The sequence below is a fragment of the Streptomyces zaomyceticus genome (assembly GCF_014656215.1).
GTDB lineage: Bacteria > Actinomycetota > Actinomycetes > Streptomycetales > Streptomycetaceae > Streptomyces > Streptomyces zaomyceticus.
In genome coordinates this window covers 1-56,646 of record NZ_BNBZ01000018.1, presented here as the reverse complement: position 1 = coordinate 56,646, position 56,646 = coordinate 1, and the positions used below count along the sequence as shown (strand labels likewise).

The window sequence follows — 56,646 nt, the reverse complement described above, 5'->3', positions numbered from 1 at the left end:
AGGGCCTTCTCCAGTGGCACCGCGGCCGCCGCGGCCACCGTCGCACCGGCGATCATCGCGCCGGTGTAGACGGAGGTCATCGTCGCGGCCCGGTCCGGGAAGTCACGCTTGATCAGGCCCGGCATCAGTACGTTGAGCAGGGCGATCGAGGTGCCGACGAGGATGCCGCCGCCGTACAGCGCGTACACGGAGGGCAGCACGCGCGCGAGGATGCCGACGCCCAGCAGGAGCAGCGCCGCGAACAGGACCCGCTCGGTGCCGAACCGGCGCCCCAGCCACGGCGCGACCGAAGCTCCCACGCCGAGGAACAGCACGGGGACCGAGGTCACGAGGGAGCTCGCCGTCGCGGAGAGTCCGAAGGCCTCGGACAGCTCGCCGACCAGGGGCGCCACACTCGCCAGCGCGACCCGCATGTTCAGCGAGGCCAGCACGATCCCGACGAGCAGCAGCGCCGGGTGTGCGAGCAGGGCCCGCCGGGCCGCCGCCCCCGCCGCCGACGGCCGGACCCCGGCCTCGGCGTCGACCGGCAACGGCGGCTCGGTGTGCGCCCGGTCCGTCGTCCGTGTCCCGGCGCTCATCAGGAGCGCTCCGTCAGCGTCGCGACCGTCTCCATCGGCACCCGCAGCAGCTCGCGGGCCTGCCGCTCCGCCGCCTCCGGGTCGCCCGTCTCGATCGCCGCCACCAGTGCCTCGTGGGCGTCTATGTCGACCGGCGGCATCTCCCGGTCGCCGAGGGCCTCCACCAGGACCTCGTGGACCTGTGCGGAGAAGAACCGGTACACCTCGACGAAGGCCGCGTTGTGCGTCGCCCCGACGACGGCCAGGTGGAAGGCGAGGTCCGCGTCCGCGTCCCGGTCGCCCTCCTCGCGCAGGGTGGTCAGGGCGGCCCGCAGCCGCAGCAGGTCGTGGGTGTCGCGTCGCGCCGCCGCGAGCCGGGCGGCCTCGGCCTCCAGGGCGACCCGGAGTTCGAGGACGTCGGCCGCGCCCGCGTGCCGCACTCCGCGCAGGACGGCCGCCGGATCCGCGGTCGACCTGACGAAGGTGCCGTTGCCCTGCCGGGATTCCAGCAGGCCCGCGTGGACCAGGACCCGGACCGCCTCGCGGACGGTGTTGCGGCCGACGCCGAGCTGCTGCGCGAGCTCGTGCTCGGTCGGGATGCGGTCGCCGACCGCCCACTCGCCGTCCGCGAGCTGGGTGCGCAACTGCTCCACGACGGAGTCCACCAGCGAGGTCCGCCCCGCCGCCCTGAGTGCCATGCCGTTCCGACCTCTCCATTTGCCCGGTTGCCCAGTCATCCTACAACTGACCGTGCGAGGGACACCGGACTACTGTGGGCCCGTACGTGGACCGAACACCCTCACCCACCCTCGGGAGTCAGTCATGTCAGACCGCTTCGACGTCGTCGTACTCGGAGCTGGCCCCGGCGGCTACGTCGCCGCCATCCGCGCCGCCCAGCTGGGCAAGCGGGTAGCGGTCGTCGAGGAGAAGTACTGGGGCGGTGTCTGCCTGAACGTCGGCTGCATCCCCACCAAGGCGCTGCTGCGCAACGCCGAACTCGCCCACATCTTCAACCACGAGGCCAAGACCTTCGGCATCAAGGTCGACGGCACCGTCTCCTTCGACTACGGCGAGGCGTTCCGGCGCAGCCGCTCGGTCGCGGACGGCCGTGTCAAGGGCGTCCACTTCCTCATGAAGAAGAACGGGATCACCGAGTTCGACGGCCGGGGAACCTTCCTCGACGCGAACACCCTCCAGGTCGCCAAGTCCGACGGCACCTCGGAGACGATCCAGTTCGACAACTGCATCATCGCCACCGGCGCCACCCCGCGACTCCTCCCGGGCACCGCCCTCAGCGACCGCGTCGTGTCGTACGAGCAGCAGATCCTCGCCGAGGACGCGCCGAAGTCGATCGTCATCGCCGGCGCCGGCGCCATCGGCATCGAGTTCGCGTACGTCCTCAACAACTACGGCACCAAGGTCACGATCGTCGAGTTCCTCGACCGGATCGCCCCGCTGGAGGACGAAGAGGTCTCCAAGGAGCTGGCGAAGCAGTACCGCAAGCTCGGCATCGACGTCCTGACCTCCACCCGGGTCGAGACCATCGACGAGTCCGGCCCGCAGGTCCGCGTCACCGTCACCGGCAAGGACGGCGCCCAGAAGGTCCTGGAGGCCGACAAGGTCCTCCAGGCCATCGGCTTCGCCCCGAACGTCACCGGCTACGGCCTCGAGGCCACCGGCGTGGCGCTGACCGAACGCGGCGCGATCGACGTCGACGGCCGCTGCCGCACCTCCGTGCCGCACATCTACGCCATCGGTGACGTCACCGCGAAGCTGATGCTGGCGCACACCGCCGAGGCCATGGGCGTCATCGCCGCCGAGACCATCGGCGACGCCGAGACCATGGAACTCGACTACCCGATGATCCCGCGCGCGACCTACTGCCAGCCGCAGATCGCCAGCTTCGGCTGGACCGAGGCGCAGGCCCGCGAGAAGGGCTTCGACGTCAAGGTCGCCAAGTTCCCCTTCGTGGCGAACGGCAAGGCGCACGGACTCGGCGACGCCACCGGCTTCGTCAAGATCATCGCCGACGGGACGCACGGCGAGATCATCGGTGCCCACCTGATCGGCCCCGACGTCACCGAGCTGCTGCCCGAGCTGACCCTGGCCCAGCAGTGGGACCTCACCGTCCACGAGGTCGCGCGGAACGTCCACGCGCACCCGACGCTGGGCGAGGCCGTGAAGGAAGCGATCCACGGTATTGCCGGACACATGATCAATTTCTGAGGTCTCTCCCGGCTTCGGGTGATAGGCACTGAAAGGTGCCGAGCAAAACCTCCCCGGGTGGCGAACCGTCCCGGCCGATCAGGTCGTGGGTGCGTTCGTCACCCGGTACGCATGTGTGGCTGGCGGTCATCGCGATCACCAGCCTCGTCATCGCGCTCTCCCCGGACGGTCTGGAGACCTATCTCCTCCACCGCAACAGCAGCAATCTCCACCAGCTCTCGCACCATCCGGTGCGGGCCCTGCTCGCCAGCGCGTTCTGGATCGAGGACCCCGCCGACCTCCTGCTGTACGCGCTGCTCTTCGAGGTCCTGCACGCCCCCGTGGAACGCTGGCTGGGCACCGCGAAATGGCTCTTCACCGTCGCGACGGCCCATATCGCGGCGACCTTGATCAGCCAGCAGGTCGTCCTGGTGGCCATCCGGCTCCACGACGTGCCGCGCAGCATGGCGCACGTCGTCGACATCGGCGTCAGCTACGGCCTCGCCGCCTCGGCCGGGATCCTGACCTACCGGCTGCCGCGCCCCTGGCGCTGGTTCTATCTCGCCGGTGTGATCGCGTTCTTCGTCGTACCGCTCGCCATGGACCGGACGTACACCGACCTCGGTCACGCGATCTCCCTGGCGATCGGCCTGGCCTGCTACCCGCTGACCCGGGGAGAAAAATCGTTCGCACCCGAACAGGGGCCCGGCGCACACTAGTTGTACGGGGGAAACGGGGGATCCCCCGTAGGGAGCGGCCGCTTCGAGCGCGTGGACCAGGTCCGCGCGGGCCGCTCCCTCCCGGAGGGTTGGCCGAGTGGTAAGGCAGCGGCTTGCTAAGCCGTAGTCGGGGGAGACCCCGCGCGCGTTCGATCCGCGCACCCTCCGCAGAGTGCGGCGCCGAGAAGCGGCGGAGCCGCGTACGACGAAGGCCACCCCGAGGGGTGGCCTTCGCTTCTGTCGTCTGCCGTATGGCGTCTGTCGCCTGTCGAGGCGTCAGACCGACAGCAGTCGTTCCAGGACGACCGCGATGCCGTCCTCCTCGTTGGAGGCCGTCACCTCGTCCGCCACCGCCCGCAGTTCCTCGTGGGCGTTGCCCATCGCCACGCCGTGGGCGGCCCAGGCGAACATCGGGATGTCGTTCGGCATGTCGCCGAAGGCGATCGTCTCCGCGGCCTTCACACCCAGCCGGCGCGCGGCCAGGGAGAGCCCCGTGGCCTTGCTCAGGCCGAGCGGGAGGATCTCCACGATCCCCGGACCGGCCATGACGACGTCCACGAGTCCGCCGACCGTCTCACGGGCGATCCGGGTCAGCTCGTCGTCGCCCAGCGCCGGGTGCTGGATGTAGAGCTTGGTCAGCGGCGCGGCCCACAGCTCCGACGGGTCCTCGTACGGGACGTACGGCAGGGGCCCCTCCTGGACCCGGTAGCCGGGGCCCATCAGGACCTCGCCCTCCAGGCCGTCGCGGCTCGCGGCCAGCGCCAGCGGGCCGACCTCCGCCTCCAGCTTCGAGAGCGCGAGCCCCGCGAGCTGCCGGTCCAGGGTCAGCGAGGTCAGCAGCCGGTGCTCCCCCGCGTGGTAGACCTGCGCGCCCTGCCCGCACACCGCGATGCCCTCGTAGCCGAGGTCGTCCAGGATGTGCCGGGTCCAGGGCACCGCCCGGCCGGTGACGACGATGTGCGCGGCGCCCGCCTCCGTCACGGCGGCGAGCGCGTCCCGCGTACGGGCCGAGACGGACTCGTCGGCGCGCAGCAGCGTGCCGTCGAGATCCGTCGCGACCAGGCGGTAGGGGAAGGAGCTCACTTGGCGATCGGCTCCAGGACCTCACGGCCACCGAGGTAGGGCCGCAGCATCTCCGGCACCCGCACCGAGCCGTCGGCCAGCTGGTGGTTCTCCAGGATCGCCACGATGGTCCGCGGTACGGCGCACAGGGTGCCGTTCAGGGTGGCCAGCGGCTGCACGGTCTTCTTGCCGCCCTGCTCGTCGCGCATGCGGACGGAGAGACGGCGGGCCTGGAAGCTGTTGCAGTTCGAGGCCGAGGTCAGCTCGCGGTACTTGCCCTGCGTCGGGATCCACGCCTCGCAGTCGAACTTGCGGGAGGCGGAGGCGCCGAGGTCACCGGTGGCGACGTCGATGACCTGGAACGGCAGCTCGAGGCCGGTCAGCCACTGCTTCTCCCAGTCCAGGAGCCGCTTGTGCTCGTTCTCCGCGTCCTCGGGCGCGACGTACGAGAACATCTCGACCTTGTCGAACTGGTGGACGCGGAAGATGCCCCGGGTGTCCTTGCCGTACGTGCCGGCCTCGCGGCGGAAGCAGGGCGAGAAGCCCGCGTACCGCAGCGGCAGCTTGTCCGCGTCGATGATCTCGTCCATGTGGTACGCCGCGAGGGGCACCTCGGACGTGCCGACGAGGTAGTAGTCGTCCTTCTCCAGGTGGTACACGTTCTCCGCGGCCTGGCCGAGGAAGCCGGTGCCCTCCATGGCGCGCGGACGGACCAGCGCAGGGGTCAGCATGGGGATGAAGCCGGCCTCGGTGGCCTGGGCGATCGCCGCGTTGACCAGGGCGAGCTCAAGGAGAGCGCCGACGCCGGTCAGGTAGTAGAAGCGCGAGCCGGAGACCTTGGCGCCCCGCTCGACGTCGATGGCGCCGAGCGCCTCGCCGAGCTCCAGGTGGTCCTTGGGCTCGAAGCCCTCGGCGGCGAAGTCGCGGATCGTGCCGTGCGTCTCCAGGACGACGAAGTCCTCCTCACCGCCGACCGGGACGTCCGTGTGGACGATGTTCCCGAGCTGGAGGAGCAGCTGCTTGGCCGTCTCGTCGGCCTCGTTCTGCTCGGCCTCGGCGGCCTTGACGTCGATCTTGAGCTGCTCGGCCTTCTGGAGGAGCTCGGTGCGCTCCTCCGGGGTGGCCCTGGGGATCAGCTTGCCGAGCGCCTTCTGCTCGGATCGGAGCTCGTCGAAGCGGACGCCGGACGACCTGCGCCGCTCATCGGCGGAGAGCAGGGCGTCGACGAGCGCGACGTCCTCTCCACGGGCGCGCTGGGAGGCGCGAACACGGTCGGGGTCCTCACGGAGCAGGCGAAGGTCAATCACCCCACCAGGCTACCGGTGCCCGTTCGCCCGCCCCCACCGGATAACGTCACGCGTGTTGTCCCGCGTGACGTTTCGCCCGAATTGATACCCGTGAAAATCCCCCGGGCCGGGCCTGCGCATTCAGTTATCCACAGGCTGTGCGGAAGATCTGTGGACTACGAGGGAGGTCACGTGGATTTCCCTCCCCGCGCCTGGGAATTCCGTGATCAAACGCCATTGAGGCACTCATTTGGGTGGGAATTGCTCGCTCCAAAGAGTTGGTCGAGCGAGGGGCGCTGACGAGGGCGTTCTTCCGGTGCTGTGGACAGCCGGGCGCGGTCGGGGAGTGGCTAGGGCGATTTGTCGACCTTGTCGGGGCGAGCTGTCGACTTGTCCCCAGGTCGGAGGTCGGCCCTGTGGATAACCCTTGTGGGTAACTGAAAAATATGCAGGTAGGACTAGTGATTCGCACCTGTGGACGAACGCTCCCGGCGTCGGGAGCGTTCGGTCACCATCGGATCAGGCCCGACCGTCCTGGGCCCTCGCCAGCCAGTCGGAGGCCGCCATGAACTCCCCGTCCGAAGTACCGCGCCGCAGCGCCGCCACGTCCTCGACCGCCACACCCGCCCTCGGGTACGAGCCGAGGAAGCGCACCTTGGGGCAGATCCGCTTGAGCCCCATCAGTGCCTCGCCGACCCGCCGGTCCGAGATATGGCCCTCGGCGTCCACGGCGAAGCAGTAGTTCCCGATCCCCGCCCCCGTGGGCCGGGACTGGATCAGCATCAGGTTCACCCCGCGCACCGCGAATTCCTGGAGCAGTTCGAGGAGGGCACCCGGATGATCGTCACCCAGCCACAGCACCACCGAGGTCTTGTCCGCACCCGTCGGCGCCGCCGGCCGGGCCGGCCTGCCCACCAGCACGAAGCGGGTCTCGGCGTTCTCCGCGTCGTGGATCTCGGTGACCAGGGCCTCGAGACCGTACGTCGTCGCCGCGAACTCCCCGGCGAAGGCGGCGTCGAAGCGGCCCTCCTGCACCAGCCGGGCCCCGTCCGCGTTGGAGGCGGCGGACTCCCACACCGCCTCGGGCAGATGCGCCCGCAGCCAGTTCCGGACCTGCGGCTGGGCCACCGGGTGGCCCGTCACGGTCTTGATCTCCGACAGCCTGGTCCCCGGCCGCACGAGCAGCGCGAAGGCGATCGGCAGCAGCACCTCGCGGTAGATCATCAGCGGTTCGCCGGAGGCCAGCTCGTCCAGGGTCGCGGTCACCCCGCCCTCGACCGAGTTCTCGATCGGCACGAGCGCGGCGGCGGCCTCCCCGTTCCGTACGGCGTCGAGCGCGGCCGGGACCGAGACCATGGGGACGAGTTCCCTCGTCGCGGCCTCGGGCAGCGTACGCAGCGCGGCCTCCGTGAAGGTGCCCTCGGGGCCGAGATACGTGTACCGGGTGGCGGACATACCGTCACCCTAATGGGCTCCGCGGGCGCGGACCGCCCGCACGGCGGGACACACCCGCCCGCGGGCCGCCCGCCCGGGGAGTCACGACTCCAGCAGCCGCTGCCCCACGTACTCGCCCTCGGCGGGGCCGCCGGGGACCGCGAAGAGTCCGCTCGCCTCGTGGCGGATGAACGCGGACAGGGCGTCCCCCCGGTCCAGCTTGCGCTGCACGGGCACGAAGCCCCTGAGCGGATCCGCCTGCCAGCAGACGAAGAGGAGACCGGCGTCCGGAGTCCCGTCGGGGCCGATGCCGTCGTGGAAGGAGAACGGCCTGCGCAGCATCGCCGCCCCGCCGTTCTGTTCGGGGGCGGAGATCCGGGAGTGCGCGTTGTCCGGGATCATCGTCTTCCCGTCGGGGCCGAGCTTGTTCAGGTCGAGCTCGGTGGTCTCCGTGCCGCCGCTGAGCGGGGCCCCGTCGGACTTCCGCCGCCCGATCACCTTCTCCTGCCTGTCGACCGGCAGCTTCTCCCAGTCGTCGAGCAGCATCCGGATCCGGCGCACCACCGCGTACGAGCCGCCGGCCATCCACTCCTGCGCGCCGGTGGCACCGGCCGGGACGAAGATCCGCCGGTCGAAGTCGGGGTCGCCGACCTTCGGGTTGCCCGTGCCGTCGATCTGGCCCATGAGGTTGCGCGCGGTCATCGGCCTCGCGGTGGCGCCTGCCGAGCGGTTGAAGCCGTTCATCTGCCAGCGCACCCGGGCCGCGTCGCCCGCGTCCTTCTGCACGGCGCGCAGCGCGTGGAAGGCGACGAGCGCGTCGTCGGCGCCGATCTGTACCCACAGGTCACCCTCCGAGCGCCGGGGGTCCAGGGCGTCGGCGGAGAAGGCGGGCAGCGGGTCGAGCCCGGTGGGCCGGCGCCCGGTGAGTCCGGTGCGGTCGAAGAACGTACGGCCGAAGCCGAAGGTGACCGTGAGGGAGGAGGGGCCCGCGTCGAGCGCGACACCGGTGTCGCCGGTCGGGGCCCTGCCCGCCATCACGGCCTTCGCCGTCACCGACCAGCGGCGCAGCAGGGCGACGGCCTCCTTGTGGCCGGCGCCGGGGGCGAGGTCGAAGGCGACCAGATGGCCCCGGGACTGCAGGGGCGTGGTGATACCGGCCTGATGTTTCCCGTGAAACATCACCTCGGTCGAGCCGACGGAGGTCAGCGCCGGGGCGCCGCCGGCTCCGGCCCCGGCGGGGGTCTCCCCGCCCGACACGGCCGAGGAGACCCCGACCCCGCCGGCCGCGCCGATCACGAGCCCGGCCGCGCCGGCCGCGCCGACGGTGCCGAGCAGACGCCGCCGGGAGATCTCAAGGTTGTCGTTCTCGGTCACGGGTCAGCCGATCTTCACGTTCTTGTCGATGGTGGTCTGGTCGATCTCGGAGGTACGGACGGTCACCTGGATCCGCCACTCGCCGGGCATCGGGATCTGCACGCCGCTCGCGCTCCAGTGTCCGGTCTGGATCCGGTCCGGGGCGACGGGCAGCGGACCGACGTCCTTCGCCTCCAGGGTGAGGGCGACCTTGATCTCGGGGACGTCCAGCGGCTTGCCGTTGGGGCGTTCGACGAAGATGTGGAGCGCGTTGGCGCCGGTGCGGCCGGGGTCGAGGCTGAGCCGGACGACGCCCTTGCCGTCGACACCGCCGGTGTCGAAGGGCAGCCGGATGTCGACGGGCCGGTCCGGGACGGCGGCCGGGCCGGCCGCGGTGGTGCCCTGGCCCGCCTCCTCCTCGGTGCGGCCGGGTTCCGTCGAGGTGAGGACGGTGGTCACGGCGAGGAGCACGACGGCGACGGCGGCCTCGGTCAGCACGGAGCGGCGCAGACCGGCCCGCTCGGGGTCGGCGTCCCGCTCCCGCTTGCGCCGGGCGGTGGCGACGGCGGCCTGCTGGCGGGCGAGCTGGGCGGCCCGCTCGGGGGCCACGGCCGGTGCGTCGGCGGTCTCCTCGACCGCTTCTTCCGGGGCCGCTTCGCCCTCGGCCTCGTCGGCCTCTTCGGTCTCCCCGTCCTTGCCCGGCTTCCGGGGCTCCCCGGCTTCCTCGGCCTCCCCGGACCCTCCGGCTTCCCGTTCCGCCTCGGCGGTCGTCGCCTCGGCGGTCGTCGGGTCGGCCAGGCGTCGGGTCCACCGGCGCGAGATCCACGCGATGCCGACGAGGACGCACATGAGGCCGATCTTGACGAGCAGCAGCTGCCCGTAGCGGGTCCCGGTCAGCGCCGACCAGGAGCCGACCTGACGCCAGGACTGGTAGATCCCGGTGGCCACGAGGACGGCCACGGAGCCGAAGGCCACCTTGGAGAAGCGTTCGACCGCCGTGCGCGGGACGCTCGGCGCCCGGTAGAGGGAGACGAGCAGCACCGTGAGGCCGCCGAGCCAGGCGGCGACGGCCAGCAGGTGCAGGATGTCGACGGGCATGGCGACACCGGGCTGGATACCGGTCGAGGCGTGCTCGGCCAGGGCCCAGGTGCCGGCGATGCCGGCGGCGACGACCGTGCCGCCGATGCCGAGCCCGAAGGCGAGGTCCTTCTTCTCCTTCGGGTCCGTGCGCCGGGCGTAGGCACCGAAGAGGACGGCCACGAAGAGCGCGGCAGCGCCGAGCAGCAGCAGCCGGGAGGTGAGCGCGGCCCCGGTCTTCGTCTCCAGGACGGCCTTCAGACCCGCCAGGTCGAAGGCGTCGGAGAGTTCGCCCGAGCCGGTGTACGGATTGCGCAGCAGCAGCATGACGAGGGTGGCGCCGGTGAGGGTGAGCCAGCCCCGGACCACGGTCTGCTGGATGGGACGGACGCTCGCGCCGCGCGGCCAGCAGGCCAGGACGAAGGCGCCGCCGCCGACGAGGATCGCGAAACCGGCGTACGAGACGTAGCGCGCGATGCCGTAGAGGGTGCCGACGAGTCCGCCGCCGGCGCTGCGGTCGGGCAGGGCCACGGAGGTCGTGGAGGGGGCGCCGATGGAGAAGGTGAAGGCGCCCGAGATGGGGTGGCTGTCGGCCGAGACGGTCTGCCAGGCCACGGTGTAGGTGCCGTCGGGCAGTCCGGCGCGCAGCCCCACCCCGTAGCGGACGACGGAGCCGCTGCACAGGTCGCGTATCTCGCCGGTGTCGGCCCGCCGGCCCGCCGGGTCGAGGACCCGGATCGAGTCGGCGCTCATGGCGACCTGTTCCGAGAAGGTGAGGTTGACCTCCTTGGGAGCGGAGGCGACCACCGCCCCGTCCTTCGGATCGCTTCCGGTCAGCGCCGCGTGCGCGGAGGCGGGGGCGGCACCGGCCAGCAGCGCCCCGAGCAGCGCGGCAGCGAGGATCAGCAGCCGGGCCAGGGCGGTACCGAGGCGGGGGGCGGTGGTTGTCATCTTCCGGTTCACTCCGTCAGTTCTGTGAGAACTCCGTCAACGCGCTCAGTGCTGCTGCGGGTTGTGGTTGGCGGCTTCGACGGGAAGGTCGACCTTGATGGGGTCGGACTTCTCGAAGTGGAGCTCGATGCTGACCTTCTCTCCCTGCTTGGGCTTCTTCTTCAGCTCCATGAACATGATGTGGTTGCCACCGCGTTCGAGGGAGAGGGTGCCGTTCGCGGGGATGTCGAACGCCTCGACCTTCAGCATCTTCTGGTTCTTCGTCTCGTGGATCGTGACGTCGTCCGAGAGGGGGCTGGTGACCGAGGTGAGCTTGTCCGCGGTGCCGCCGGCGTTCTTGATGGTCAGGAAGCCGCCGGCCATGTCCATCACGGGCTGGGGCATGTAGGCGCCGCTGACCTCCAGCTTCGGCTTGCCGTCGGCGGAGCCGTCGGAGCTGTCGGACGAGGACGAACACCCGGTCAGTGCGAGCGCGGCGGCGAGCGCCACGGAGGCGGACAGGGCGGTGGTGCGGCGGTTCACGGGTTCTCCCCCTTGATGAGCTTCGGCAGATCCTTGGCGTAGTCGTCGACGGACGCGTCCTCGCCGTACAGGACGTAGCCCTGGTCGGTCGTCGGCGAGAAGGCGATCACCTGTGCGCCGTGCATGGAGACGACCGTGCCGTTCTCCTTCTTCGGCGGGTCGATGCCGATGCCGATCTGCCGCGCCCCCGCCTGGATGGTGGAGAACTCGCCGGTGAGACCGGTGAAGGAGGAGTCGCCGGCGGCGGGCAGCCACTTGGCGAGTTCGGCCGAGGTGTCCCGCTCGGGGTCGGTGGTGACGAAGACGACCTGGAGCTTGTCCTGGTCGGCCTTGGGGAGCTGCTTCTTGGCGATGGCGATGTTGCTCATCGTCATGGGGCAGACGTCGGGGCAGTGCGTGTAGCCGAAGTAGATGAGCGTCGGCTTGCCCTTGGTCCGTTCCCGCAGGTCGTACTTCTGGCCCTTGGTGTCGGTGAGGACGAGCGCGGGCTTGGTGAACGGCCGGTCGAGGACGGTGGCGGCCTTGGTGCCGGTGTCGCCACCGGAGACCACGGCGACCGAGCCGGAGCCCTTGTCGTCGTTGCCGCCGAGGCCGACGGCCGCGGTGATGCCGAGCGCGGCGGCGATCGCCACCGCGGCGACGATCAGCGGGGTGCGGCGGCCGGGACGGGCCGGTCCGTCATCCGGCTTCGGAGAGGATGTCTTCTCTGCGGACATTCTGGTTCTTTCCGCTTCTTTCCGGGGTCTCTGGAGGAGGGGCGGCCGTCAGGCCGAGCGACGGCGGCCGGCGAGGACACCGAAGGCGACGCCGGCGATGCCGACGAGGATGCCGATGACGCCGAGGATCCGGGCGGTGGTGTCGGAGGAGTCGGCGGAGGCCGTCTCCTCGTGGGAGGCCGTCTTGTCCTCGTGGCCGGCCTTCTCGTCCTTCGCGGCGGAAGCGGAGGCGGACGGGGCGGCGGCACCGCCGTGGTGGTCGGCGGAGGCGGCGGAGAGCTTCAGGACGGGGGCGGGGTTCTGGGGCTCCTCCCCGCCCTCCTTCTGCTCCTCGATCCAGCGCACGACCTCCTTGTTGTCGTACGTCTGGATCGCCTTGAGGACCAGCTGGTCGGCGTCCTCAGGGAGCTGGCCGAGGGAGAGCGGGAACTGCTGGAACTGGCCGGGCCCGATCTTCGAACCGTCGGCGGTCCAGGTCACCTTGGAGACGGCCTCGTTGATCGTCTTGCCGTGCAGCTTCAGCGGCGTGCTGAGCTTGCTCTTGGTCACCTCGGCCTTCCAGCCGGGGATGGGCTGCGGCATGACGGAGGCCAGCGGGTGGTCGAGCGGGAAGTTGACCTCGACCTTCACGGTGGAGGCGTTGTCGCGCTCGTTCGGGACCTTGATGTTGACGGTCGCGTAGCCGCCCTTGGCGGCCTCGCCCTGCGGCTGCACGCTCACGTGCGCGAACGCGGTGCCGGACAGCAGCACGACGGAGGAGAGGGCGATGCCACCGGCGAGGGCGACACGGGAGGCGGAGACACGGGAAACGGTCATGGCGGAAGACACTCCAGCTCGGAGGAGGACGGTGGGGTCCGGCACACCGGAGAGGAGAAGGCCCCGGGGTGTGCGGACGAACGCGGCCCCACTCCCGTTGAGCGGACCGCGGTCGGGCTGCGTCAGGCTGCGAGGACGCAGTCGGCGGCCGGCGGGCCGCGCCTGATCACCGTGTGCTGGAGTGCCTCGGCCACCGGCGGCGGAGAGGAGTCGAAGGCGGTGCGCGCGGTCCGCCGCGGCCCCGCGCCCGGGGTCGCCGGGAGACCGGCGAGCAGCGCCCGTACGAGGCGCAGCGCGGCCCGCAGGGAGCGGACGAGGGCGCACTCGGCGAGCTCCGTCGCACCCTGCTCGGAGAGTTCGACGAGGCGGACGAGGGCGCGGTCGCCGCGGCGCAGCAGCCAACCCGCGGCGAGGGCGGCGAGCAGGTGCCCGAGGAGCATGGGCAGTCCGGGCAGCAGCTCACCGGTGGGCGCGGTCGCCGTGGCGGCCGCGTGTCCGAGGTGGGCGTGGGCGCCGGTCCCCACGGTGGCCGGGTCGAGCCCGGCGTCGCGGATGATCCTGGTGGCGTCGGCGGAGCTGAGGGACGAGGTCCCCGCTCCGCAGACGAGCCTGGCCGCCATCCGCACGAGGGCGTCGTCGGCCTGCGGGCTCAGGCCGAGATGGCGCTGCCCGATGCCGAAGAGGACGTGCAGGCCGAGCTGCCCGCCGGCGAGGGTGCCGACGACGAAGCCGAGGGAGCGTTCGCGGCCGGTGAAGAGGACGGTGATCCCGAAGACGCCGAGGAATCCGGCGAGGAGCGTCCACCACGCGACGCCCGCGCAGCTGGCGAGCGCGTGCCCGAGCGCGGACAGCACGACGCAGACCGCGGTGAACACCGCGGCCCTCAGCAGCCGTGGAGCGAGCGCGGGGGCAGTCATGGCGGGCCCATCATCGCACCAAGGGCCCCACCGGTATGAGGCAGGTCCAGAAGGTCGTGCTTGGGGGTCTTCGGGGTGACATACACCGGCGCAGGAGCCGGGTGCATCCGCCGAACGAGCGCTCTTGACGCCTCCGGGTGCTTACGAAGGGTTCTGTCCGGCAATAGGTAACGGTATGTCGAGCCGCTGCCGGGAGGCTGGAGCATGAGCATCTGGTGGTCACTCCATCTGCGGCGCGAAGCCGCGAGCGTGCCGCTCGCCCGAAGGCTTCTGATGGGCACGATGGAGACGGCGGGAGTCGATCCCGACGTGTCGTACGAACTGTCGGTCGCGCTGACCGAGGCCTGTGCGAACGCGGTCGAGCACGGTGGAGCGGTCGGGCACGCCGGTACGGGCACCGCGCCGGGGCAGGGCGCGACGGCCGGGGCGTACCGGGTGACGGCCTATCTGGACGGCGAGACCTGTCGTATCGAGGTGGCCGACTCGGGTCCCGGTTTCCCCGGCCCCGACACGGACGGTCCGGGCCGCGCCCGCACCGAGGCGCCGGTGGCGTCGTCGGACGCCGAGCACGGCCGTGGGCTGCGGCTGATCGAGGAGCTCGCCGACCACGTGCAGTTCGGCAACAGATCGGGCCGGGGCGGCGCGGTGGTCAGCTTCGACAAGATCCTCAAGTGGAAGGACAGCCCTTCCCTGCTCATGGCGTGAGTCCCCGGGCGCACCGGCCCCCGGCGCACCGCCCCCCCGGCGCACCGGCCCCCCCGGCGCACAGGCGCACGGGCCCCTGGGCGCGCGGGCGCACGAGCCCAGGGGCGTACGGGGGTGCGGACGTGCGGACGTGAGGGCACGGGGAAGGGCCCCCGCCGGTCGGTCGGCGAGGGCCCTTCGGTTCCAACGTACGCGGACGTCAGCCCTTCAGCGCGGCCATCCACGCCTCGACCTCGTCGGCGTGGCGCGGCAGCCCGTCCGAGAGGTTCCGGTTGCCGTCCTCGGTGACGAGGATGTCGTCCTCGATCCGGACGCCGATGCCGCGGTACTCCTCCGGCACGGTCAGGTCGTCGGCCTGGAAGTACAGACCCGGCTCGACGGTCAGGCACATGCCCGGCGCGAGGGTCGTGTCGACGTAGGCCTCGGTGCGCGCGGCGGCGCAGTCGTGGACGTCCATGCCGAGCATGTGACCGGTGCCGTGCAGGGTCCAGCGACGCTGGAGGCCGAGCTCGAGGACGCGCTCGACCGGGCCCTCGACGAGGCCCCACTCGACGAGCTTCTCGGCGAGGACGCGCTGGGCGGCGTCGTGGAAGTCGCGGTAGGCGGCGCCGGGCTTCACCGCGGCGATGCCGGCCTCCTGCGCCTCGTACACGGCGTCGTAGATCTTGCGCTGGAGCTCGGTGTACCGGCCGTTGATCGGCAGGGTGCGGGTGATGTCCGCGGTGTAGAGCTCGGTGGTCTCCACGCCGGCGTCGAGCAGCAGCAGGTCGCCGGAGCGGACGTCGCCGTCGTTGCGCACCCAGTGCAGGGTGGTGGCGTGGGGGCCGGCGGCGCAGATGGAGCCGTAGCCGATGTCGTTGCCCTCGACGCGGGCGCGGAGGAAGAACGTGCCCTCGATGTAGCGCTCGCTGGTGGCCTCGGCCTTGTCGAGGACCTTGACGACGTCCTCGAAGCCGCGGGCGGTGGAGGCGCAGGCCTTCTCCAGCTCGGCGATCTCGAAGGAGTCCTTGATGAGGCGGGCCTCGGAGAGGTAGACGCGGAGTTCCTCGTCGCGCTCGGCGGTGACCTTGTCGGTCAGCGCGGCCTCGATGCCGGCGTCGTGGCCGCGGACGTTGCGGACCGGGCCGGTGGCCTCGCGCAGCGCCTCGGCCAGCTCGCGGACGTCCTTCGCGGGGACGCCGAGGAGCTGCTCGGCCTCGGTGAGGGAGTGGCGGCGGCCGACCCACAGCTCGCCCTGGCCGTCGAGCCAGAACTCGCCGTTCTCGCGGTCGGAGCGCGGCAGCAGGTAGATCGTCGCCTCGTGGCCGCTCTTCTTCGGCTCCAGGACGAGGACGCCGTCCTGGGTCTGGTCGCCGGTGAGGTACGCGTACTCGGTGGAGGCGCGGAAGGCGTACTCGGTGTCGTTCGACCGGGTCTTCAGCTTGCCGGCCGGGATCACCAGGCGCTCGCCCGGGAAGCGGGCGGAGAGTGCCGCGCGGCGCTCGGCGGTCTTGTCGGCCTGGGCGATCGGCTCCAGTCCGCGCAGCTCGGTGTCGGCCCAGCCGGACTTCATGTTCTCGGCCAGCTCGTCGGAGACGCCCGGGTACAGGCCGTTCTTCCGCTGCTTGATCGCCTGCTCTTCGGTCTCTTCCGGGGTCTCCGGCGTGAGCTCCTCGGCCACGGGTCTGCCTCCTCTTGGTACAACACTGAACCCCCACCATCGTACGGTCGTACGGAAGGGGGCCCAGGGCCGGAAGACCCATTACCGGAATCTCACGCTCCGGTTATTGGTGCCTACAGAAGCGTGCCGTGCCGCGCGCCGGAAGGCGCGGCTCACTCGAAGCGCGCCGCGAGCAGGACCACGTCCTCCCCGTGCGCCGTGGTGTCGAGGCCCTCGGGCAGCAGGGTCCGCAGGACGTGGTCGGCGATGGCGCCCGGGTCGCGCAGGTCGGCCTTCGGCACGCTCGACGCCGCCGCGTGGAGCCGGGCGAAGGCGCGGTCCGTGGCGTCGCCGGTACGGCGCAGCAGCCCGTCCGTGTAGAGAAGCACCGTTTCTCCGGGGGCCGGGGACAGCTCCACGCTCGGAGCCTCCCAGCAGGAGAGCATCCCGAGCGGGGCCGAGAGCGAGGTCTCGACGAACTCGGTCCGCCGCTCGCCGATGACCAGCGGCGGGGCGTGGCCGGCCCCGGCGAGGACGATCCGGCGCTGCGCGGGTTCGGCGTACGCGAAGAGCGCGGTGGCCGAGCGGGCAGGCTCGGTGAGCCGGAGCAGGAGCTCCAGGTCGGAGAGGACGGCGACCGGGTCCTCGCCCTCCATCACCGCGTACGCCCGCAGGGAGGCGCGCAGCCGCCCCATGGCGGCGAGCGCGCTCGGGCCCGTGCCCGAGACGGAGCCGACGGCGAGCCCGAGGGCACCCTCGGGCAGCGGCAGCGCGTCGTACCAGTCGCCGCCGCCCTGCGGGCCGGTGCGGTGACGGGCGGCGAGCTGGACGCCGGGGACACGGGGGAGACGGCTGGGGAGCAGCTCCTCGGCGATCGTGGCGACCTGGACGCGGGCGCGCTCGACCTGGAGCAGGCGGGCGAGGTGCTCGGTGGCGAAGCGCCCGTAGAGCCCGATGAGGTGGCGCTGGCGGTCGGTGGGTTCGGCGGGCTCGTCGTAGAGCCAGACGGCCGCGCCCAGCCGGCCGGCCTCCTCGGTGGCGAGGGGGAGGGCGTAGCTGGCGGCGTAGCCGAGGCGGGCGGCGACCTCGCGGTGGCGCGGGTCGAGGCCCTCCTCGGTGCGTACGTCGCGGATGGCGATGGGATCGGGGACCCGCTCGGGGTGGCCGGGATCGGGGAGGCCGTCGAGGAGTCGGCCGTAGCTGCTGGTGCCGCGCGGGACGGTCTCGATGGTGCCGAGGTCGGAGTGGGCGAGGCCGAGTCCGATGGTGGAGGCGGGGCCCAGCCCGTCGGCCGGTTCGAGGACGGCCATGCCGCGGCGGGCCCCGACGAGGGCGGCGCCGGCGCCGAGCACCTCACGGAGGGCCTCGTCGAGGGAGGAGGTCCTGATGAGGCGCTCGGTGAGTTCGTGGAGGGTGGTGAGGTCGGAGACCCAGGAGGCGAGCCGGTCCTGGATCAGTGCCCCGGGCTGAGAGACCGGGTCCGAGGGCGCCGCCGCCGCGGGTACCCCGGGCAGGGGCGACGTAGTGTGCGGGGGACCGGGAACCGTGGAATCGATTCCAGCCACTTTCGGCATGTGCGGGACGCTCATGTCAGTCGGCTTTCCGACCGGTGCGTTTGACGCCATAGCATCGCAAACCCCCATGTCATTCTGAGCCGCTCGATGCATCCACATGTACACGCACCAGAGGAACGATGTCCAGCATTGTCCCTGCGGGACTTGTGGTGTCCGAGAGGTCGTGCGCGAGGGTTGAAGTCCGCGGGAAGTTGGCCGAAAATTGTCCCCGGTGTGCACCTTTTGCGGTCGACTGGCGTCGTTTGAAAGCGCGTCATTCCGAGCGTGCTGGGTACGTAATCGGTGACAGGCAGGGGCAGTTGGAGCTGCCCCGGAACGTGACGCGGAACCCCGGCGTCTTTCACGCCGCAGGCCGCAACCCGTCACCGAGTGGCGGGGAACGTGTTCTGACCCGCCCTGGTTCTGACCTGGCTCCACCTCGTTCTGACCCGGCTCCACCTGGTACCGACCCCGCTCCATCCGGTCCTACGTGGTTCCACCTGGTTCCGGCCCGGCCGGCCCCGCTCCGACAGGGGCCGCCACCCCGCCGACCCGGTACGCGCTGATACGCACGGTGAAGTGTCCTGCACATGGTGTGATGTGGATTCGGCGTTCAACGGAAAGGAACGAGCGCTCATGCGCGAGATCCTCGGAAGGCGACGCAGGCTCCGGTTCCGGCGCAAGGCGAGGACCGCCCGACTCGACGCGGCGGTCACCTTCGCCGTCGAGTGGGACTGGCCCGTCCTGCCGGGAGCGGGCCTGAGAGCGACGACCCGGACGGCCGCGGTACCCGTCTGCTCCTGCCCCGACCCCGACTGCGTGGTGCCCGGCGCCCACCCGTACGACCCCGGGCTGCTCGCGGCCACCACGGACGAGCGGATGATCCGCTGGTGGTGGACCCGGCGCCCCGACGCCCCGGTGGTCCTCGCCACGGGCGGTGCCGCGCCCTGCGCGGTCAGCCTGCCCGCGGTGGCGGGCGCACGGGCGCTCGCCGCGCTCGACGCGACGGGCATGCGGCTCGGACCGGTGGTGGCGACCCCGACCCGATGGTCGATCCTCGTCGCCCCGTACGGCCTCGAACGGCTCGGTGAGCTGTTGTACGCGAAGGACAGCGTCCCCAGCTCGGTGCGCTTCCACGGAGAGGGCGGCTATCTGTTGCTGCCGCCCTCGGTCGCCGGTACCGGGCAGGTGCGTTGGGAACGGGCGCCGCTCGCGGGCTCGGCCCGGCCGTGGCTGCCCGATGTGGAGGCCGTGGTCGACGCCCTGGTGGAGGCCGGCACGAGCACACCGGGCGGCGGGAGCCGGCTCGCGTACTGACGGCGGTCGCGGGGCGGCCCGGCCGTCCGGCTGTCCGGCTGTACCCGGACGTCCGGCTGTCCGGCTGTCCGGCTGTACCCGGGCCTTCGGGCCGGGGCCCCGGCCCGAAGGCCCGGGGCCCCGGCCTCGGCCGTTCACCCGAATGGGTGTGTCCTGGTCCGACTTCTCGGGGAAACGGGCGCGCGGCCGGCCGGGGGCCCGTCGGCCGCCGATATGTTCGCCCCACCGTTCAAGATCTCCAGCCGAGCAGGAGCAGGTGGGCGCATGAGTCCGGTGAACCTCCGCGTGGTCGGACTCGGGGCCGCCGTCACGGTGGCGGTGTTGCTGCCGCTCGTCGCGACGGCGGGGCCGGCGGGTGACTCCGTACGACCGGCGGGTGCGAGCGATTCGGCCGACGCGAAGCCCGGAGACCTGCTGGACGGGCTCGGTACCGGCCCCCGCGCGGAGCGCGCTTCGGTCCCGGAAGCCGGGGTGGCTCCGTCCGCCCCGGTGGTTCCGTCGGCCGGGGCGGCTCCGGAGGCTTCGGCGGGGGCTTCGGGGGCTCCCGCCGCCGCACCTGCCGCCGAACCCGCTGTGGACCCCGCCGCGGGTCCCGCCCCCGCGTCCCCGGGCTCTCCGGGCTCTCCGGAGCGGGCCACGAGGTGTGGGCCGGAACTCGCCTCCCCCGAGGGGGTCGAGGCGCAGACCTGCGTCCTGGCCGAAGGACCCGACACATGGGCGCGTACGTACTACCGGAATGCAACCGGCCAGGATCTCGACGCGTTTCTTACCCTCTTGGCCCCCGGCGGGCGCACCGTGCAAGTCCGCTGCCCGGTCACGGCGCAGGACGAACCGGGTACCTGTGAAACGCCCAGGGAGCGCGGTCGGGGCACGGCCGCGGCGTATACGGCGGTGGCGGAATTCGCCGGCACGGGCGAGGGGGACAACACTCCGCTGCTGCTGCGGGCCGGTAGCAACACGGCGGACAGTGAAGGAAGTTGAGCGTCGACGCTCCGGACCTGCCGGAAGCGGACATGGAAAGGCCCGATCGCTGGCGACGGGGGATGCACCAGCGACCGGGCTTCCAGAACGGTAACAAGAGATCTGCGGTTCGCAAATTCGATCTCGGTTATTCGGACAGGGATTTACCCGTCCGAAGACCAGGTTGTGGTGGAAGTCACCGACTGGTCGGTCTGTCAGTCACCGATACCGTCCGGGGTATCAGCTGAGAGTCACCTGACGGTTCGTGAGGCCGCCGCGCGCACGCCGCTCCTCCGCCGTGAGCGGGGCGTCCGAGGCGAGCGCCTCGGCCAGCCGCTCGGCGAACTCGGCCGCCGGCTTCTCGCAGTCCTCGGCGGTCATCGCCGTCGGCAGGTCCCAGACCGGCACCATCAGGCCATGGGCGCGGAACGAACCGACGAGCCGGGTGTCCGGTCCGAGGGAGGTCGCACCGGCCGCCTGGAGGCGGGCGAGCGCGTCGAGGAGCTTCTCCTCCGGGTACGGCATGACCCAGCGCAGGTGGTTCTTGTCCGGGGTCTCGCACCAGTACGAGGAGTCGACGCTCGTCAGCTTCACGGTGGGGATCGCGGCCGCGTTGGCCCGCTCCAGGGAGGCGGCGACCTCCGGGTCGGCGCCGTCCGAGGACTGCGGAATCCAGAACTCGAAGCCCGAGTGGACCTCCGGGGCGAACGCGGCGTCCGCGTCGAGCAGGTCCTGGAGACGCGGGCCCTCGGCCGGTACGCGGCGCGGGGGGACCGGCGTGCCCGGCTCGGTCTCCAGGGCGCGCTGGAGGGTGTCGGCGAGGTCGCGGGCGAGGTCGCCGGAGGTGGAGTCGTTCTGCAGGGCGAGCAGGACGGAGCCGTCGTCGCGGCGGAGCGCCGGCCACGCCATGGGCAGCACGGTCGCGAGGGTCACGGAAGGAACGCCCTCCGGAAGCCCGCCCTTGAGGGTGAGCGGCACGGTGGCGGCGGGCACCAGCTCGCGCAGCGCGACCCAGTCGCACTCGCCGGGCAGGCCCTCGAAGGGGCGCTGGACGAGCTCGGTCACGGCGTGTGCGGCGGTCCGGCCGTGACACGCCTTGTAGCGGCGGCCCGAACCGCACGGGCACGGCTCGCGGGCGCCGACGACCGGGATCTCCCCGCTCGTGACCTGTGCCTGACCGGTCTTGCCGGCCTTCGTCTGGGGGCGCTTCTTGGCCATGGTGTGGCTTTCTCCCGATCGCGGCGGTGCGGTGCTTGTTCCGGGCGCGAGCCTAGCCGCACCGGGCACCGACGCCCCTCAGGCGGGCCGCCGGACCGCGGGCCGCCTGTCCGCGGGGTCCGCTCCAGGAGCGTCCGCGAGGCCGGTGAGCGACGTCCGGTCCGCGAGGGTCCGGTCCGCGTACCCGCACCAGGACTCGCACCCGCACCCGCACCCGCGCTCGTACGAGGTCAGTCCAGATCGTCGTACGCGTCCAGGATGTCGAAGCGCGAGCCGCCGCCGACACGGGCCGCGAAGTCCTCGCGGCGGTGTCCTTCCGTGACCACCACCCAGACGGTGACCTCGCCGGTCGCGCTGTCGCGTACGCCCCAGTCCTGGGCCAGCGCACTGATGATGTTCAGCCCGCGGCCGCCCCGTGCGGTCACCGAGGGCGTCGCCGGAACGGGCCGGGTCGGGCCACCGCCGTCCGTCACCTCGACTCTGAGGCCGCCCGCCGGGTCCACCCGCCAGGCCGCCCGTACATCCCCGTCGCCCCGATCCGCCTGCCCCAGCGGCCTGCCGTAGCGACAGGCATTGCTGAGCAGCTCGGAAAGGATCAGCACCGCGTCGTCGACGACCGAATCGGACATTCCGCTGCGGTACAGCTCGTCCCGCATCCGGTGTCGCGCCTTACCCACGCCCGCAGGGCCATGGGGTACGGCCATGCTCGACGACGTGGGCACTTCTTGTGCCACCACCAACGCCACCCCCGAGACCTCCTTTGCCCCACGCCACCGTGTGGATGCCCCAATGGACTGGACCGGAAACCGGCCAATCCGCGTTCGATGAGGCACTCGTGACGATCGCGTACGCATCGAACGCGCCGGTGCACTCCCTGAAAGCCCTGGGAACCCTTGTGACGTAAGGGAAGAGAGAGGCTGAGGGGGCGAAAACCAGCCGTTCGACGGGGCCAAAACCGGGTGCCCTGGGCAGGGACTCGGAGACGGCCGGGTCGCGGCCCGGCCCGGAGACGGCTCGGTCGCGGCCGGGCCCGGAGACGGCTCGGTCGCGGCCCACCGGGAGGCGACTCAGTCGCGGCCCAGCTGGGCGAGCACCTGCTTGGGCCGGTTGGTGATGATCGCGTCCACTCCGAGGCGCTCGCAGAGCTCGACGTCCTCGGCGTCGTCGACCGTCCAGACGTGGACCTGGTGCCCGGCCTTCTGGAGCCGCAGGATCACGGCGGGGTGGTGGCGGACGATCCGGATCGAGGGCCCGGCGATGCGCGCGCCCGCGGGGAGGCGCCCGTCGCGCAGCCGCGGCGAGACGAACTGGGCGAGGGAGACGGTGGGGAGCGTCGGCGAGGCCAGGGCGATCCGCTGCAGGGAGCGCGCGGAGAAGCTCATGACGCGGACGGGGGAGTCGGCGGAGGACGCGGGCGCGTCCAGGCCGAACCGCTTGAGCAGCTGGAGCAGCCGCTCCTCGACCTGACCGGCCCAGCGCGTGGGGTGCTTGGTCTCGATGGCCAGCTCGACCCGGCGCCCGGCGTCGCTGACCAGCTCCAGCAGGCGCTCGAGGGTGAGGACGGACGTGGCCCCGGGGTCGCCCCGGTCCGGGCTTTCGCCGGACTCGTCGCGGCCCTTCCAGGTGCCGAAGTCGAGGGCGGCGAGATCGGCGAGTTCGAGGGCGGAGACGGCGCCGCGGCCGTTCGAGGTGCGGTCGACGCGGCGGTCGTGGACGCAGACGAGATGGCCGTCGGCGGTGAGCCGGACGTCGCACTCCAGCGCGTCGGCGCCGTCCTCGATGGCCTTCACATAGGCGGCCAGGGTGTGTTCCGGTGCGTCCTCGGAGGCTCCACGGTGGGCGACGACCTGGAGGGGGACGCGGTTCGGGTGCTGCCGTGCGTGAGTCACGGCGTCATGGTGCCATTGGCGGGGTCGGACGGGCACACCGGAAGGCGTCCTTTCTGTCCGTATATAAAGGTAGGAGTGTGAATGCACAGCTCCGCCTTACAGCGGCCTGACGTCCTGTGGGAAAAGCTGGTGCAGCACCCTGGACCCGGTAGGTGACCAGTAGGTACCACCACCCCGCGCAGTCAACGAGGAGAGCGAGCTGTGAGCACCGAGAACGAGGGCACGGAGGCACCGGCGACCCCGCCCACCCCGTCCGCCCCTCCGACGCCTCCCTCGACGCCGACGCCGGAATCGACGACGTCGGCACCGACGCATCCCGGAACGACCCCCGAGCCGACCCCCGAACCGACCTCTGCCCCGACGACGGCGCAGACCCCGGCCTCGCCGGCGAGCCCGCCTCCGGCCCCGGCCCCGGCCGATGCGCCGACGGTCGCCCACGCCTCCGCCCCGGGCCACGCCCCCGCCCCGGAACAGGTCGGCGCGGCGGCCGCTTCCGGCGCCGGCTGGCCGCCTCCCCCGCCGGCCGTACCGGCCTGGGGCGCCCCGCCCCCGCCCGCGGCTCACGCTCCGGCGGCCCCGCGCAGGCGGACCGGCGGTCTCGTGGCGGCGGTCCTGGCCGCGGCGCTCGTCGCGGGCGGCATCGGCGGTGGCATCGGCTACTGGGCGGCCCAGCGCGGCGACGACGGCGGCAGCTCGACCACGGTCTCCTCGAGCGAGGCCCCCGCGGCCTTCAAGCGCGACCCGGGCACGGTCGCCGCGGTCGCGGCCCAGGCGCTGCCGAGCGTGGTCACGATCCAGGCGAAGTCCGGCGGCTCGCAGGGCGGCGAGAGCGAGGGCGGTACGGGCACGGGCTTCGTGTACGACCAGGAAGGCCACATCGTCACCAACAACCACGTGGTGGCATCGGCGGCGGACGGCGGCACGCTCTCCGTGACGTTCCCGGACGGCAAGTCGTACGACGCGGAGGTCGTCGGCCGGGCCGAGGGCTACGACGTGGCCGTACTGAAGCTCACGAACGCGCCGAAGGGCCTGAAGCCGCTGCCGCTGGGCAACTCCGACAAGGTGGCCGTCGGTGACTCGACGATCGCGATCGGCGCGCCCTTCGGCCTGTCGAACACGGTGACGACGGGCATCATCAGCGCCAAGAACCGCCCGGTCGCCTCGGGCGACGCCTCGGGCGGCAGCAACTCGTACATGAGCGCGCTGCAGACGGACGCCTCGATCAACCCCGGCAACTCGGGCGGGCCGCTGCTCGACGCGAGCGGCGCGGTGATCGGCATCAACTCGGCCATCCAGTCCACGGGGAGCGGTTTCGGCCAGACCCAGGCGGGCTCGATCGGCCTGGGCTTCGCGATCCCGGTGAACCAGGCGAAGAACGTGGCCCAGCAGCTGATCAAGACGGGCAAGCCGGTGTACCCGGTGATCGGCGCGACGGTGAACATGAACGAGAAGGGCGAGGGCGCCACGATCGCCTCCCAGGGCTCGGGCGGCACCTCCTCGGTCACGGCCAACGGCCCGGCGGCCAAGGCGGGCCTGAAGGCGGGCGATGTGATCACGGCCTTCGACGACCACCCGATCGACAGCGGCCCCACCCTGATCAGCGAGATCTGGACCCACAAGCCGGGCGACTCGGTCAAGATCACCTACGAGCGCGACGGCAAGACCGCCACGGCCACGGTCACCCTCGGCGAACGCACGGGCGACAACTGACCGGCTAGGCTGTCCCCCGCGCCGTCCGTGGACACACGGCGGCGCGGGGTGGGTTGCCCGAGCGGCCTAAGGGAACGGTCTTGAAAACCGTCGTGGCAGCGATGTCACCGTGGGTTCAAATCCCACACCCACCGCAGCAGGTCAGAGAACGTGCTGACCAGAAGGGGTGCCCCGACCAGGGGCACCCTTTCTTCGTGGGGCCCTGTCTCACCCTGACCCACCCGTGTGCCGCTTTGGATCAGGGCGTGTGGACCAGGTGTGGACCGCCGTGCGTGCTTCAGGTTCAGGGGAAGGGAATCGGGCAAAACCCCATGCACCAGCCGTAGTTACCTGGGTAACATCGCGAATCGCAAGGAGCGTTCTGCACAGGGAGCATCGGTGGACCCTCATCGTTACACGGCTACCAGTTCGGCCCCTGATGGCGATCGCGCCCGAGCCTCGGCCGGCTCTAGCGAGCTGAGTCTTCTTACATACGCAGACCTTGCCGAGGAAAGCAAGATCGCGGTGGCTCGCGCGAACAGCCCCCAGAAGAGACAGGCTTGGGAGAACCTCCTCACTCTGATCGAAGAGATCGGGGGAACTGGGAGAACCGATGCATGGGATCCTACGAGTGGCATTTCGTGGGACCTCGTTTCGCTGAGGATCGAGGGGTTTCAGGGTGCGACCGTTCCCTTTTCCTTTCAGTTTGACCCGACGCCGGGTGTGACTATCCTTCACGGGCCCAATGGATCTGGGAAGTCGAGCATCTCTGATGGAATTCGAACGGCGCTCTCGGGTCGATCGGACTGGTGGGCGGCAGTTACCCCGGCGACTGCGAGAAGCGGGAAGAGTCCACTGTGGGAGAAAGTGAACTGTGCCCGTGATGCGGAAGAATCAACGGTTGAAGTCGTTCTGATGCGAGGTGATGAGTCCCTTCGGCTCACCGCTCGAATCGGTAAGGATGGCCAGGTTAACAACTTCGATTCTCTCCGTGAGATTTCGAGCGGGGAGCCTGTGGGCTTCGAAATCTCGGAGACCCCATGGAGCTATGCCGTGGAATCCCACCCGCCAGTATTTTCATATGCCGATGTAGAGAGGCGTGTGCAGCAGCACGAAGATCTGCAGCGGTACATTGAGAATTTGCTCGCACTCGGTGGCTGCTTTGATCACCTGGAACGTCGCGTTGAGGAGATCAGCTCCTCCGCATCCGATAGTCGTAAGCGTCTCGCTGCCGCACTCAAGAGCGCTAAGGAGAGGGTGGCAAGGGTAGATGCCCACTTCTTGGGACTCGAACCACAGCACCATCTTCCAGATGTGTCCTGGAGCGACGATGTGCGCGACGTGCGGGTCTGGCTGACTGAGAACGGCCTCACCGAAGTCGGAGCAACACTACCCGAGGTTACGGCGGCTGGAATCGAGAGACTGGATTCTTCGCTGCGTGATGTCGACCGTGCACTGGAGTTGGTGCTAGGGGATGTTCCTACGGTCCACCATCGTTTGGCGGTTCATCTGACTTCTCTCCATTCGGAGGTCGAGCAGGTTGCCAACAGCGGTTATATCTGCCCGGTCTGTGACAGTGAGGTTTCCGATTGGGTGCAGCGTCTAGCTGACAACCTGGCAAATGTCGCCGAGACTGCACCAAGGAGGAATGCGGCAAAATCCTCACTGAAGGCACTTCGCGGAGCCGTTGAAGTCATCCCGACAGTTCTCGACATAGTCTCGGGTCTGGATGAGTTCGATGAATCACTGCTCGGCAGTCTTCGATCCGAATACGCAGCTCTGCTGGCGGCGTTCGAGGCATACGGCGAACAGCCTGTCGCCCCTGTAGTAAAAGGATTCCTCAGCATTCGAGCGGAACTTTCAGGGGAAGCCTGGAAGGGCCTTTCGAGTAAGGCGATCGAGCTGAGTGATATTTCAGCCCAGTGGCGACGGGGTCGTAGGGCGACGCTAGAACCGTACATCGTGGCCTGGGAGCAGGATCACGAGGAAGCCGACTCTGCTCCACTCTGGGAGGCTACGCGCAAGTGTATCGGCGAACTTGAGGACCGTCTCCGTACCGGGCGCACTGTGCGTTTCGAAGGTAAGGCCGGCGTGCAGGTGGAGCGTCTCCTGAAAGATGCTGGAATCGTCCTGGAATCGGTAAGCCTCAAGCGTACACGAGCTGAAATCTCCGTACAGGGAGCTGATGGGAACAAGCTGGAGCTTGCCATGCTGAGCGCGGGGCAGAGGAATGCCTTCTTGCTTGCTCCGCTTTTTGCGACGGCTGGTTCTGGGCCCTTCAATTTCCTGATCCTTGACGATCCCGTCCATTCGTTCGATGAAATTAGGGTCGACAGACTCGCCGCCGTTATTTCCGACCTGGCTAGGGTTAGGCGCGTCATCGTTCTAACTCACGATGAGCGTTTGAAAGAGCATCTTCTGGCGCGGAGCCATGTGTGCGATGCGTGGGTCGTAAGTCGTGACGGGATCCGGGGAGAGATCTCTGTTGAGAAGACCGACGAGCTTTGGCGGGTCCTTATTAAGGATGCCGAATCGGTATGGCAGTTCTCGCCCAAGGTGTCTTCTACCGGATACCTCAGTGAGGTGCAGATCATTCGAGGGTTGCTGCGGCAGGCATTGGATGACGCGCTGAGGCAGTGTGTAGTCCGGTATTCGCTGCACTCAGGGGAGAACGTGGCTACTTCGCTGGGGCTCCTTGATGAAGCAATGACAACCGTCAAGCGACTCGATGTTGCCAAGCGGATCATCTCTTTGGATCCAGCTCTTTCTCACCCTGTCGACAAGGCCCGGCAGGCATGCGGGCATCACGTTGCCAAGTGGAACAGTGCTGCACACGGGGGAGAGGAAGTGAAGGCTGATCTGAAGTTGGAGATCAGAGCAGGTCTTGATGCTTGCTCGACCCTAGGGGAGTGGGATTTCTGAATGGATGTGGCCGACCTCTCGTTGCGCAGAATCAAGGTTCTGGAGTTGAGGCTGCGAATCGAGAGGGTTTCTTTTGGTGCCTATAAGCTAGTGTCCAAACCGGATCGGCCTCCGACTGTCTCAAACGGGGCGGATGCTCAACTGGCCTTTGTGCTTGGCCTTGTGGGACAGGATAGGTATGGAGAGGTTCTTGGCGTGATTAGGCTATCTCGCCATATCTATAAGAAGTCATCGGACATTCTGCATGGTCGCTCAGGTCTTTTGAATGCTTCTTCCGTTGTGCTTGACGAGTGGGAATTGGTTGTGTCCCAGTTGGAGGGTTTTCTCGACCAGTACCTTGAGGGGCCCGAGGTGGATGGGGAATCGGCCATCGCCATTCCTGCTCCGGCTGGAGAGGTGAGCGGTCAGATCGCGTCGAGGTGACGCTAGAGCAATCGACTCTCTATCAGAGCGTTGGCTCTATCTTGAGATCCATGTATCGCCTTGGCGTAGAAGCGGAAGAGGACCGCGATGCTGTGGCCGGCTCGGCGGGCGACCTCGGCGGGCGTGACACCGGAGTCGAGCCAGAGGGAGACGCCCGCGTGCCGGAGGGAGTACGGCACGTCTGCCAGCGAGGAGGTGACCTCGGCCTCGGTCAGGACCTCGCGGCGGGCGGCCTGCCAGATTTCGCCGTACTCCTTCGAGAGTAGGTGGCCGCCCTGGACAGCGCGGAAGAGGCGACCGTCCTCGGCGGTGCCGAACTGCTTGATGTGCTCGCGCACCAGGCGAACCAGGACGGGCGGGATGGGCACGGAGCGGGTTGCCTTGCGGGACCGCTTCTTGAGACCCCTGGTGTCGAAGGACTCGCCGGTGTCCGTCCAGCCCGAACCCACACGCGGGGTGCTGGTCGAGAGGATCACCTCTCCCCAGCCTTCTTCTGGGAGGACGAAATCGTTCTCGCGCAGCCCGGTTGCTTCCCCCGGGCGATTCGCCGCGTAGTAGAGACAGCCGTAGAACGCTTTCAGGTGCTGACCGCGTTTGCCCTGCCTACCAGCGGTGTCGATCAGGTCCTTGGCGAGCCTGGGGCCGGGAACGAATCGGAAGTCGATCTCGTCGTCCGTCCCCGGCGGGCTCCAGTCCACCTGGCCCAGGGGGAGCTTCGTCAATAGCTCGCACTCCACGGCATACCGGAGGCAGTTGCTGAACACGGGGAGCTTGCGCCTGACCGTGTTCTCGGCCGCAGGCGTCCCATCCATCTTGAGTTTCAGGGCGTTGAGCGCGGACCGCACTACAGAAGGCGTGCTCAGGTCGGCGATGTCTACCGACTTACGCTCGATCCAGTCGAGCGCGGCCACAATGTCGGCCGGTGGCGTCTCCACATCGAGTCGGCAACGCAGTTCACCGTCGTCACCGCGGACGAACCGGAAGGACCAGGCGTAGAGCGCGGCTCGAAGAGCCTTCGGTGCCGGAGCACCGCGGTTGTCCTTGACCAGCCTGGACGTGACCGTAGCCAGGGCATCCGCGATGCTCGCGCGGTGCTTGGCCGAGGCCGCCGGCCACTTCATCTCGGCGTAGGCACGAGCGTGGGCGAACCACGTGGGGGATCCCAGGGCCCGAACCTCGGATTCGGGCAGACCTGAGTCGGTATCGAAGCGCTCGCGATTGCGTAGGGCGGTCAGCAACTCCGCACGGCGGCCGTCCGCTTGGGCCTTGATCTTGTAGCTCTTGGAGAACGGCTGGGCACCGACTCGCCAGCGGAGTTGGTAGGCGGCGGCCCGGTCGGCGCGCTTGCGGATGCCCCAGATCTTCACGTCATACGTCAGCACGCGGGCACCTCGCAACCTTCGAACCAGATGTCGAGGTCGGCTCGGCGGATGCGGATCTGTCCGTTGGGGAGCTTGAGGCAGCGGGGCGCCTTCCCGCGAGCGCGGAGCCGGTAGAAGGCGGCCCGGGACATGCGCAGCTCGGTCAGCGCTTCCACGAGGGTCAGCATGCGGGTGGTCGGTGCGGCGGTCACTGCCATACCTCCCCTTCGGTCTTGGCACGTTCCTTGTCGGCGCGGGTCTGGTTGATGTCGTGGCGGGTCTGGGCGGCGAGGAGTTCCTCGCCGGGGCGGTACCCAGAGGCCAGGTAGGCCCAGGAGGACTCGGTGACGAGGACGGTGTCCGGGGTGGGCGTGGGGTGGCCGGCGCGGGTGCGGGCGGCGTCGGCCTGGGCGAGTCGCCAGGCGCGGCGTACGTCGCGGAGGGCTCCGAGGGTGGTGGAGTAGGCACGGGATTTGGTGGAGAAGTGGCCGCGGAAGCCGAGCATGTGGGCCCACTTGCAGAGCTTGAGGTCTGCGAACTCGGGCAGGCCGCCGAGGTCCCAGGCGGTGCGGATCATCTGCCTCACGTGCCGGTGGACGGGCAGGTCCTTGAGGGGTTCGGCCTGGCGAGTGCCTTCGCAGTCCGGGCACAGGTCTTTGACGCGTCCGCCGACGGTGCCCCGTCCGGAACAGGTCCGGCAGATCAGGGACCGCTCCACGGTTCCGGAGTCCTCGGCGTTCTTGGTGGCGTACTTGGCGACGTACCCGGCCACGGCGGCGTCGGTGAGTTCGCCGTCGCCCAGGGCGGTGATCTCGTCGGCCCTGAACTTCTTGCCCCAGCTGATCTCCTGGTCACCGATGGTGTCGGAGGTGACGGTGAGGGTGGTGCTCTCGACCACGGTGGCGATGGCGGTGCGCAGGTCGCCCACGGTGGCCCAGGCCGGCGGGGCGCTGGTGTGGCCGTCGGGGCCGTCGAAGCGGACGACGGCATGGAAGTGGACCAGGCCGCGCTTCTGGTACTCGGCGACCTTGGCGAAGGAGACGCGCAGGACCGGCTTCATGTCCTTCTGGGTGATGCTGAAGTGTGCGGCCAGGGCGCGGCGGAGGTTGAGGGTGAAGCGGGCCCACAGGGCTCCGGCGTGGGCGTTCCACAGCACGGCGCCGGTGTAGTCGTACGTCTTGGGGTGCAGGGGCGTTCCGAGTTCGGGGGCCCCGTCGAGGTGGTGGATGCCGCAGCGGCAGGCGTAGGACTTGCCGTCCTTGGTGGTGGGGCGGTTGTGGACGGGGCCGAAGGAGGGGGCGGTGAGGGTGAGGAAGACGCGGGGGTGGGCGCGGACGGTCTCGGATACGTCCTTGCCGCCGCAGAGTCCGGCGCGGACGAGGTGGTAGGTGTCGGCGGCGTAGGTGCGGGAGCAGGCGGGGCAGCGGGAGGCACGGCGGTTGCCGCAGGTGGTCAGGAGCCGTCCGGTGGGTTCGTCGCTGGTGGAGTACGAGCGGATCGTTTCGCCGGTGGCGGCATTGCGGGTGGTGGTGTGGCCGACGAGGTTGATCGGTCGGGTGCAACCGTGCAGGCGGGTGATCTGGTCGCGGGTGCGGTCGAAGTTGTCGAGGTTGGCCAGTTCGATCAGGTCCCGGACAGCGGGGCTGATCACGTGCCGCAGGTCGAGGTCGCGGGGCATCGGCAGGAGGATCCTTTCCGCTGATGAGGAGGGCCCCGGGCAGCACCACGGTCGGAGTCGGGTGCTGGCCGCAGGCATGGCGGGTCAGGCCCAGAGGGGCCGAGAGGTGGGGAGGTGCCGGGAAAGCCGGCGGGCGGGTCAGACCGACAGGGCCGCGTGCGCGGCGGTGGCGAGCGGCAGGGCGATGCCGAGGCGGGTGCGGAGCTGCACCGGAGTGATGGGTTCGCCGTGTGCGGCCAGGTGGGATGCGGCGATGGTGCGGGCCGCGGCCATCAGCGGCTCCGGGACCACAAGGGACTGAGCCGGGGCGGTCTTCACCACTGGGGCCGGTGTGGCGGTGGTGATCGGAGCCGGCGCGGCGAGGGTCGCTGCGGGTTCGGCGATGGGCTCCATCACGGCCGTGGCCGGTTCTGTGTCCGGCTCAGGAGCCGGTGCCGTGACCGGTTCGGATACCGGGACCGGCGAGGGACCGGGGGCGGTGGGGGCGATGGCGTGGAAGTGCCGGAGCAGGGCGGGACCCACTGAGCCCCAGCCGAGCAGGAGGAGCGGGGCCACGCTGTCGAGGGCGGCCCGTCCGTAGTGTCCGGCCAGGAGCGGGTGCGCGGTGTTGAGGGCGAGGGTCAGCAGGCCGGACAGGTGCATGAGCCGAGTTGCCGAGCGCAGGTCACCGGCGGGGACTCCACGCAGAGACAGGGAGCGCAGCGCGACCAGGAGCCCGATCACCGACAGGTCCACCATGGGCGCGATCAGCGGAGCGATCGGGGCCGGGACTCCGAGCCGCAGGGCCAGGGCCCAGACGTTCCCGAAGGAGAACACGAACGCCAGGGCGGCGATCAAGATCATCACAACGGTGATGGTGCGCTGCGTCGTCCGGTCTTCCGTCAAGGTAATTCACCTCCCTTCCCGGGGAGTTGGGTACGGGCATGGGGTTGGGGGTTCAGGCTGCGGCGGGAGCGTCGTCCTCCGGAGGCTCAGCCTTGCGCAGGCTGGGCGCGGTCAGGTTGGCCAGCAGCACCGTCGGGTCCTGGGTGAGGTGGGCGGTGGCGAGGGCGACGGTCACGGCACTGGCGGGGTCGAGGTAGGGGGTACGGACGCGGACGAAGCCGGGGCGCCCTTCGGCGGCCATGGACGCGACGCCTACGTACTGGGAGCCCTGGAGGTTGATCGGGTCCATGTCCGGCCAGTTGCGGATGTCATCCCCGAGCGCGGCGACGGACGCTTCGGTGGTGCGCTGGTAGAAGGAGAGGGCAGCGCTGCACACGTCCCGGATCGAGGTGGGGATGGCGTCGCCGGTCGCCTTCTGGGTGGCCGGCACCGTGAAGATTCCGACCGACCGGCCGCCCTTGACGAGCAGACCCGTCAGGCGGACGTTCTCCGCCGCGAGGGCAGCGAGTGCGCGGGTCTCCTTGTCACTGCCCTTGTGGTCGTGGAAGAAGGTGTGGGACTCGTCGATGATGGCGATCACCAGCGGCCACTGTTCGCTGGGGCCGACGTTCCACATGTTCGCCGTGCCCAGCACCTTCCGAGCCGCCGTGGCACGGTCGTGGAGCAGCTTGACCAGCCGCCGCAGCAGCGCGTTGGCCTCTCGCAGGTCGTTTCCGGCGTGCGCGAACACACGGGGCAGCACGTCCGCGTAGTCACCGTGGGCAGCGTCGGACACCTTGCCGTCGATCACCGCGAACTGCACGGCCGGGGACGGCCCGAAGTAGGTGATCAGTGCGGTGAGCTGGTTGGACTTGCCGCCGCCGACACCGCCCGCGACCACCGCCCCCGACTTGTTCTTGAGTTCGATGCGGACCGGGGCGCCGTACTCGTCCCGGCCGACCGGCCACACCGTCAGGTCGGTGGGCGGCTTCCCGGTCGGTACGTACTGGGTGTGGTCGCTCAGCGGGTCGTGGCGGATCGCCCGCAGGATCGCGTGGCCCGGCTTACCGGCCTCGACGGCGACGCGGACGCAGCCCCAGGCGTCGGCCAGGAACCGGGCCTTGTCCTGGAGTTCCTTGATCCCGACCTTCGGCAGCAGCTTGATGTGGACGATCACTCCGTACCGGTCCGGCTGCGTCTTGATCATCGGGACCAGTTCACGCGGCTTGGGCTCCGGGGCGCCCTTGCTCGTGGTGAGGGCGGACAGCCAGGGCGGGGTGCGGTCGGTGACCGACAGCCCGGCCATCTTCGCCAGCCGAGTCCACGTCATCCGGATCTTCACGGCCTGCCGGATGCTCCGGCGCGTTTCCTTGTCCGCCCGCACGTAGCGGACCGTCTTGATAACGGCCCACATCGCCAGCAGCGCGGCGCAGGCCACCAGCACCACCGGTGCCCAGCCGAAGACCTCTTCCACGTTCATCGAACCCTCCCCATTCCCTTCTTCTTCATGTCCTCGATGGATGCCTTGACGTCCGCGCAGATCCCGTAGCCGTAGACCGACATCCGGGCCTCATGAACCGCGCGGGAGACGTGCATCCGGGCGATCCAGTCCAGTTCGATCCCGTGGGCGGTGAAGACGGCCAGTACGTCAGCGGAGAGGGGCGAGGCCCCCTTGCCGCCGCCGGGCGGAGTGACGGAACCCCGCCCGGCAGTGGCGCCCATTACGCGGCCTTCTTGACCGCAGCGGCCGACTCGGAGACCGTCTCGGCCGAAGCGGAAGGCGCGGCCATGGCCGGGGCCTGGGCCAGTTCCAGACGCGAGACCCGGTAGGCGACGCCGTCGGAGAGGCTGCCGTTGAAGATGCGCGCCCACGGGGTGGCGATCAGGTCCACCGGACGGACCATGACTCCCGCCGTCAGCCCCACCGGGAGACCGGACTCCGGCACGGTGATCTTGAGGATCTCGGCACGGCCGTCCGACATCTGCATCACCGTGACCGTGTAGAGGGTCTCCCCCGTGTCGCGGTCGGTCGCGATCTCCCCCGTCTCCGGGTTCTTGATCTTCGGGGCGCCGCCCGTGCCGGTGATGTAGTTGTCGGTCGGCTTGACGAGGACCGGGATACGGGCCATGTGCTCACTCCTGTGATTCGGGGCCCCTGGCGGGGCCGATGGGAAGAACCTAGCTCGCCCGGCTAGCCAGGTCAACAGGGAATGGATGCGTGACTTAGCTATGTCGCGCTAGGTGGGTTGGCTGAACTCGGGATAGCTGGGCTAGGGGCCGCTACTCTGGATCCATGACGAAACGGCCCTCCAGCGACACGCGCCCGCCCTACAAGCGGATGGCGGACGTGCTGCGCGACGAGATCGAGCGGGGTGTCCTGCAGCCCGGCCAGCAGCTCCCGTCACACCGTGAGCTGCAAGAACGTTTCGAGGTCGCCAACATGACCGCCCGCAGCGCACTGCGCGTCCTGCGGGACGAGGGCCTGATCCACACCGTGCAGGGCCGGGGCAGCTACGTCCTCTCGCCTCAGGGCGAGGGGGCCGGCGATGCCGAGCATCCAGGTGATCCAGCGCCCGACTACATCCCTCCCGCCTGGTATACGACGCAGATCGGCCGCAAAGAAGTGTGGGGCGGCCCCGGAAGCCCGCCCTCGCTACGCGACCTACTCAGGCGCGAGCCGAACCCCGGGCCTCAGACCTCAGGCGAGGCGGAGGCAACCCCGCAGAGCCTTGCGGAATCACCTGCCACCCGCGAGCCGGGAACGCTGACCCGGCCGGACGCCAGCCCGGAGTTCAACGCCCTGGCCCAACAGGTAGAGAACCTCACGCACCAGGTGGACCAGCTCACGCAGCTTTTCCAGCAGGTTCTTGAGGCAGTACAGAAGCCGGACCCGTCATAGCACCCAGCACGGTCGCCACCTCTTCCGCCAACTGAGACAAGCGCTCCACCCGCTCGCCCAGCTGAAACAGATACCCGGCTATCGCCTGCTGTTCCCAGTCGTTCATGCCCACCCCGTTCCTGTTGCGCGTGTGCGGTATTTCCGGCCGGACAGGACCCCGCGGTGGCGCCCATCCATCACTGCGGGGGTTTCCAAATTCCCCGCTAATTAGGGGTAGTTGCGCCACGATCCAGCCTCCCCTTCCGTGGTGGATCCTGGGATGGGGGCGCCGGCCATGGGGCACCCTGCGGAGAGGTTGACCGTGGGCGGCGCAGCCCACAGGCCGTAGGACCTGGCCAACCCTGCAACATCCCTGCGGATTGCTCGACCCCCGAATCTGGGAACTCCCGCCCCACGGGAATGCATTGCCGCAACGCCCGCCCCACGAGCACCCGATACGGCATCACATCCCGCGAGGCGGTCAGGGCGAACCCTCCCCGGGCTGCACATCTGGTCTGCCACCGCTGTCTCCTTTCGCTCCACCCTCACGTCGCGATCATCCGGAGAATCCGGGAATTCCGAGTTCATAGATCGCCTCGTAGGAGCCGCCGAGCTGGCGCCCCCGTCATCTGCTACAGGTGCGAAAAGATGCGCTCGTGTGACAGCGGCATGAGTGGCGTGCATCACGCCCCCCTCTCTGCTCCGAGATCTCCGGCGTGATGGCGTGAAATAAGCCAAACCAGACATCTCGCCTGAATTTTCACGTCGTACGCCTCCTGCCTGTGGGCAACTTCCAGTAGGAACATCAGACCGCAGGGAGCCTGTGGATAGATTTCGGCGATACGGCGAACAGACCGGTGTGAAACGACTGGATCGCTAGGAGAACGGGGCATGACATGCCAAAACAGCCCACTACCTACCGGCCGAAGCGGCCGAAGGAGTGAGCTGTCCAAAGTTTCTTTACTGGATCAAGGCGGCCCGCTGGCGCGGGCCGCGCGGCGCGGCGGCCCCAGGCCGCCGCTGGCTCCATGTCTCCGCCACCGCCCGCGACGGCCCCCGCCCACTCGCGCCGCAAAAGCCCGAGGAGCGGGCAGCCAGACCCGCGAAGAACCCCGACAGCCACCCCACGGCGAGCACGGCCAGCAGAAGCGGGATGCATGCCAAGTCCACACCGGGCACCGCGGATTGCCGTTCAACCAGCCGTGACCCAGGCGGTCGGCCTCCTGCCCATCCGTCAGGCGAGGCGGACGGCAGCGCTCAGGCTGCAACGTGGCCGAGGCCGTGACGGAGTGGGGAAGCGTGGCTGGGGCCGGTGGGTGGTCGCTGGAGACACACGTGGCGGGTGGTCGGTCGGCGCACCCGCCGTCGTGGCTGACTTTCTGTGGCTGAGGTCGCCAACGGCACAGGGCAGCTGACCAGGGAAGGTGACGCGGTCCGGAGCTACGCGGACGTGGTGTGGTTGAAGCCGAGGGAGGCCAGTCCTTCGGATTGACACAGCCGGTCTGAGGGGCCGTCGACCTCGGTCTGGAGGAGCTGGTAGGCGGCTCCGTGGGTCTGGCCCCAGTGCATCGCGGCCCGCCACAGGAGGCGCCCGAGGCCCTGGCCTCGGGTCTCGGGCAGGACGGCGAAGTACTGGGGCATGAGCTGGGGGCAGCCGATTGCGTCGGGGCGTACTTCCATGGGGCCGATTGCGCCCACGATGCGGTCCTCGATGGCGGCGGCAAGGACCGGGCCGCACCGGCCGGCCTGCATCTGAGTGTGGAGGAAGGCCAGGCCATCGCCCGTCATGGCCTCGGCGAATGGGGCGAAGGTGTCCTGCACAGCGGTCGGCCAGGCGGTGACGGGCCGGACCGGGCCATCGGGGGCGGGGCAGGGGGCGGTGGTGAAGTCTTTCAGCTGGATGCGGGTGCCGCGCGGGTGTGCGGTCTCAGGACCAAGGGGGCGTACGACCCGGGCACCCGCCACGTCGTGCGCGGCGGCGAGCTTGGCGGCCAGCTCGGCGGCCTCATCCACGACGCTGTCGGGGAGCCCATAGGCGAAGACCTTCACAGTGCCGCGTCCGCGCTGGGTCAGGGTGGGGATGAGGGTGCGCTCGGGCTGGTGGACCACGTCCTCGCGGAGGACTTTCTCGTCCTTCTCACCGCCCCAACGCCGGTCCTTGTCGTAGGGCAGGAAGTCCCCGGTGTCGGCTGCTCGCAGGGTGTCCTCGAAGAGGCCGACGGTCAGGGCATCGGGGTGGACAGGACCAAGAGTCGGCACGATCGGCGCGGTCAGTTGGGGTCGAAGCCAGTCCCAGCGGAAGAACATGTGCGGCACCCTAGCGGTGGGCCGGTCAGGGCTCAGGCCCCGACGCGAGCACGCCGGGGCCTGAGCGGAGTTGACCGGATCGTGTCGGTCAGTGGGGGTTGTCGTCCCCGGCGTCGCAGGAGCACTCCGCGCTCTCCACGATCACGTCGAGGTCCTGGACGGCGGTGATCGACGCAGTCGCGACGGGCGGGGCGGCGCGGCGGGCCGAGGCCGGCGGGCCGGGGAGCATGGTCACCGGTACGGGCGGGGTCATGAGGCGTTCTCCTTGTCTCCGTGCTGGCAGTAGCTGTGCAGCGGCGCCTTCGCTTCCTGGTAGTGCTTGGCCAGGGGGCGGCAGACCCGGCAGGTGCCGGACAGGGCGCAGCCTTCGCACCCACCGGTGCGAAGCATGAGGCGGTCGGCGATGGTGCCGAGCCGGGCGAGGCCGTCGATGCCTTCGGCCATCAGGTCGATCTGGTCGTCGCGGCCGACCTTGCAGATCGAGACCTTGGCGTGTGGGTCGGCGTGGAAGAAGGTGTGTCCCGCGTTGCAGCCGGCGAACGGCTTGCGCTGCCGCAGGTGGGCGGCGGACTGCGCGAGCAGCGGTTCACCGCCGCCGTAGATTGTGGGCGTCATGTTCGTGTACGCGTGGTTCTCGACGTTCCACTCCTCGGCGAGGGCGGCCATCTGGTCGGCCTCGGAGGCGTTGTCTTCGGTCACCACGACGTTGATCCGCAGAGGCAGGCCCGCCTCGCGTGCTGCGTCCATCCCGCGCCGGAACGCCTTCCACGCCCCGCGGCGCTGGGTGAGCGTGTCGAAGGACTCCTCGCTCGCCCCGTACATGCTGACCACCAGCCGGTAGGGCGGGCAGTCCCGGAAGAGCTTGAGGAGGTCCGGCCGCCAGAGCAGCGAGCCGTTCGTCGAGATGGTGAGCATCATCCCGGCCTGCCAGGCGTACCGGTAGGCGCCCTGGAAATGGGGATCCATGGTGGGCTCGCCGCCGGTGATCTGAAGCCACAGGACACCCGCCTCGCGCATGATGTCCAACAGCCGCACCTTGTCCTCCCAGCCGAGGCCGGAGAACGGGCGCTCGCCGAGGTAGCAGTGCTTGCAGCCGAAGTTGCAGCCGAGGTTGATCTCCCAGGACGCCCGGCAGTAGCCGTACGGGGATGGCTCGCGTACCAGAACTGTGCCTTGCGTGGTCCGTCCGCCCAGGTCCAGGCCCCACACGTCGGCGGCGGTCTGCACCGCCCAGGCGGGAAGCGACTGACCATCCGTGGCGGCCTGGCGCAGGCCCTCGAAGTGGTCGGCGGAGATTCGGGCGCCGGCCCTTGCTCCCGGCTTGAGGAGAAGGTGTCCGTCGAGGAACGGGGAGGCGATCAGAGCGTGGGCCATCGGTGGCCCTCCTTCCGGATCACGGAGCGGGACAGCACACGGGACTCCTGGCGGCCGGCGCGGCAGTGGATCTCGCCCAGGCCGTTGCAGGTGCCGCAGGTCTTGCCGGACGAGTTGGCACCGCTGCCACCGCAGTCCCCGCACTGTTCGTTGCGAGGCGAGCGAGGGCGCCGGGTCTTGTGCGGGCTCGCGATCAGCTGGTGCACGAGACCTCCTCCAGGGCGTCTTCCCAGGTGTGCTGCTTGGCGTGGTCGGCGAACAGACAGCAGCCCTCACCGTCGGGCCCCGGGGCGGCCACCGGGCAGTCCGGCAGTACGACAAGTTCCGCCTCGTCCGTCCCGTGCCAGCGGAGCCACAGCGCGGTCCCGTACGCACCGGCGTCGGTGAGGAGACCGAAGTGCTCACCCTCGTCGTGCGCGGACAGCTGGCACTGCACTGCCCTGTCGATGTACGTGGCGGCCGACTTCTCCCGCGCTTCTCGTGCCAGGTCGAGGGACACCCGGCGCCAGTGCACGCACCGCATCACGACACCATCCGGAAGGATGCGACGGCGTTCCGGGCCTGCTGTGAGCACCGGGGGCAGACGCACGGCGGGTAGCGGCCCGGGTTCTCCGGGACCACCGGGTCCTTGCCCACGCGTACCTCCGTGAGAGGTCCCCACGTCTGGCCGGAGTCGCGGGAGACCCGCAGCGTCATCTGTACGTCGTCCTGTCCGTTCGCCATGGTCAGGAGCATCGCGATCCGCGGGCCCGGCCAGAAAGGCCAAGCGGATTACCCAACTTGGGTAACATCACCCTCGGTTGACCAAGTGCAGCGATCCGTAGTCCTCATGCCGGAGCGTGCCCAATGCCCGAGCCATCTCGCTCGAAGGAACTCCCGGTCAGCCTGCTCACGGACCCAGTGATGATCGAGGCATGCCAGGCCAGAGACTTCGGCCGCATCTTTCAGCTGGTCAAGGCACGAGCAGGCATCTATCCGTCGATGATCGCGCGCCGCTGCGACCTGACCCCGAGCCGCGTGGGCGAAGTGATCGCCGGACGGCGGCAGTTGCTGCACATGGACGTGATCGAACGGATCTCTGACGGACTGCGCATCCCCGGGCACATGCTCGGACTTGCCCGACGCTCCTGGGAGACGCCGCCCAGCTTGACGGTCACGCCCCGCCAACCGGCCGAGGTGCCGGCCTCAGCCGTCGAACCGCTTGTCGCCGGACTGCCGGGGGCGGACGTCGATAGCATCCTCGCCCTGGCGGCCGAGCGGGATCTCAGCGCGTCGACGCTGGACGCTCTGCACTCGTCGATCGCGGACTACTGGCGCCGGGACGACGAGCACGGCGGCGAGACCTTACGGCCGGCGGTCGTCGGCCAGCTCCGCTACGTCGTCGATCTCCTCAAGGAACAGAGCCCGGCTCCTCTGCGGGACGGCCTGCACAGCATCGCGGCCGAGCTGGCCCGGCTCACAGGATGGACCTACTTCGACGCCCGCCAGTACAACCAGGCACGCGCCTACTTCACCGAATCCCTCGGCCTGGCCAAGGCCATCGACGACCGCCAGTTCATGGCCAACGTCCTCGCCTGCATGAGTCTCCAGGCCACCTACCAGGACAAGCCCGGCGACGCCCTCGCACTCGTCACGGCCGCCCAGGACCAGGCCCGAGCGGCCGCGGGGACGACACCGCGTGTGCTGGCCATGCTCGCAATGCGCGAAGCCTTCGCCCACGCCACCCTCGGCAACCACGGCGCGACCCACACCGCGATTTCGGAAGCCCACACCCAGTTCGGACGGATCGGCGCCAGCGATCCGGACCCGGCATGGGTCGCCTACTTCGACGAACCGAAGCTGATCGTGGACACCGGCATCGCGCACGGCCGCCTGGGCGAAGCCGCCCTCGCCGAGCCCCTCATCGCGGACGCCCTCCGCCGAGAACACCAGACGAACCACCGAGGCCGCGCCTTCCACGCCTTCTGGCTCGCCCGCACCCAGCTCCAGCGCGGCAAACTCGACGAGGCGTGCCACACGGCCATGGACGCCCTGGTCCCGGCGGCGGCCGTTAGCTCACAACGAGTCGCCGGCCACCTTCGGGAGTTCTACGAGCAGCTGGAGCCCTTCCGTCGGGAACCGGCCGCGGTGGCGTTCGAGTCCCGGCTCCGGGAAGTGCTGCCCCGTCAGGTCAGCGGATCGCCTCGTCCATGAGCACGTAGAGCAGCCCGACCAGAGAGCCACTGCTGACGATCTCGCGGCGGTCGATCATGCCTCGTACGTCGGCCAGCGGGATCCACTCGATCCGGTCCGACTCGTTCTTCTCGGTCGGCGGGCCCTCGTACGTCGCTCCGTCGGCCCGGAAGACGTGGTGCTGGGAGTCGGTGATGCCGTTGGCAGGCTCGGCGTAGATGAGGGGTGTGATCGGGCCGGGCCGCCAGCCGGTCTCCTCCAGCACCTCACGGGCCGCCGCATCGGCCGGCGTCTCGCCCTCCTCCACCAGACCCATGGGCAACTCCCACGCCCACGCGTCCGTGATGAAGCGGTGCCGCCACATCATCAGGACCTCGCGCCGCTCGTTGACGACGGCAGCCACGGCCAGATGCCGCAGCTTGACGACGTGGTGTTCCCAGCGGTTCCCGTCCGGCGTCTCGACGTCGGTGAGCCACAGGTTCACCCAGCTGTTCTCGTAGATCGGACGTTCCCCGTGGATCTTCCACTGCATCGCTGCGGCCCCTCTCGATCGACCTCCAGCATCGCAGAGAGGGAGGTGGCCAGGGCGGGGTTCGGCCAGGACTCGCGTCAGGCTGACGAATAGCGGGATGTCAGCCGCCGCTATGAGCTCTAGGCTGTTCCGGCAGAGCTGCGTGTGGCAAGGGCCGACCTACGGGCGGGTCGAAGTGGGGTATCTCGGTACCTGTCAGCGGGGCGTCCGATGCGCGACGGCGGAAGGGCTTTGAGGATCAGGGCTACTACTGGGAGCGCAGACAGGCAACCTGTGGAAGAACGCCCCCTGGCCGGAGACCGTCGGGGTGCTGCCGACTGACGAGGTCGTCCAGGAGGCCAGCGGCGCATTCGATCCTCGACGCCTTCTTTCCCTCAGGCCACCGCCACGCACACGCAGAAAAGGCACACGCCGTAGAGAGCGATGGCCAGGTGCAGCACCACCCAAAGGCGGTGCAGTCGGACTCGGTGCAGCCGAGGAAACCTGCGGTTGTGCTCCCCACGCGCTTGCTCGAGTCCCTCTTTGGGTCCCAACACCCCTCGCGTCACCAGGTCTGCGGTCAATGCCCGTGCCTGAGAGAGGTGGTAGGAGGCACGTTCGTAGTACTTGGATACGGCAACAGCCCCGTACGCGCCCGTCAGCACGACGAAGATGCAGAGGGGCACGACGTTGATCGTGAACTTCTGCTGAACGATCAGAGCGCTCAGAGCAGCCGTAACGACGATGAGGAGGTTCGTCAGTGTGGAGCGTTGGGTTTCGCACTGCCGCAGCTGCTCACGGTGCTCTTTCCAGTAAGCGCGTATCGCCTCGTCTGAAACGTCGGACATGGGGAAACTCCTTCCCAGGGTCGGCACACTAGACACATGAGCCAACCGCTTCGTCGTGAAGGCGAACCCGGAGCAGTGGAGGCACCGCAGCGTGAAGATCTTCATCAGCAGCGCCCGCAAAGGTCTTGAGGAAGAGCGCGACGCCTTGAACGGGCTGATTCGCTCGCTGGGTCACACTCCTGTGCGATTCGAGGACTTCTCCGCCCAGACCACCCCCAGCCGGGAGGCGTGCTTGAAGGCTCTGGAAACCGCCGATGTATGTCTCTTCCTCCTTGGCCCGTTCTACGGCCATGTCTTCTCCGAGACTGGGCAATCGGCCACGCATGACGAGTGGGTGGCTGCACAGGCAGCAGGCATGCCCAGGATCGTCTACCGCAAGCAAGGCGTTGTCTTCGAACCGGATCAACACGAGTTCGTACGCGTCGTGGAAGCCTATGCCACTGGAGTGTTCCGCGACTCCTTCCATACTTCCGTGGAGTTGATGAATAAAGTCGTACAGAAGGTCAGGGAGCTGGAGTCAGCTGCGTCTCCTTTGGCCTTCGCCAAGCTTGTACAGCAACCGACCATGCACTGGACCTCGGACGATACGGCTACCCAGCGAGTCAGCAACCACGATTCCGTGCTGGAGCTGCACGTCGTGCCACTGGACTTCCCCGGCTACTCGGCCCGCGAACTGGACCAGCTGAGTGCGTCGCTGATGGACCGAATCCGGGCTACTCGGGTGATCGGGGGCGACGTCGCGCTGAACCCCATCACGTCTGATGAGTACGTAGCCGTTGGCATTCCCGCCAGTCGGCCACCGTCGTGGGGCACACCTCAGCCGGGCAAGCTCGTGGAATGCCGTCTGTACAAGACCGGGCAGCTCTCCACGCTGGCTACGTTGCCCCGAGACGGCCTTGGCGCAATTTTGGATCCTGATGCCTTGCCTCAGCAGGTCGCCGACCTACTGAGGTTTTCCGGGGCGCTGAATATCGTCCAGACGGACCGCATCGTGGTGGCGGCCGGCGTGTCGACCGAGGCACTCATGAGTGTCGACACCTTTGACCCACGGCAGTCCCGACAGTCAGCGCACCCGATGGGCTTTGGGCGTGCGAGGCGCCCGCTGCGGACCGAACCCGATGAGTCCGTCACGCTTGCCGCCCTCGGGGTGGGCGCTGCGGAGGTTGCTCCCCACCTCGCTCAAGCGCTGATCTCACAGGCCGGCAGGTAGCACCGAACCGACCCAGTGGACCAGGTGTGGACCGCCCGAGTCGGCGAGGGGCGCGAGGAGCGGGTAATGACCAGGTCAGCCGCGGTGAAGGCGAGTCCCGCAGCACTCTCTTGAAAACCGTCGTGGCGCGAGTCACCGTGGGTTCAAATCCCACACCCACCGCTTGCAGGTCAGAGAAGCAGCACGTCGGAGGGCGGGCTCCCGATTCGGGGGCCCGCCCTCCGTGCTCACCCTGTCTCACTCCGGACCGGCTGTATCCCGGTGCCGACCGGTGCGTAGGGGCGGTCTGTGGAGCAGGATCGTGGCGCTAGCCCTGCGCACTCCTGGCGTCGCGCCGCCGCGCCACGTGGCGGAACAGGGCCCAGATCCCTGCGGCGTTGACGAGGGCGCAGGCCAGGACCGCACCGTAGAAGCCGAATTCGACCCATAGGTCGAACGTGGTGTCGACGGATGTGTCCGGTGCCACCCAGTCCGAGGGGCGCGGGGCGGACTCCGGGATGAACTCCGTGGGCGGCGGCTCGGGAGGCGGCTGCGAGCCTTCGTAGGTGGGCTCCACGACCGGATCCGACCCGGTCAGGGCGTCCGCGGCGGGTGCGAAGGCGCTCAGCAGGAGGAGGCTGACCGGCGCGGTGGCGAGGATCGGCCAGACGCCGAAGAAACCGATGTCGCCCGTCCGGCTGCCGACCGCGATGTAGACCAGCATCGCGACCACCAGGGCCAGGTATCCACCGGGCACCCACATCTCAGGCTTCGACCAGCGCCGCACCATGGCGTTCCCCGTTCCGTTCCGCTTCATTCGACCTGCGCCCAGTCTCGAAGCAGCCGAGGATCGCCACCTGAGTACGCCTACTCATCCTGATCGGCCCTGCGTACCTGGTCAGAGCCGTGCACGGCGGGCATGCCGGGGACACCGCGCAACGCGTCGGCCCATGGGCAGGGGCTCGGGATGCGGGACTTCGGTGGTGCCGTGATGCTGGAGGGGCTGGAACAGTGGCTAGGAGGGCCAGGATGTCTGTGTTCGACAAGCTCAAGGGAATGCTGAAGGGCCACGAGGATCAGGCCTCCAAGGGCGTCGACAAGGCCGGTGACTACGTCGACGGGAAGACGCAGGGCAAGTACAGCAGCCACGTCGACACCGCCCAGGCGAAGCTCAAGAAGCAGCTGGGAGGGACGGGGCAGACCCCGGACTCTCCGCCGCCGCCCCCGCCCCCGCCCCAGCAGTAGTACGGCGGCGCGAAACGACCGTCAGGGGCGCCCCGGATGCGTATCCGGGGCGCCCCTTCGGGTTGCGCCGAGGCAGCCCTGCGGGGTTGCCCCGATGTCGTCTCTCGGGGATTTCCCGGTGCCACCCCAGGGGGATTGAATGGACTCTTCGAAGGGGGCTGTCGGAGGAAGGGGTTCCGCCGTGGTGCGGATCGTGCTCGTGCAGGGGGACATCACCGTCGAGGCCGCGGACGCGATCGTGAACGCCGCGAACTCCTCGCTGCTGGGCGGTGGCGGGGTCGACGGGGCCATCCACCGGAAGGGCGGACCCGAGATTCTCGCCGCCTGTCAGCAGCTGCGCCGCTCGCACTACGGCAAGGGGCTGCAGACCGGGCAGGCCGTGGCGACCACGGCGGGGCGCCTGCCGGCCAGGCATGTGATCCACACGGTCGGTCCGGTCTGGTCGGGGGAGACGGACCGCTCGGAGCTGCTGGCCTCCTGCTACCGCGAATCCCTGCGGATCGCAGACGAGTTGGGGGACCGTACGGTCGCGTTTCCCGCGATCTCCACCGGGATCTACGGCTGGCCGATGGACGACGGCGCGCGGATCGCCGTGGAGACGGTACGGGCGACGCCCACCGAGGTGGCCGAGGTCAGGTTCGTGCTCTTCGACGCGTCCGCCTATGCGTCGTTCGAGGCGGCTGTGGGAGAGCGGGACGTTCCCTAGGAAGCAGAGAGAGGCGAACTCCTGCTCCGCTCTGTGCGTACGTTCGGTTCTCTGTTCCGGGGAATCTCCGCCATGTTCTCCCGAGGGGCAGATTGGCGGGAATTCTGCCGGAACGCTTCCTCGCTTGCGGCACACGGGATGCGTCTCTCCTGAACTGTCTCTGCCCGTGTGAGCTGGTCCTTTCCTCATACTGACCGGGTTTATCTGCTTGTCCTCACGCTTGCGGGGGAATCGGCCGCTCCGGGGTGGTTCGCCGGGGATTCGGTGGGCAACTCTGGATTCGCGACGTCGAGCAGAAAGACCGGGGCGGTCGGCCAACTGCCCCGGAAACGGCCGTACTTCAGAGCGCTTCAGAAGCATTTCAGAGAACTCCAGAGCTCTTCGGAGCAGTTCCGTGCAAGAGCACCAGTTTTCAGTTCCCGGAGGAACAGACATGGCAAGCATCCGTACCGCCCGCATCCTCGCCGCTGCCGCCGCCCTGCCCCTTGCCGCCGCGCTCTTCGCCGGGGTGGCGCAGGCCGACAACGGCGGTTTCGCGGACGACGGATCGAACACGAGCGTCGCCACGATCGTCGGCAGCGGCGTGGGCGGGGACAACTTCGGCAACTCGACCACGACGCAGCAGGTGGCGACCGGTTCCGGTGCCTCCAACCAGAACAACACGGCCAGCGTGAACGGCTCCGCCTTCACCCACATCGCGCAGAGCAACCCGGTGGTCAACTTCTACCCGTGGTGGTGACCCGACCCGCACGGCAGCCGGCCCGACGGGGGGCGTGACCGCGGTGTGAACGACGGCCTGTGCGCCGGTGCTTCGGCACCGGCGCACAGGCCGTCGCGCTTGTGCGCTCGGGCGCGCGCGGTCGGTCGCCGACCTTGACAGGCGTCCTGAATCTGACGGACAGTCAGAAACCTCAGTCGTCCCACGGGAGGCCGTCGCCGTGCACCTCGCCCCGACCGAGCGGCAGCTGCGGCTGCGCGCCGAACTCCGCGCGTACTTCCGGGACGTGATGCCCGACGGTCCGCCTCCCGCCACGGACACCGCCGCCCAGCGCCGGCTGCTCCGCCGCATCGGCGCAGACGGGCTCCTCGGCCTCGGCTGGCCCGAGGAGTACGGCGGACAGGGCCGCGGCCCCGACGAGCAGTTCGTCTTCTTCGACGAGGCGTACCGGGCCGGCGCCCCCGTCTCCATGGTCACCCTGAACACCGTCGGACCGACCCTCATGGCCTACGGGACCGAGGAGCAGAAGGCCTTCTTCCTGCCCCGGATCCTCCGCGGCGAGACCGTCTTCGCCATCGGGTACAGCGAGCCCGAGGCCGGCACGGACCTCGCCTCCCTCCGGACACGGGCGGTCCGCGACGGGGACTCCTGGCTGATCGACGGCCAGAAGATCTTCACCTCCAACGCCCAGAACGCCGACTGGATCTGGCTCGCCTGCCGCACCGACCCCGACGCGCCCCCGCACCGGGGCATCTCGATCGTCCTCGTCCCCACCGATGCCCCCGGATTCTCCTGGACCCCGATCTCGACCGTCGGAGGCCTGACGACCACGGCCACCTACTACGACGGGATACGGGTCCCCGCCGGGAACCTCGTCGGGCCCGAACACGGGGGCTGGGGGCTCATCACCAACCAGCTCAACCACGAGCGGGTCGCCCTCGCCGCGATCGGCATGCAGGCCGAGGACTTCTTCGCGGCGGTGCTCGACCGGGCCCGTACCCCCGATCCGGTGACGGGCAGGCGCCGTATTGACGAGCCGTGGGTTCGGGTACGGGCCGCCGAAGCGCATGTCCGGCTGGCGGCGACACGCCTGCTGAACTGGCGTTTGGTGGGCGATGTGGGGGCCGGTCGGCTGGCCCCGGGAGACGCGAGCGGCGTGAAGTTCGTGGGAACCGAATCGGCGGTGGAGGTGTATCGAATATGTCAGGAGATCGCGGGTGGGGCGGGGACGGTGCGAGCGGGATCGCCGGGGGAGTTCGACGGCGGTGAGCTGGAGCGCATGAACCGGGCCGCGCAGATCAACACCTTCGGGGGAGGGGTGAGCGAGGTGCAGCGCGAGATCGTCGCGAGGATGCGGCTCGGCATGAAGGGGAGGGGGCGGCGATGACCCTCACGGAGCGGGACGGAGCGGCGGGGGCGCGGGGCGCGCCGGACGGCCTGTACGGGCTCCTCGCGGGGTTCGCGGGGCGGGCCGCCGCCACCGCGGGCCTCGGCAAGGATCCGGTCAACCTGCCCATGATCAGGCACTGGTGCGAGGCCATGGGGGACGCCCACCCCGCCTATCGGGGGCCGGACGCCGTCGCGCCGCCGACGATGCTCCAGGCCTGGACGATGGGCGGCCTCTCGGGTCACACGGACCGTTCCTCCGCCCACGAGGAGCTGTTCGCCCTCCTCGACGGCGCCGGATACACCTCGGTCGTCGCGACCGACTGCGAGCAGGAGTACCTGCGGCCGCTGCGGCCCGGCGACGAGATCACCTTCGACACCGTGATCGAGTCCGTGTCGGAGCTCAAGACCACCAAGCTCGGGACGGGGCACTTCGTCACCACCCGGACCGATGTCCGTGCCGGGGGCGAGCTCGCGGGCACCCACCGCTTCCGCATCCTCAAGTACGCCCCCGCGGCCAGGCGCCCGAAGCCCGCGGCCCCGGAGACCGCCGACACGAAGCCCGCCGCACCGGCCGTCACCACGAAGTCAGCCGCACCGAACATCGCCGACACGAAGCCCGCGGCCCGTCCCGTCAGGCGGCCCCGGCCGGTGATCAACCGGGACAACGCCGGGTTCTGGGAGGGGGTGGCCGCGCACCGGCTGCTCGTCCAGCGCTGCGGAGACTGCGCGACCCTCCGCTTCCCCTGGCTGCCGGGGTGCGCCGACTGCGGCTCACGGGAGTGGGACACGGTCGAGGCGAGCGGCGCCGGGACGGTCTTCTCGTACGTGGTGATGCACCATCCGTCCTTCCCCGCCTTCACGGCGAGCGACGACCCCGCCGCCGCGGGCGGGCCGTACGCGGTGGGACTGATCGAACTCGCCGAGGGCGTACGGATGATCAGCAACGTGGTGGGCGTGCCGTACGACGAGGTGCGGATCGGGATGCCGGTGCGACTGGAGTTCCTGCGGGCCGACGAGGAGCTCGAGCTGCCCGTCTTCCGCGCGGAAGGGGAGGACTGACATGGACTTCACCCCCACCGAGGAGCAGGAGGCGGCCCGGGAGCTGGCCGCCCGCATCTTCGCCGATCTCGCCACCCACGAGCGCCTCAGGGCTGCCGGCGGCGGAACGGACACCGAGCTCTGGAAGGCGCTCTGCGCCGCCGGGCTTCCCGGCGCCGTCGAGGAGACCGGACTGCTCGGCCTGGTCCTGCTCCTGGAGGAGCAGGGGCGGGTGACGGCCCAGGTGCCCTTCGCGGCGAGCTGTGTGTACGGGATCCTCGCCGTGACCCGGCACGGTACGGAGGAGCAGCGCGCCCGGCTCCTGCCGGGCCTCCGCGACGGTACGACGGTGGTGACGGGAGCGTTCCCCGAGCCCGGTGCGGTCACCTCGCGCGACGGGCGGCTCAGCGGGGCCGTGGAGTGGGTGCCGTGGCTCAGGGACGCCACCCATGTCCTGGTGCCGGACGGGAACGGCACCCTGTGGCTGGTCCGCACCGAGGACGCGGCCCGTGTCGATCCCGTCGAGCTGACCGCACCCTGGTCCGCCGGCCGGCTCGTCCTCGACGGCGCACCGGGTGAGCGGCTCGGGGACGTCGACGGGGACAGCGCCGGGAACGGAGACGGGGACAGCGCCGGGGACAGCGCCGGGGGCGGTGGCATGGGGGGTGCGGCCGGGGCGGACGTGCTCGCCGCCGCCCGGATCGCCTTCGCGGGGCTCCAGGCGGGGGTCTGCGCGGGCTCGCTCGCCAGGGCCGTGGAGTACACCTCGGTACGGGAACAGTTCGGCCGTCCGCTCTCCACCCACCAGGCCGTCCAGCTGCGGGCCGCCGACGCCCATATGGACACCGAGGCCATCCGCGTCACCGCCTACGAGGCCGCCTGGCGCTTCGACGAGGGCCTGGACGCCACCGGCGCGGCGCTCACCGCCGCCTGGTGGGCCTCGGAGGCGGGGAAACGGGTCGTGCACGCCGGGCAGCATCTGCACGGCGGCATGGGCGCCGACCTCGACCACCCCGTCCACCGGCACTTCCTGTGGGGCCGGCAGCTCGACGCCTACCTCGGCTGCGGTACCGAACTCCTCGCCGAACTCGGCGACCTGCTCTCCGAAGGAGACCTGTCATGAAGGCCGGGGACGAGCTGCCGCCGCTGACGATCCCGATCACCCGCACGCTGATCGTCGCCGGGGCCGTCGCCTCCAGGGACTACCAGGACGTGCACCACGACGCCGAGCTGGCCCGGGAGAAGGGCTCCCCGGACATCTTCATGAACATCCTCACGACCAACGGCCTCGTCGGCCGGTACATCACCGACCACTTCGGCCCCCGCGCGGTCCTCCGCAGGGTCGCCATCCGGCTCGGCGCACCCAATCACCCCGGCGACACCATGGTGCTGACCGGCACGGTCACCGGCGTCGACGGGGACACCGCGCACGTCCGGGTCGTCGGGGCCAACGGGATCGGGCACCACGTCACCGGGACGGTCACCGTGGAGGTGCCGCGATGAGCCTCCGCGCCAGGGACGGGCTCGGCGGCCGGGCGGCCGTCGTCGGCATCGGTGCCACCGAGTTCTCCAAGGACTCGGGGCGCAGCGAACTCTCCCTCGCCGTCGAGGCGGTGCGGGCGGCCCTCGACGACGCCGGGCTCGCCCCCGCCGACGTCGACGGCATGGTCACCTTCACCATGGACACCAACCCCGAGATCACGGTCGCCCAGGCGTCCGGCATCGGTGAGCTGTCCTTCTTCTCCCGGGTGCACTACGGCGGCGGGGCCGCCTGCGCCACCGTGCAGCAGGCCGCGCTGGCCGTCGCCGCCGGGGTCGCCGAGGTGGTGGTCTGCTACCGGGCGTTCAACGAGCGCTCCGGGCGGCGCTTCGGCTCCGGGGTCCAGCAGCGGGAACCGTCCGCCGAGGGGGCCGCGCTCGGCTGGCAGCTCCCCTTCGGGCTGCTCACCCCGGCCTCCTGGGTCGCGATGATCGCCCAGCGGTATCTGCACACCTACGGGCTGACCCCGGACGCCTTCGGCCATGTGGCCGTCACCGACCGGCGCCACGCGGCCCGGAACCCCGCCGCGTACTTCCACGGGAAACCGATCACGCTCGCCGACCACGCGGCCTCGCGCTGGATCGTCGAGCCGCTCCGCCTCCTCGACTGCTGCCAGGAGACCGACGGCGGCCAGGCGATCGTCGTCACCTCCGTCGAGCGCGCGCGTGATCTGCGGCGTCCGCCCGCCGTGATCCTGGCGGCGGCGCAGGGGGCGGGACGAAAGCAGGAGGCGATGACCAGCTTCTACCGGGACGCCCTGACAGGTCTTCCGGAGATGGGCGTGGTGGCCCGGCAGCTCTGGCGGACCTCCGGGCTCGCACCGTCCGACATCGACGTGGGCATCCTCTACGACCACTTCACCCCGTTCGTGCTGATGCAGTTGGAGGAGTTCGGCTTCTGCGGACCGGGGGAGGCCGCCGACTTCGTGGCGGCCGACGCGCTCCCGCTGAACACGCACGGCGGGCAGCTCGGTGAGGCCTATCTGCACGGGATGAACGGCATAGCGGAGGCGGTACGGCAGCTGCGCGGCACCTCCGTGAACCAGATACCCGGGGCGGAGCGGACCTTGGTCACGGCGGGCACGGGGGTTCCCACGTCCGGGTTGATCCTGGGCACGGACGGCTGAGGCGACGGCCCCTGCGGTGGCCGGGCGGGGCGCGCGGTTCTTCACTCGCGCCATGAGCACCCACGCACCGCCCGAGCGCGGACCCGAGCACCGACCCGAGCGCGAACCCGACCTCGCGTCCGCCCCTGTGGCCGCAGCCTCGGCCACACCCGTCCCTGCAGTCACATCCGTGCCCGCACCCGTCCCCGTACCGGCATCCGCACCTCCCCCGTCGCCCCCGACCTCACCGCCGCCCTCAGCCTCCCCCTCGCCCTCGTCACCCCGGGTGCGGACCGTGGTCACCGCCCTGGTGGCGGCGCTGGCCGGGGCGGCTCTGCTCACCGCGCCCGCCCCGGCCTCGGCGGCGCGGCAGGGAGCCGAGGACGGGACATCGAGCCGTTCCACCGCCCCTGTCGAGCCCGTGCAGTACACAGGTCGGGCCTTCGACACCTGCGAGGCACCCAGCCTCACGGTGATGAAGGCCTGGCGCAGTTCCCCGTACGGGGCCATGGGGATCTACTTCGGGGGCCGGGGGCGCGGCTGCCCCACCCAGAGGGAGCTGACCCCTGCCTGGGTCGCCTCCGTCCACGCCATGGGCTGGCGGCTGCTGCCGCTGTTCGTCGGCTCCCAGGCGCCCTGTGTCGTCGCCGCGGCCAAGCGGCCCTTCGCCATCAGCGGCAGTCCCACGAGCCTGGGCACCAAGGAGGGGGGCGAGGCGGTGAGGGCGGCGGAGGCTCTCGGCCTGGGGACGAGCAGCCCGCTCTACCTCGACATCGAGGCGTACCGGCCGGATGACGCGCCCTGCGCCGCGACCACCCTCTCGTTCGTCCGCGCCTGGAGCCGGGAGGTGCGGCGCCTCGGCTACGTGCCCGGTTACTACAGCAGTGCCGACACGGGGGTGCGGGACATCGAGGCGGCGCGGCGGGCCGGCACGACGGATCTGCCGGCGGTGATGTGGTTCGCGCGCTGGCTGGGGCGGCCCGCGCTGTACACGGAGCCGGTGCTGGATGCGCAGGCCTGGATGCCGCACGCCCGGATCCACCAGTACGCGGGCAACGTCGCCGAGGCGTACGGCGGGCGCCGTCTCCTCATCGACCGGAACGCGATGGACGCGCCCGTCGCCCGAGTGATCGAGTGACTTCACGACCGGCCGCGTGACGGGAGGACCTCCGGCGGTCGAGGACGAGGACGCGAGCCTCCTCGTCCTCTCGCTCTCCTCGCCCCTCCGTCCTCCGCACCCCCCTCACCTCTCCGCGCCCTCCCCGTCCTCTCGTCCTCGTCCTCCTCCTCGACCCTGACGCCGCCCCGAAGGCTCTCCACCCAGAGGAGGTCGGGCGGTCCCCGCCCCTACAACCTGAGGCGGACTGCGGGTCGGGACCTGGGGCCGATCCGCCGGGCACCCCTGCCTCCTAGCGTGGAGTCATGACTCCGCCACCCTCTGGCCCCGTCTGCGCCGGTGCCTCGCAGTACGCGTCGTACTCGACCTTCTCCTCGTACGTACGGGCGCGTGGGCCCGTACTCCTGCGCACCGCGCGCTCCCTGACCGCCAACCCCTGCGACGCCGAGGACCTGCTCCAGACCGCGCTCGCCAAGACCTTCGTGGCCTGGGAGCGCATCGAGGACCACCGCGCCCTGGACGGCTATGTCCGCCGCGCGTTGCTGAACACCCGCACGTCGCAGTGGCGCAAGCGCAAGGTCGACGAGTTCGCCTGTGAGGAGCTGCCCGAGCCCACCGGTCTCCCGGAGCCGGACCCGGCCGAGCGGCAGGTGCTGCACGACGCGATGTGGCGTGCGGTGCTGAAGCTTCCGGAGCGGCAGCGTCAGATGGTGGTCCTCAGGTACTACGAGGACCTGAGCGAGGCCCAGACCGCCGAGGTGCTCGGAGTCTCCGTCGGCACGGTCAAGAGCGCGGTGTCCAGGGCGCTCGGCAAGCTCCGCGAGGACCCGGAGCTCACTCCCGTGCGGTAGGAAACCGCCCCGGAGCTCTCTTCCGTGCGGCAGGAATCCCCTGGAACCGTCACAGAGCATCACTCGTGCCAGTGATCACTGGCGATTTACGTACTCCCGGGTAGTGACATACCGAGCGGTACGTGCGCAGAATCTCCACACCCTTTCTGCCACGTAGCGCCCACCGGGAGGACGCCCCGTGTACAGCACCATGCAGGACGTACAGCTGACCGTGAGCCGCATCCTCAAGCACGGGATGACGATTCACGGGAAGTCGATCATCACCACCTGGACGGGCGAGCCCGAGCCGCAGCGCCGCACGTTCGCGGAGGCCGGAGCACGCGCACACCAGCTGGCCAACGCCCTGCGCGACGAACTCGGGGTCACCGGCGACCAGCGGATCGCGACCCTCATGTGGAACAACTCGGAGCACGTCGAGGCGTACTTCGCGATCCCCTCCATGGGCGCCGTCCTGCACACCCTCAACCTCCGTCTGCCCCCGGAGCAGCTGGTGTGGATCGTCAACCACGCCGCCGACCGGGTCGTGCTCGTCAACGGCTCCCTGCTCCCCCTCCTCGCCCCGCTGCTGCCGCACCTGCCGACGATCGAGCACATCGTGGTCGCGGGTCCCGGGGACCGTTCCGTCCTGGACGGCGTGGCCCCCCGCGTCCACGACTACGAGGAACTGATCGCCGGCCGTCCGACCACGTACGACTGGCCCGAGCTGGACGAGCGTTCGGCCGCCGCCATGTGCTACACCTCCGGCACCACGGGCGACCCCAAGGGCGTCGTCTACTCGCACCGTTCGATCTACCTGCACTCGATGCAGGTGAACATGGCCGAGTCGATGGGCCTCACCGCCAAGGACACGACCCTGGTCGTCGTCCCGCAGTTCCACGTCAACGCCTGGGGCCTGCCGCACGCCACCTTCATGACCGGCATCAACATGCTCATGCCGGACCGCTTCCTCCAGCCGGCCCCGCTCGCCGACATGATCGAGCGCGAGAAGCCGACCCACGCGGCCGCCGTCCCCACCATCTGGCAGGGCCTGCTCGCCGAGGTCACCGCGAACCCCCGCGACCTCTCCTCGATGTCCCAGGTCACCATCGGCGGCGCGGCCTGTCCGCCCGCGCTCATGGAGGCGTACGACCGGCTCGGCGTCCGTCTCTGTCACGCCTGGGGCATGACCGAGACCTCCCCGCTGGGCACGATGGCCCACCCGCCGCACGGCCTGACCGCCGAGGAGGAGTGGCCGTACCGCGTCACGCAGGGCCGTTTCCCGGCCGGTGTCGAGGCGCGCCTGGTCGGTCCCGCCGGCGAACACCTGCCCTGGGACGGCGAGTCGGCGGGCGAGCTGGAGGTGCGCGGCACCTGGATCGCGGGCTCGTACTTCGGGGGCATCGACGCCGAGGCCATCCGGCCGGCGGACAAGTTCAGCGAGGACGGCTGGCTGAAGACCGGCGACGTCGGTGTGATCAGCCCCGACGGCTTCCTCACCCTCACCGACCGGGCGAAGGACGTCATCAAGTCCGGCGGCGAGTGGATCTCCAGCGTCGAGCTGGAGAACGCGATCATGGCGCACCCGGAGGTCGCGGAGGCCGCCGTCGTCGCCGTGCCGGACGAGAAGTGGGGCGAGCGCCCGCTGGCGACCGTCGTCCTCAAGGAGGGGGCGACGGCGGACTACGAGACGCTGAAGGCCTTCCTCGCCGACGAGGGCGGCATCGCCAAGTGGCAGCTGCCGGAGCGCTGGGCGATCGTGCCGGCGGTGCCGAAGACGAGCGTGGGCAAGTTCGACAAGAAGGTCATCCGCAGGCAGTACGCGGAGGGTGAGCTGGATGTGACCCAGCTCTAGCCGAGTTCCGGCCGGGTTCCAGTCGGCGGAAGAGGGACGGATACGGGGAGGGCTTCGGCGACGAAGCCCTCCCCGTACCTGTGGGTGCGGTCGGCGACGAAGCCCTCCCCGTGTCCGTGGGTGCGGTCGGCGACGAAGCTCTCCCCGCGCCCGTCGGAGCCGTCGGAGACGAGGCCCTCTCCCTACGCGTGGCAGCCGTCGGCGACGAAGCCCTCCCCGTACCCGGGGGCGGAGACCGCCTAGTTGGTGCCGATCTTCGCGAGCAGGTCCACTATCCGGGCCTGGACCTCGGTGCTGTTCGAGCGCTCGGCGAGGAAGAGGACCGTCTCGCCGGAGGACAGCTGCGGCAGCTCCTCCTCGGCGAGGTCGGACGAGGTGTAGACGACGAGCGGGGTGCGGTTCAGCTGGCCGTTCGCCCGCAGCCAGTCGATGATCCCGGCCCGGCGGCGGCGCACCTGCATCAGGTCCATCACCACCAGGTTCGGCTGTGTCCGCGTGGCCAGCGTGACCGCTTCGGTGTCCGTGGCAGCCCGCGCGACCTGCATCCCGCGCCGCTCCAGGGTGGCCGCGAGCGCCTCCGCGATGTGCTCGTTCTCCTCGATCAGCAGGACCCGGGACGGGTGCTGTTCGCTGTCGCGGGGTGCGAGGGCCTTGAGGAGTACGGCCGGATCGGCGCCGTACGCCGCCTCCCGGGTCGCCTGCCCGAGCCCGGCCGCGAGCAGCACGGGCACCTCGGCCGCCACGGCGGCCTGACGGAGCGACTGGAGCGCGGTCCGGGTGATGGGGCCGGTCAGCGGGTCGACGAAGAGCGCGGCCGGGAAGGCGGCGATCTGGGCGTCGACCTCCTCGCGGGAGTGCACGATCACGGGCCGGTAGCCCCGGTCGCTCAGCGCCTGTTGGGTGGAGACGTCGGGGGCGGGCCAGACGAGCAGCCGGCGCGGGTTGTCGAGGGGCTCCGGGGGCAGTTCGTCGTCGACGGGGCGCGGCGCGGGCCGGTTGGCGACCTCGACCGCGCCGCCGGGGCCGTCGAGCGGCTCGGGGCCCTCGTCGGAGCCCTCGGCGGGCGCTCCTATGGCGTACGCGCGGCCCTCGGGAGCGGCGGGCACGAGACCGAGCGCGGCCTCCGGCGACGCCGGGGGCTGGGCCGGGGATTCCGTCTGCGGGTGCCGCCCGGCCTCGCCGTCGGCCGGCGCGGGGACGGGCGGGTCGATGCCCGGCGGGGTGGCGAGCTTGCGCCGCCGCCCGGAGCCGTTGGAGGGCGTGCCGGGGGCCGCGGGGACGGACGAGACCGCAGGGGCGCCAGGTGCCGCCAGGGTGGCGGTGGCCGAGGAGGCCACAGGGGTCACGGGGGCCGGGGGGACGAAGGGAACGCCCTGCCCGAGGGTCCGGACGCTGAACGCCCGTCCCTGGGTGGAGTCCTTCGGCATGGGCAGCTCGGGCGGCAGCGGTACGGAACCGGTGCCCGTCGCGGAACCGGTGCCGTTCCGGAGCTCGGGCCGCGGAGCGGAATGCGCCTGCGCCGGCGACTCCGTCCGAGCCGGGGCCCCCACCTGCGCGTCCGGGTACGCCTGCGCGTCCTGCTCGGGCGGCGGAGGCGCGACGGCGCGGCGACGCCCGGTCGGCTCGGCCGGCGGGAGCGCGGGCGCGATCGCCGGCTGCTCGTGCGGATGGGCCTGCGGCGGCGTGTGGTCGGCGTCCGGGATTCCCCGTACGGCCTCGTGCCGGCCCTCGTCGGACACCGGCAGCGGCCCGGCGACGGAAGCTCCGCCCGGCCCGGCGAACGGCATGGCGAACGGTCCGTCGACCGGTCCGTCGAACGGGGCGACGACCGGCTCGGGAGCGCGGTCGGCCTCGGCCGGCGGAAGTGCGAACGGAGTACGCGGACCGGCCTCGGCAGCGGCCGCCCGCTCCTGTGCGGCGGCGAGCGCGCGGCGGCCGCGCCCGCTCGGCTGCGCCTCGGGCGCGGCCTCGGCGGAGGCGACGGCCGGCAGGGC

General features: G+C 70.2%; 53 protein-coding genes, 2 tRNA genes and 1 pseudogene (1 of these 56 only partly in view). 23 read left to right on the top strand and 33 right to left on the bottom strand.

Features of this window, described 5'->3' with window-relative positions:
• A protein-coding gene (locus IE311_RS22805) for a CynX/NimT family MFS transporter (RefSeq protein ID WP_189833643.1) crosses the window boundary here: on the bottom strand, positions 1-578 show its start. Its footprint begins 712 nt before the window's first position; only the first 578 of its 1,290 coding nucleotides appear in the window; the start codon lies at positions 576-578; its stop codon lies off the left edge, out of view.
• Complete coding sequence (locus tag IE311_RS22800; RefSeq protein ID WP_189833642.1) at positions 578-1,255, bottom strand: FadR/GntR family transcriptional regulator; 678 nt, start codon at positions 1,253-1,255, stop codon at positions 578-580. Before IE311_RS22800 ends, IE311_RS22805 begins: the two co-directional genes overlap by 1 nt.
• Before the next feature lie 124 nt (positions 1,256-1,379).
• On the opposite strand from IE311_RS22800, the gene lpdA reads away from it, so the two are divergent.
• From lpdA to IE311_RS22785, 3 genes are all read left to right on the top strand, one after another.
• Positions 1,380-2,783: a dihydrolipoyl dehydrogenase gene (gene lpdA, locus IE311_RS22795; protein WP_189833641.1), complete on the top strand. Its 1,404-nt coding sequence runs from the start codon at positions 1,380-1,382 to the stop codon at positions 2,781-2,783.
• Positions 2,784-2,818: 35 nt separating this feature from the next.
• The gene (locus IE311_RS22790) at positions 2,819-3,481 is read left to right on the top strand and encodes a rhomboid-like protein (RefSeq protein WP_189833640.1); all 663 of its coding nucleotides are present in this window, start codon (positions 2,819-2,821) and stop codon (positions 3,479-3,481) included.
• An 83-nt stretch (positions 3,482-3,564) separates the two neighbouring features.
• Positions 3,565-3,649: transfer RNA gene (locus tag IE311_RS22785), tRNA-Ser, on the top strand.
• Between the two features lie 108 nt (positions 3,650-3,757).
• Here the strand turns inward: IE311_RS22785 and IE311_RS22780 are convergent.
• The 9 genes from IE311_RS22780 to IE311_RS22740 form a co-directional block, all read right to left on the bottom strand.
• Positions 3,758-4,564 (bottom strand): HAD family hydrolase, encoded by an 807-nt coding sequence (locus IE311_RS22780; RefSeq protein WP_189833639.1) that lies wholly within the window; start codon positions 4,562-4,564, stop codon positions 3,758-3,760.
• Complete coding sequence (serS, locus tag IE311_RS22775) at positions 4,561-5,850, bottom strand: serine--tRNA ligase (RefSeq protein WP_189833638.1); 1,290 nt, start codon at positions 5,848-5,850, stop codon at positions 4,561-4,563. Before serS ends, IE311_RS22780 begins: the two co-directional genes overlap by 4 nt.
• A gap of 498 nt (positions 5,851-6,348) precedes the next feature.
• On the bottom strand, positions 6,349-7,284 hold the full coding sequence (gene pheA / locus IE311_RS22770) for a prephenate dehydratase (protein WP_189833637.1): 936 nt from the start codon (positions 7,282-7,284) through the stop codon (positions 6,349-6,351).
• Between the two features lie 81 nt (positions 7,285-7,365).
• Positions 7,366-8,637, bottom strand: a complete 1,272-nt coding sequence (gene efeB, locus IE311_RS22765; protein WP_189833636.1) for an iron uptake transporter deferrochelatase/peroxidase subunit — start codon at positions 8,635-8,637, stop codon at positions 7,366-7,368.
• A 3-nt stretch (positions 8,638-8,640) separates the two neighbouring features.
• Entirely contained in the window at positions 8,641-10,644 is a 2,004-nt protein-coding gene (locus tag IE311_RS22760; protein WP_189833635.1) for a copper resistance protein CopC, read from the bottom strand.
• A gap of 45 nt (positions 10,645-10,689) precedes the next feature.
• Positions 10,690-11,166 (bottom strand): copper chaperone PCu(A)C, encoded by a 477-nt coding sequence (locus IE311_RS22755; RefSeq protein WP_189833634.1) that lies wholly within the window; start codon positions 11,164-11,166, stop codon positions 10,690-10,692.
• Positions 11,163-11,882 (bottom strand): SCO family protein, encoded by a 720-nt coding sequence (locus IE311_RS22750; RefSeq protein ID WP_229902090.1) that lies wholly within the window; start codon positions 11,880-11,882, stop codon positions 11,163-11,165. Before IE311_RS22750 ends, IE311_RS22755 begins: the two co-directional genes overlap by 4 nt.
• A gap of 48 nt (positions 11,883-11,930) precedes the next feature.
• Positions 11,931-12,698 carry a YcnI family copper-binding membrane protein gene (locus tag IE311_RS22745; protein WP_189833633.1) on the bottom strand — a complete coding sequence of 256 codons (768 nt, stop codon included), beginning with the start codon at positions 12,696-12,698 and terminating at the stop codon, positions 11,931-11,933.
• A gap of 122 nt (positions 12,699-12,820) precedes the next feature.
• Complete coding sequence (locus IE311_RS22740; protein ID WP_189833632.1) at positions 12,821-13,615, bottom strand: hypothetical protein; 795 nt, start codon at positions 13,613-13,615, stop codon at positions 12,821-12,823.
• A 204-nt stretch (positions 13,616-13,819) separates the two neighbouring features.
• Between IE311_RS22740 and IE311_RS22735 the strand changes: the two genes are divergently transcribed.
• The gene (locus IE311_RS22735; RefSeq protein ID WP_189833631.1) at positions 13,820-14,320 is read left to right on the top strand and encodes an ATP-binding protein; all 501 of its coding nucleotides are present in this window, start codon (positions 13,820-13,822) and stop codon (positions 14,318-14,320) included.
• A 199-nt stretch (positions 14,321-14,519) separates the two neighbouring features.
• On the opposite strand, the gene IE311_RS22730 is transcribed toward IE311_RS22735, so the two are convergent.
• Together IE311_RS22730 and IE311_RS22725 are read right to left on the bottom strand one after the other, a co-directional pair.
• Positions 14,520-15,980, bottom strand: a complete 1,461-nt coding sequence (locus IE311_RS22730) for an aminopeptidase P family protein (RefSeq protein ID WP_189833630.1) — start codon at positions 15,978-15,980, stop codon at positions 14,520-14,522.
• A 152-nt stretch (positions 15,981-16,132) separates the two neighbouring features.
• Positions 16,133-17,584, bottom strand: a complete 1,452-nt coding sequence (locus IE311_RS22725) for a PP2C family protein-serine/threonine phosphatase (RefSeq protein WP_189833629.1) — start codon at positions 17,582-17,584, stop codon at positions 16,133-16,135.
• A gap of 564 nt (positions 17,585-18,148) precedes the next feature.
• Here IE311_RS22725 and IE311_RS22720 point away from each other — a divergent pair.
• A complete protein-coding gene (locus IE311_RS22720; RefSeq protein WP_189833628.1) occupies positions 18,149-18,829 on the top strand; it encodes a bifunctional DNA primase/polymerase in 681 nt (226 codons plus the stop codon).
• 1,200 nt (positions 18,830-20,029) lie between these two features.
• On the opposite strand, the gene IE311_RS22715 is transcribed toward IE311_RS22720, so the two are convergent.
• The 3 genes from IE311_RS22715 to IE311_RS22705 all read right to left on the bottom strand — a co-directional run bounded on the left by IE311_RS22715 (position 20,030) and on the right by IE311_RS22705 (position 22,896).
• Positions 20,030-21,007: a DUF5926 family protein gene (locus IE311_RS22715; RefSeq protein ID WP_189833627.1), complete on the bottom strand. Its 978-nt coding sequence runs from the start codon at positions 21,005-21,007 to the stop codon at positions 20,030-20,032.
• Positions 21,008-21,237: 230 nt separating this feature from the next.
• Entirely contained in the window at positions 21,238-21,861 is a 624-nt protein-coding gene (locus IE311_RS22710) for an ATP-binding protein (protein ID WP_189833626.1), read from the bottom strand.
• A 213-nt stretch (positions 21,862-22,074) separates the two neighbouring features.
• Positions 22,075-22,896 carry a glycerophosphodiester phosphodiesterase gene (locus IE311_RS22705; protein ID WP_189833625.1) on the bottom strand — a complete coding sequence of 274 codons (822 nt, stop codon included), beginning with the start codon at positions 22,894-22,896 and terminating at the stop codon, positions 22,075-22,077.
• A 201-nt stretch (positions 22,897-23,097) separates the two neighbouring features.
• On the opposite strand from IE311_RS22705, the gene IE311_RS22700 reads away from it, so the two are divergent.
• The 4 genes from IE311_RS22700 (at position 23,098) to IE311_RS22685 (ending at position 27,930) form a co-directional block, all read left to right on the top strand.
• On the top strand, positions 23,098-24,606 hold the full coding sequence (locus IE311_RS22700; RefSeq protein ID WP_189833624.1) for a S1C family serine protease: 1,509 nt from the start codon (positions 23,098-23,100) through the stop codon (positions 24,604-24,606).
• 47 nt (positions 24,607-24,653) lie between these two features.
• Positions 24,654-24,740: transfer RNA gene (locus tag IE311_RS22695), tRNA-Ser, on the top strand.
• Positions 24,741-25,110: 370 nt separating this feature from the next.
• Positions 25,111-27,507: an AAA family ATPase gene (locus tag IE311_RS22690; protein ID WP_189833623.1), complete on the top strand. Its 2,397-nt coding sequence runs from the start codon at positions 25,111-25,113 to the stop codon at positions 27,505-27,507.
• Complete coding sequence (locus IE311_RS22685) at positions 27,508-27,930, top strand: hypothetical protein (protein ID WP_189833622.1); 423 nt, start codon at positions 27,508-27,510, stop codon at positions 27,928-27,930. It abuts the gene before it with no gap.
• Positions 27,931-27,932: 2 nt separating this feature from the next.
• On the opposite strand, the gene IE311_RS22680 is transcribed toward IE311_RS22685, so the two are convergent.
• From IE311_RS22680 to IE311_RS22650, 7 genes are all read right to left on the bottom strand, one after another.
• Positions 27,933-29,312 (bottom strand): tyrosine-type recombinase/integrase, encoded by a 1,380-nt coding sequence (locus IE311_RS22680; RefSeq protein WP_189833621.1) that lies wholly within the window; start codon positions 29,310-29,312, stop codon positions 27,933-27,935.
• Positions 29,306-29,509 carry a helix-turn-helix transcriptional regulator gene (locus tag IE311_RS22675; RefSeq protein ID WP_189833620.1) on the bottom strand — a complete coding sequence of 68 codons (204 nt, stop codon included), beginning with the start codon at positions 29,507-29,509 and terminating at the stop codon, positions 29,306-29,308. Before IE311_RS22675 ends, IE311_RS22680 begins: the two co-directional genes overlap by 7 nt.
• Positions 29,500-30,969 (bottom strand): zinc finger-like domain-containing protein, encoded by a 1,470-nt coding sequence (locus IE311_RS22670; RefSeq protein WP_189833619.1) that lies wholly within the window; start codon positions 30,967-30,969, stop codon positions 29,500-29,502. The genes IE311_RS22675 and IE311_RS22670 overlap by 10 nt, the downstream gene beginning before the upstream one ends.
• Positions 30,970-31,107: 138 nt before the next feature.
• On the bottom strand, positions 31,108-31,854 hold the full coding sequence (locus IE311_RS22665) for a DUF2637 domain-containing protein (protein ID WP_189833618.1): 747 nt from the start codon (positions 31,852-31,854) through the stop codon (positions 31,108-31,110).
• 52 nt (positions 31,855-31,906) lie between these two features.
• Complete coding sequence (locus IE311_RS22660; RefSeq protein WP_189833617.1) at positions 31,907-33,313, bottom strand: FtsK/SpoIIIE domain-containing protein; 1,407 nt, start codon at positions 33,311-33,313, stop codon at positions 31,907-31,909.
• Complete coding sequence (locus tag IE311_RS22655; RefSeq protein WP_189833616.1) at positions 33,310-33,555, bottom strand: hypothetical protein; 246 nt, start codon at positions 33,553-33,555, stop codon at positions 33,310-33,312. Before IE311_RS22655 ends, IE311_RS22660 begins: the two co-directional genes overlap by 4 nt.
• Complete coding sequence (locus tag IE311_RS22650) at positions 33,555-33,962, bottom strand: SCO3933 family regulatory protein (RefSeq protein WP_189833615.1); 408 nt, start codon at positions 33,960-33,962, stop codon at positions 33,555-33,557. The genes IE311_RS22655 and IE311_RS22650 overlap by 1 nt, the downstream gene beginning before the upstream one ends.
• A gap of 164 nt (positions 33,963-34,126) precedes the next feature.
• On the opposite strand from IE311_RS22650, the gene IE311_RS22645 reads away from it, so the two are divergent.
• Entirely contained in the window at positions 34,127-34,732 is a 606-nt protein-coding gene (locus IE311_RS22645) for a GntR family transcriptional regulator (RefSeq protein ID WP_189833614.1), read from the top strand.
• Positions 34,733-36,151: 1,419 nt separating this feature from the next.
• Here IE311_RS22645 and IE311_RS22640 read toward each other — a convergent pair.
• From IE311_RS22640 to IE311_RS22615, 6 genes are all read right to left on the bottom strand, one after another.
• Positions 36,152-37,018 (bottom strand): GNAT family N-acetyltransferase, encoded by an 867-nt coding sequence (locus IE311_RS22640; protein ID WP_189833613.1) that lies wholly within the window; start codon positions 37,016-37,018, stop codon positions 36,152-36,154.
• An 88-nt stretch (positions 37,019-37,106) separates the two neighbouring features.
• On the bottom strand, positions 37,107-37,271 hold the full coding sequence (locus IE311_RS22635) for a hypothetical protein (protein WP_189833612.1): 165 nt from the start codon (positions 37,269-37,271) through the stop codon (positions 37,107-37,109).
• Complete coding sequence (locus IE311_RS22630; protein WP_189833611.1) at positions 37,268-38,392, bottom strand: radical SAM protein; 1,125 nt, start codon at positions 38,390-38,392, stop codon at positions 37,268-37,270. Before IE311_RS22630 ends, IE311_RS22635 begins: the two co-directional genes overlap by 4 nt.
• Positions 38,377-38,598: a hypothetical protein gene (locus tag IE311_RS22625; RefSeq protein WP_189833610.1), complete on the bottom strand. Its 222-nt coding sequence runs from the start codon at positions 38,596-38,598 to the stop codon at positions 38,377-38,379. Before IE311_RS22625 ends, IE311_RS22630 begins: the two co-directional genes overlap by 16 nt.
• Positions 38,586-38,915, bottom strand: a complete 330-nt coding sequence (locus tag IE311_RS22620; RefSeq protein WP_189833609.1) for a hypothetical protein — start codon at positions 38,913-38,915, stop codon at positions 38,586-38,588. Before IE311_RS22620 ends, IE311_RS22625 begins: the two co-directional genes overlap by 13 nt.
• Complete coding sequence (locus IE311_RS22615; RefSeq protein WP_229902087.1) at positions 38,915-39,115, bottom strand: hypothetical protein; 201 nt, start codon at positions 39,113-39,115, stop codon at positions 38,915-38,917. Before IE311_RS22615 ends, IE311_RS22620 begins: the two co-directional genes overlap by 1 nt.
• A 123-nt stretch (positions 39,116-39,238) precedes the next feature.
• On the opposite strand from IE311_RS22615, the gene IE311_RS22610 reads away from it, so the two are divergent.
• Positions 39,239-40,585, top strand: coding sequence for a hypothetical protein (locus tag IE311_RS22610; RefSeq protein ID WP_189833607.1), 1,347 nt, complete (start codon positions 39,239-39,241; stop codon positions 40,583-40,585).
• Here IE311_RS22610 and IE311_RS22605 read toward each other — a convergent pair.
• Together IE311_RS22605 and IE311_RS22600 are read right to left on the bottom strand one after the other, a co-directional pair.
• Positions 40,563-41,096 carry an NUDIX hydrolase gene (locus tag IE311_RS22605; protein WP_030115012.1) on the bottom strand — a complete coding sequence of 178 codons (534 nt, stop codon included), beginning with the start codon at positions 41,094-41,096 and terminating at the stop codon, positions 40,563-40,565. The two genes, IE311_RS22610 and IE311_RS22605, sit on opposite strands and share 23 nt — an antisense overlap.
• 374 nt (positions 41,097-41,470) lie before the next feature.
• Complete coding sequence (locus tag IE311_RS22600) at positions 41,471-41,923, bottom strand: hypothetical protein (RefSeq protein WP_189833606.1); 453 nt, start codon at positions 41,921-41,923, stop codon at positions 41,471-41,473.
• Positions 41,924-42,014: 91 nt separating this feature from the next.
• Here IE311_RS22600 and IE311_RS22595 point away from each other — a divergent pair, with 91 nt between their 5' ends.
• The gene (locus tag IE311_RS22595) at positions 42,015-43,133 is read left to right on the top strand and encodes a DUF4062 domain-containing protein (RefSeq protein WP_189833605.1); all 1,119 of its coding nucleotides are present in this window, start codon (positions 42,015-42,017) and stop codon (positions 43,131-43,133) included.
• A 307-nt stretch (positions 43,134-43,440) separates the two neighbouring features.
• Here the strand turns inward: IE311_RS22595 and IE311_RS22590 are convergent, their stop codons facing one another.
• Positions 43,441-43,929 (bottom strand): SCO4225 family membrane protein, encoded by a 489-nt coding sequence (locus IE311_RS22590; RefSeq protein ID WP_189833604.1) that lies wholly within the window; start codon positions 43,927-43,929, stop codon positions 43,441-43,443.
• A 212-nt stretch (positions 43,930-44,141) separates the two neighbouring features.
• On the opposite strand from IE311_RS22590, the gene IE311_RS22585 reads away from it, so the two are divergent.
• From IE311_RS22585 to IE311_RS22535, 11 genes are all read left to right on the top strand, one after another.
• Positions 44,142-44,357 (top strand): antitoxin, encoded by a 216-nt coding sequence (locus IE311_RS22585; protein ID WP_189833603.1) that lies wholly within the window; start codon positions 44,142-44,144, stop codon positions 44,355-44,357.
• Between the two features lie 181 nt (positions 44,358-44,538).
• Entirely contained in the window at positions 44,539-45,063 is a 525-nt protein-coding gene (locus IE311_RS22580; RefSeq protein WP_189833602.1) for an O-acetyl-ADP-ribose deacetylase, read from the top strand.
• A gap of 433 nt (positions 45,064-45,496) precedes the next feature.
• Complete coding sequence (locus IE311_RS22575) at positions 45,497-45,802, top strand: hypothetical protein (protein ID WP_189833601.1); 306 nt, start codon at positions 45,497-45,499, stop codon at positions 45,800-45,802.
• 199 nt (positions 45,803-46,001) lie between these two features.
• Complete coding sequence (locus IE311_RS22570; RefSeq protein ID WP_189833600.1) at positions 46,002-47,168, top strand: acyl-CoA dehydrogenase family protein; 1,167 nt, start codon at positions 46,002-46,004, stop codon at positions 47,166-47,168.
• On the top strand, positions 47,165-48,229 hold the full coding sequence (locus IE311_RS22565) for a bifunctional MaoC family dehydratase N-terminal/OB-fold nucleic acid binding domain-containing protein (RefSeq protein WP_189833599.1): 1,065 nt from the start codon (positions 47,165-47,167) through the stop codon (positions 48,227-48,229). The genes IE311_RS22570 and IE311_RS22565 overlap by 4 nt, the downstream gene beginning before the upstream one ends.
• 1 nt (position 48,230) lies before the next feature.
• The gene (locus IE311_RS22560; protein ID WP_189833598.1) at positions 48,231-49,331 is read left to right on the top strand and encodes an acyl-CoA dehydrogenase family protein; all 1,101 of its coding nucleotides are present in this window, start codon (positions 48,231-48,233) and stop codon (positions 49,329-49,331) included.
• Positions 49,328-49,711 (top strand): MaoC family dehydratase, encoded by a 384-nt coding sequence (locus tag IE311_RS22555; protein ID WP_189833597.1) that lies wholly within the window; start codon positions 49,328-49,330, stop codon positions 49,709-49,711. Before IE311_RS22560 ends, IE311_RS22555 begins: the two co-directional genes overlap by 4 nt.
• The gene (locus IE311_RS22550) at positions 49,708-50,874 is read left to right on the top strand and encodes a lipid-transfer protein (protein WP_189833596.1); all 1,167 of its coding nucleotides are present in this window, start codon (positions 49,708-49,710) and stop codon (positions 50,872-50,874) included. The genes IE311_RS22555 and IE311_RS22550 overlap by 4 nt, the downstream gene beginning before the upstream one ends.
• A 274-nt stretch (positions 50,875-51,148) precedes the next feature.
• Entirely contained in the window at positions 51,149-51,991 is an 843-nt protein-coding gene (locus tag IE311_RS22545) for a DUF1906 domain-containing protein (protein WP_229902086.1), read from the top strand.
• Positions 51,992-52,275: 284 nt separating this feature from the next.
• Positions 52,276-52,821: a SigE family RNA polymerase sigma factor gene (locus IE311_RS22540; RefSeq protein WP_189833594.1), complete on the top strand. Its 546-nt coding sequence runs from the start codon at positions 52,276-52,278 to the stop codon at positions 52,819-52,821.
• A 178-nt stretch (positions 52,822-52,999) separates the two neighbouring features.
• Positions 53,000-54,652, top strand: coding sequence for a long-chain fatty acid--CoA ligase (locus tag IE311_RS22535; protein WP_189833593.1), 1,653 nt, complete (start codon positions 53,000-53,002; stop codon positions 54,650-54,652).
• Positions 54,653-54,891: 239 nt separating this feature from the next.
• Here IE311_RS22535 and IE311_RS22530 read toward each other — a convergent pair.
• Positions 54,892-56,646, bottom strand: a pseudogene (locus IE311_RS22530) (PAS domain S-box protein); the annotation flags it as partial.

Bases quoted from the DNA above. Each gene is read 5' to 3' on its own strand.
- pheA (WP_189833637.1), bottom strand. From the start codon at position 7,284: ATGTCCGCCACCCGGTACACGTATCTCGGCCCCGAGGGCACCTTCACG.
- IE311_RS22590 (WP_189833604.1), bottom strand. From the start codon at position 43,929: ATGAAGCGGAACGGAACGGGGAACGCCATGGTGCGGCGCTGGTCGAAG.
- IE311_RS22550 (WP_189833596.1), top strand. From the start codon at position 49,708: ATGAGCCTCCGCGCCAGGGACGGGCTCGGCGGCCGGGCGGCCGTCGTC.
- IE311_RS22650 (WP_189833615.1), bottom strand. From the start codon at position 33,962: ATGGCCCGTATCCCGGTCCTCGTCAAGCCGACCGACAACTACATCACC.
- IE311_RS22670 (WP_189833619.1), bottom strand. From the start codon at position 30,969: ATGCCCCGCGACCTCGACCTGCGGCACGTGATCAGCCCCGCTGTCCGG.
- IE311_RS22615 (WP_229902087.1), bottom strand. From the start codon at position 39,115: ATGGCGAACGGACAGGACGACGTACAGATGACGCTGCGGGTCTCCCGC.
- lpdA (WP_189833641.1), top strand. From the start codon at position 1,380: ATGTCAGACCGCTTCGACGTCGTCGTACTCGGAGCTGGCCCCGGCGGC.
- IE311_RS22750 (WP_229902090.1), bottom strand. From the start codon at position 11,882: ATGTCCGCAGAGAAGACATCCTCTCCGAAGCCGGATGACGGACCGGCC.
- IE311_RS22640 (WP_189833613.1), bottom strand. From the start codon at position 37,018: ATGTTCTTCCGCTGGGACTGGCTTCGACCCCAACTGACCGCGCCGATC.
- IE311_RS22620 (WP_189833609.1), bottom strand. From the start codon at position 38,915: ATGCGGTGCGTGCACTGGCGCCGGGTGTCCCTCGACCTGGCACGAGAA.
- IE311_RS22745 (WP_189833633.1), bottom strand. From the start codon at position 12,698: ATGACCGTTTCCCGTGTCTCCGCCTCCCGTGTCGCCCTCGCCGGTGGC.
- IE311_RS22715 (WP_189833627.1), bottom strand. From the start codon at position 21,007: ATGGCCAAGAAGCGCCCCCAGACGAAGGCCGGCAAGACCGGTCAGGCA.
- IE311_RS22575 (WP_189833601.1), top strand. From the start codon at position 45,497: ATGGCAAGCATCCGTACCGCCCGCATCCTCGCCGCTGCCGCCGCCCTG.
- IE311_RS22560 (WP_189833598.1), top strand. From the start codon at position 48,231: ATGGACTTCACCCCCACCGAGGAGCAGGAGGCGGCCCGGGAGCTGGCC.
- IE311_RS22725 (WP_189833629.1), bottom strand. From the start codon at position 17,584: ATGGCGTCAAACGCACCGGTCGGAAAGCCGACTGACATGAGCGTCCCG.
- IE311_RS22610 (WP_189833607.1), top strand. From the start codon at position 39,239: ATGCCCGAGCCATCTCGCTCGAAGGAACTCCCGGTCAGCCTGCTCACG.
- IE311_RS22675 (WP_189833620.1), bottom strand. From the start codon at position 29,509: ATGGCAGTGACCGCCGCACCGACCACCCGCATGCTGACCCTCGTGGAA.
- IE311_RS22710 (WP_189833626.1), bottom strand. From the start codon at position 21,861: ATGCGTACGCGATCGTCACGAGTGCCTCATCGAACGCGGATTGGCCGG.
- IE311_RS22760 (WP_189833635.1), bottom strand. From the start codon at position 10,644: ATGACAACCACCGCCCCCCGCCTCGGTACCGCCCTGGCCCGGCTGCTG.
- IE311_RS22600 (WP_189833606.1), bottom strand. From the start codon at position 41,923: ATGTCCGACGTTTCAGACGAGGCGATACGCGCTTACTGGAAAGAGCAC.
- IE311_RS22555 (WP_189833597.1), top strand. From the start codon at position 49,328: ATGAAGGCCGGGGACGAGCTGCCGCCGCTGACGATCCCGATCACCCGC.
- IE311_RS22660 (WP_189833617.1), bottom strand. From the start codon at position 33,313: ATGAACGTGGAAGAGGTCTTCGGCTGGGCACCGGTGGTGCTGGTGGCC.
- IE311_RS22685 (WP_189833622.1), top strand. From the start codon at position 27,508: ATGGATGTGGCCGACCTCTCGTTGCGCAGAATCAAGGTTCTGGAGTTG.
- IE311_RS22635 (WP_189833612.1), bottom strand. From the start codon at position 37,271: ATGACCCCGCCCGTACCGGTGACCATGCTCCCCGGCCCGCCGGCCTCG.
- IE311_RS22585 (WP_189833603.1), top strand. From the start codon at position 44,142: ATGTCTGTGTTCGACAAGCTCAAGGGAATGCTGAAGGGCCACGAGGAT.
- IE311_RS22740 (WP_189833632.1), bottom strand. From the start codon at position 13,615: ATGACTGCCCCCGCGCTCGCTCCACGGCTGCTGAGGGCCGCGGTGTTC.
- IE311_RS22735 (WP_189833631.1), top strand. From the start codon at position 13,820: ATGAGCATCTGGTGGTCACTCCATCTGCGGCGCGAAGCCGCGAGCGTG.
- IE311_RS22655 (WP_189833616.1), bottom strand. From the start codon at position 33,555: ATGGGCGCCACTGCCGGGCGGGGTTCCGTCACTCCGCCCGGCGGCGGC.
- IE311_RS22540 (WP_189833594.1), top strand. From the start codon at position 52,276: ATGACTCCGCCACCCTCTGGCCCCGTCTGCGCCGGTGCCTCGCAGTAC.
- IE311_RS22605 (WP_030115012.1), bottom strand. From the start codon at position 41,096: ATGCAGTGGAAGATCCACGGGGAACGTCCGATCTACGAGAACAGCTGG.
- IE311_RS22800 (WP_189833642.1), bottom strand. From the start codon at position 1,255: ATGGCACTCAGGGCGGCGGGGCGGACCTCGCTGGTGGACTCCGTCGTG.
- IE311_RS22645 (WP_189833614.1), top strand. From the start codon at position 34,127: ATGACGAAACGGCCCTCCAGCGACACGCGCCCGCCCTACAAGCGGATG.
- IE311_RS22720 (WP_189833628.1), top strand. From the start codon at position 18,149: ATGCGCGAGATCCTCGGAAGGCGACGCAGGCTCCGGTTCCGGCGCAAG.
- IE311_RS22630 (WP_189833611.1), bottom strand. From the start codon at position 38,392: ATGGCCCACGCTCTGATCGCCTCCCCGTTCCTCGACGGACACCTTCTC.
- IE311_RS22565 (WP_189833599.1), top strand. From the start codon at position 47,165: ATGACCCTCACGGAGCGGGACGGAGCGGCGGGGGCGCGGGGCGCGCCG.